This window comes from Massilia sp. TWR1-2-2, assembly GCF_049897565.1.
GTDB lineage: Bacteria > Pseudomonadota > Gammaproteobacteria > Burkholderiales > Burkholderiaceae_D > JAFCUW01.
The window spans coordinates 1-55,514 of record NZ_JAFCWM010000018.1 but is presented as its reverse complement, the minus strand read 5'-3'; the positions used below and the strand labels follow the sequence as shown (position 1 = coordinate 55,514).

Here is a 55,514-nt window from a genome sequence, read left to right as displayed (position 1 = left end):
CGAGGCGCTGGCGCGCGCGCTGGAGCTGGGCATCGTCGACAGCGTCGCCGCCTCACCGGCCGAGGCGATGCGCGGCGCCGACCTGGTGCTGATCGCCGCGCCCGTCGCGCAGACCGAAGCGATCCTGGTGTCGCTGCTGCCGTACCTGGAAGAGCGCACCGTCGTCACCGACGCCGGCAGCACCAAGGCCGACGTCGTCGCCGCCGCGCGCCGCGCGCTGGGCGAGCGCTGCGCGCAGTTCGTGCCAGGCCATCCGATTGCCGGCGCCGAATCGAACGGGCCGGACGCTGCAGTCGCCAGCCTGTACGTCGGCAAGAAGACCGTGCTCACCCCGCTGGCCGAGAACCCGACTGCCTACGTGGCGCGCGTGGCCGCCGCGTGGGAAGCGTGCGGCGCCGTCGTCCACCGCCTCACGCCGTCCGAGCACGACAAGGTATTCGCCGCGGTCAGCCATTTGCCGCACCTGCTGGCGTTCGCGCTGGTCGACGACATCGCCAGCAAGCCCCATGCCGACGTGCTGTTCCAGTACGCCGCCAGCGGCTTTCGCGACTTCACCCGCATCGCCGCCTCGTCGCCCGAGATGTGGCGCGACATCAGCCTGGCCAACCAGGGCGCGCTGCTCGGTGAGCTGGACGCATATCTGGCACAATTGACCGCGATGCGCGCGATGCTCGCCGCCGGCGACGGCGCCGCGCTCGAAGGTGTTTACACCAACGCGCGCCGCGCGCGCCGCCAGTGGACCGGCGAGATCGAGGCGGCCGAAGCGCCGCCGCCGCGCAACGACGCAGAATAGATTCGAAAGGCTCCACGCATGACGCAGCAAAAATACTATCCCCAGCATCTCGACCTTCACCCGGTAACCCAGGTGGAGGGCACGGTGCGCCTGCCGGGCTCGAAAAGCATCTCGAACCGCACCTTGCTGCTCGCCGCGCTGGCCGGCGGCAGCACCACCATCGTCGACCTGCTGGCCTCCGACGACACCATGGTCATGCTCGGCGCGCTGCATTCGCTCGGCATCGAGTGGGAGCAGATCGACGACAACACCCACATCGTGCACGGCGCCGATGGCGTGCTGCCAGTGCACGAAGCGGACCTCTTCATGGGCAACGCCGGCACCGCGATCCGCCCGCTGACCGCGGCGCTGGCGGTGATCGGCGGCGACTACACGCTGCACGGCGTCTCGCGCATGCACGAGCGGCCCATCGGCGACCTGGTCGACGCGCTCAACGCCGTCGGCGCCCAGATCGAATACACCGGCGAAGAAGGCTTTCCGCCGCTGCGTATCCGCCGCGGCCATATCCACGCGCAGCGCATGTCGGTGCGCGGCAACGTGTCGAGCCAGTTCCTCACCGCGCTCTTGATGGCTGCGCCGCTGATGGCGCGCGAGCACCCGGTCAGCATCGACGTCGAGGGCGAGCTGATCTCCAAGCCCTACATCGAGATCACGCTGAACCTGATGCGCCGCTTCGGCGTGACGGTCGAGCAGGACGGCTGGAACTCGTTTACCGTCGCCGCCGGCCAGCGCTACACCAGCCCGGGCACCATCCACGTCGAAGGCGACGCCTCGACCGCCTCGTACTTCCTGGCGGCCGGTGCGATTGCCGGCGGCGCGGTGCGCGTGCTCGGCGTCGGGCGCAACAGCATCCAGGGCGACGTCCGCTTCGCCGACGCGCTCGAGCAGATGGGCGTGACGGTCACCCGCGGCGACAACTGGATCGAAGCGACGTCGAACGGCGTGCTGAAGGCGATCGACGCCGACTTCAACCACATCCCGGACGCGGCGATGACGATCGCGGTGGCGGCGCTGTACGCCGACGGCACCAGCACCTTGCGCAACATCGCCAGCTGGCGCGTCAAGGAGACCGACCGCCTGGCGGCGATGGCGATCGAGCTGCGCAAGCTCGGCGCCACGGTGGAAGAGGGCGCCGACTACATCGCCATCACGCCGCCGGCCGAAGAGATCCACGCCGCCACCATCGACACCTACGACGACCACCGGATGGCGATGTGCTTCTCGCTCGCCTCGCTCGATGGCAAGGGGCGGCGCGGCAATGCGATGCGCATCAACGACCCGAAATGCGTGGCGAAAACCTTCCCCGACTATTTCGAAGCGTTCGCCTCCATCGCCCGCGAAAAAGAATTATTCTAAATCCGCGGTCATACCTCAGGGGTGAAGAAATTAATTAACGAAACAATAACAATGCCAAACAATCCCGTCCCAGTCATTACCATCGACGGCCCGACCGCTTCCGGCAAGGGCACCGTCGCCCACAAGGTGGCCGACCGCCTCGGCTTTCACTACCTCGATTCGGGCGCGCTGTACCGGCTCGCGGCCTTGTCGGCGCTGCGCCGCGGCGCCGACCTGAACGACGAGCACGCCCTCGCCAAGCTGGCCGAACACCTGCCGGTGCACTTCGACGGCCCGGTCATCATGCTGGCCAACGAAAACGTCACCGAGGCGATCCGCGCCGAGGAAGTGGGCAACCTGGCCTCGAAAATCGCCGCGCTGCCAGCCGTGCGCCAGGCGCTGTTCGCGCTGCAACTGGGCTTTCGCAAGGCGCCCGGCCTGGTCGCCGACGGGCGCGACATGGGCACCGTGATTTTTCCTCACGCCAAGCTGAAAGTGTTCCTCACTGCAAGCACTGAGGCGCGGGCGCAACGGCGATATAAGCAATTGATTGACAAGGGAATTTCTGCTAACATGGAAGACCTGCTGTCAGATTTGAAAGCGCGCGACGACCGTGATACTCATCGGTCAATCGCACCGCTGGTTCCGGCAGAAGGGGCGCATCACCTCGACACTTCCAACATGACGGCCGTCCAGGCCATTGCGGAAGTCCTGTCGTGGTATGCGCACAGGGACCCGAAGTAAGGGGCCCGGCGCGGCGCACCTCATCGAACCTGTCCAATATGACGGCCAGGATTAGTTGGCCTTTGAGGAAGCGTAGTTGGCGGGCGCGCCGCGGTAGCAAGCAGCAAGCGTGGTGCCTGGCACGGCAATGGTGTCGTTTTCAGGCGTGGTTCAACCTAACCCAGTTTAAGTCGCATCGTGCGAACTCTGCTGGATAACAAGTGTAAATCCTATGTCTACAGCAACAACTGAAGCAACCGGTATGGAAAGTTTTGCAGCGCTCTTCGAGGAATCGTTGTCGCGTCAAGATATGCGCTCCGGCGAAGTTATTTCCGCTGAAGTCGTGCGCCTCGACCACAATTTCGTGATCGTCAACGCCGGCCTCAAGTCCGAAGCTTTCATTCCTATCGAAGAATTCAAGAACGACCAGGGCGAACTGGAAGTTCAAGTCGGCGATTTCGTTTCCGTAGCGATTGAGTCGCTGGAAAACGGCTTCGGCGACACCATCCTGTCGCGCGACAAGGCCAAGCGCCTGGCGTCGTGGCTGGCGCTGGAAAAAGCCATGGAATCGGGCGAGATCGTCGTCGGTACCGTCAATGGCAAAGTCAAGGGCGGCCTGACCGTTCTGACCAACGGCATCCGCGCGTTCCTGCCGGGTTCGCTGGTCGACACCCGTCCTGTCAAGGACACCACCCCGTTCGAAGGCAAGACCCTGGAATTCAAGGTCATCAAGCTCGACCGCAAGCGTAACAACGTCGTTCTGTCGCGCCGCGCCGTCATCGAAGCTTCGATGGGCGAAGAGCGCCAGAAGCTGATGGAAACGCTGAAGGAAGGCACCGTCGTTACCGGTATCGTCAAGAACATCACCGACTACGGCGCCTTCGTCGACCTCGGCGGCATCGATGGCCTGCTGCACATCACCGACCTGGCATGGCGCCGCGTGCGTCACCCGTCGGAAGTGCTGACGGTTGGCCAGGAAATCACTGCCAAGGTCCTCAAGTACGATCAGGAAAAGAACCGCGTCTCGCTGGGTGTCAAGCAGCTCGGCGACGATCCTTGGACCGGTCTGTCCCGTCGTTACCCGCAAGGCACCCGCCTGTTCGGTAAAGTCACGAACCTCACCGACTACGGCGCCTTTGTCGAAGTCGAGCAGGGCATCGAAGGCCTGGTCCACGTTTCCGAAATGGACTGGACCAACAAGAACGTCGCTCCTAACAAGGTTGTCCAGCTGGGCGACGAAGTAGAAGTGATGGTCCTGGAAATCGATGAAGAGCGTCGCCGTATTTCGCTGGGCATGAAGCAGTGCAAAGCGAATCCATGGGATGACTTCGGCGTGACCCACAAGAAGGGTGACAAAGTCCGCGGCGCCATCAAGTCGATTACCGACTTCGGCGTGTTCATCGGCCTGGCCGGCAACATCGACGGCCTGGTGCACCTGTCCGACCTGTCGTGGACCGAGACTGGCGAAGAAGCCGTCCGCCGCTTCAAGAAGGGTGACGAACTCGAAGCCATCGTGCTGGCAATCGACGTTGAGCGCGAGCGTGTTTCGCTGGGCGTCAAGCAGCTCGAAGGCGACCCGTTCAACAACTTCGCGGCAATGAACGACAAAGGCTCCCTGGTAACCGGTACGGTCAAGTCGGTCGAGCCTAAGGGCGCTGTCATCGGCCTGTCCGAAGAAGTCGAAGGCTACCTGCGTGCTTCCGAAATCTCGCGCGACCGCGTCGAAGATGCCGGTACCCACCTGAAGGTTGGCGATTCGGTTGAGGCGCTGGTGATCAACATTGACCGCAAGGCTCGCAGCATTCAGCTGTCGATCAAGGCGAAAGACAATGTCGAGACCCAGGAAGCGATGCAGAAGATGGCGACATCCTCAGACAACAACGCAGCATCGGGCACCACCAGCCTGGGCGCGCTGTTGAAAGCCAAATTCGATAACAAGAACTAAGTTCTCGTCAATCGCAGATGACAAAGTCCGAACTGATCAACCGCCTCGCTGAGCGCTACTCTCAGCTGGTGGCCAAGGATGCAGAGTACGCTGTCAAGACCATTCTTGATGCCATGACCAATGCTTTATCGACTGGTCAGCGCATCGAGATCCGTGGTTTCGGCAGTTTCGCCCTCAATAGCAGGCCACCGCGCATTGGGCGCAACCCGAAGTCGGGCGACAAGGTGATGGTGCCCGAAAAACGGGTGCCGCACTTCAAGCCTGGCAAACAGTTGCGCGAGCGGGTAGATGCGACGGTCGGGCAGCCGATCATCGAAGACTAAGTCGTCTGGCGGCAAAGCATGCAAAGAACGGCGTCCCTGGATGCCGTTTTTTTCGTTCTGGCCGCCGACCTGAATTCCGTCATCCGCATTGGCGAGGACGACGTTCTACTGCCAGCCCCAAGCGATAAGCGGTTTCTTTGAATAATCCCCATGTTGTGCGACACTTCGCACTTCGACTCAACAGAAGGACCTGGCTGATGAAATTTGTATCCACCATCGTTGGATTGGTTCTGTTTATCCTGTTTTTCGGCTTCGCGCTGAAGAACACGCAGGAAGTCGACCTGCACTTTTTCCTCAATTACGAATTGCGCGGCCCGCTGGTGCTGATGCTGCTGGCGTTCTTTGTCGCCGGCGCCGCCCTCGGCATCCTCGCCGTCACGCCGACCGTGTTTCGCCAGCGGCGCGAGCGCACCCGCGCCGAAGACAAGATCCAGGCGCTGCAAAGCGTCGCCAGCGGCGGCGCGGTGCAGCCGGCGCCGGACGGCGTGACCCCAGGCGCCCAGCGCTAAGCGCGGCCTCCATCCCACAACAAAAAGAACCGCATGGAATTTGAACTCTGGTGGCTGCTCGGCATCCCCGTTTTTTTCGCCCTCGGCTGGATTGCCGCGCGGGTCGACATCAAGCAGTTGCTCGACGAGTCGCGCAGCCTGCCGCGCGGCTACTTCAAGGGCCTGAACTTCCTCCTCAACGAGCAGCCCGACAAGGCGATCGACGCCTTCATCGAGATCGTCAAGCTCGACCCGGAAACGGCCGACATGCACTTTGCGCTGGGCAACCTGTTCCGCCGCCGCGGCGAGATCGAGCGCGCCATCCGCGTCCACCAGAACCTGCTGGCGCGGCCCGACCTGCCGCTCGAGCAGCAGGAGCACGCCCAGTACGAGCTCGGCATGGATTACCTGAAGGCGGGCCTGCTGGACCGCTCCGAAGAAACATTCAACCTGCTGCTCGAGAGCAGCTACGGCGTGCAGGCGCGCCGGGCGCTGCTGGAAATTTTTCAGCGTGAAAAGGAATGGCGCCGCGCCATCGAGGCCGCGCGCGGCCTGCAGGATTCCGGCGCCGGCGCGCGCCAGAAGGAAATCGCCCAGTTCTATTGCGAGCTGGCGCAGGATGCGCTGGTGCACATGCAGGTGACCGAAGCGGTGGCGCTGCTCGACAAGGCGCTGCATGCCGACCGCAAGAACGTGCGCGCCACCATGCTGCTGGGCGATGCCCAGCTGGCCGAAGGCGATGTCGAAGGCGCACTGATGACGTGGCGCCGGGTCGAGCAGCAAAGCGTGCCGCACGTGGCGCTGGTTGCCGCGCGGCTGATGGATGGCTACAAGAAGGTCGGCCGCGCCCAGGAAGGCGTCAACCTGTTGCGCTCCTACCTCGCTGAAGCGTCTTCCATTGATCTGATCGAGGTAGTGTTCAAGGCCGTCATCGAACGCGACGGCGTGGAAGCGGCCAAACAACTGGTGGTCGAAGAGTTGCGCCGCAACCCGACTCTGCTGGGCCTGGACAAGCTGCTCGAAGCGCGCATGATGGACGCGCCGGCGGCAATCTGGGAAGAGCTGTCGATGGTGAAGAACCTGGTGCACGGCTACACCCAGAAGCTGGCGCGCTACCAGTGCAGCCAGTGCGGCTTCAAGGCGCGCCAGTTCTACTGGCAGTGCCCGGGTTGCAGCCGCTGGGAGACTTACCCGCCGCGCCGCACCGAAGAACTCAATGTCATGAACTGACTATTTGCGAACTGACCAATGAAAATTACTATTATCGGCACCGGCTACGTCGGACTGGTGACCGGCGCCTGCCTGGCTGAACTGGGCAACGACGTGTTCTGCCTCGACCTCGACGAAAACAAGATCGCCTTGCTCAACAGCGGCGGCATCCCGATCCATGAGCCGGGCCTGGAAGAAGTGGTGGCGCGCAACGTCGCCGCCGGTCGTCTGCACTTTTCCACCGACGTCGCCGCCAGCGTCGCCCACGGCGTGCTGCAGTTCATCGCCGTCGGCACCCCGCCCGACGAAGACGGCTCGGCCGACCTGCAGTACGTGCTGGCGGCGGCGCGCAACATCGGCCGCCACATGACCGGCTTCAAGGTCATCGTCGACAAGTCGACCGTGCCGGTCGGTACCGCCGACCGCGTTGCCGCGGCGGTGCGCGAACAAATCGCCGCCAGCGGCGCTACCGCCTCGTTCTCGGTGGTGTCGAACCCGGAGTTCCTCAAGGAAGGCGCGGCCGTCGAAGACTTCATGCGGCCGGACCGGATCGTGCTCGGCCACGACAGCTCGGCCGAAGGCTTGCGCGCGCGCGACCTGATGCAGAACCTGTACAAGCCGTTCAACCGCAACCACGAGCGCACCTTCTGGATGGACGTGCGCTCGGCCGAATTTACCAAGTACGCCGCCAACGCGATGCTCGCCACGCGCATCTCGTTCATGAACGAACTGGCCAACCTGGCCGACAAGGTCGGCGTCGACATCGAGGCGGTGCGCCATGGCATCGGCTCCGATCCGCGCATCGGCCACAGCTTCCTGTACGCCGGCGCCGGCTATGGCGGCTCGTGCTTCCCGAAGGACGTCCAGGCGCTCGAGCGCACGGCGTGCCAGTTCGACCAGGAACTGCTGATCCTGCGCGCCGTGGAGGCGGTCAACGACCGCCAGAAGCTGGTGCTCGGGCGCAAGGTGGTGGCCAGCTTCGGCGAGGATCTCGCCGGCCGCCACTTTGCCGTCTGGGGCCTGGCGTTCAAGCCGAACACCGACGACATGCGCGAAGCGCCGGCGCGCGTGCTGCTGCGCGAACTGATCGACCGCGGCGCCACCGTCGCCGTGTACGACCCGGTGGCGATGCCGGAAGCGAAACGCGTGCTGGCGCTCGACTTCAACGCCGCCGAACTGGCGCGCATCGAATTCGCCGCCAGCTCGATGGCCGCGCTCGAGCAGGCCGACGCGCTGATCATCGTGACCGAATGGAAGGCGTTCCGCAGCCCCGATTTCGACCAGATCAAGGCGCGCCTGAAGCAGGCCATCGTGTTCGACGGGCGCAACCTGTTCGAGCCGGAGCAGATGGCCGCCAACGGCATCGAATACCACGGCATTGGCCGTTCCGTACTGACCCGCAGGTAAGCCGATGAACGATACCGTCCCCAGCCGCCTCCTGACTGCCGACAGCAATCCGGGCATAGTGCCGCCGAGCCTGGCCGACGTGCGCATCCTGGTGGTCGGCGACGTCATGCTGGACCGCTACTGGTTCGGCGACGTCAGCCGCATCTCGCCGGAAGCGCCGGTGCCGGTGGTGCGCATCGAGCGCCGCGAAGAGCGTCTCGGCGGCGCTGCCAACGTCGCGCGCAACGTCGCTTCGCTCGGCGCCCACTGCGGCCTGCTCGGCGTGGTCGGCGCCGACGAGGCCGGCGCCCAGGTCGAGCAGTTGCTGGGCGAGTCGAGCATCCACAGCTACCTCAAGCGCGACGAGGCGATCTCGACCATCATCAAGCTGCGCGTGATCGGCCGCCAGCAGCAGTTGCTGCGCATCGACTTCGAGGACGCGCCGTCCGACACCGTGCTGCGCGACAAGCTGACCCAGTTCAACGGCGTGCTGGCCGGCTACGACGTCATCGTGCTGTCGGACTACAACAAGGGCAGCCTGGTCAACGTGGCCGAGATGATCCGCGCCGCGCGCGCCGCCGGCAAGGTCGTGATGGTTGATCCGAAGGGCGACGATTTTTCGCCTTACGCCGGCGCCACCATGCTCACCCCCAACAAGTCCGAACTCAAGCGCATCGTCGGCAGCTGGAGCAGCGAACAGCAGCTGACCGACAAGGCGCAGTCGCTGCGCGTGTCGCTCGGCCTGGACGCCTTGCTGCTGACCCGCTCGGAAGAGGGCATGAGCCTCTACAGCGCCACCGAAGTGCTGCACATGCACGCAGCCGCGCGCGAAGTGTTCGACGTCTCCGGCGCCGGCGATACGGTGATCGCCACGATGGCCGCGATGCTGGGCGCCGGCATGCCGATGGCCGATGCGCTGATCACCGCCAACCGCGCCGGCGGCATCGTCGTCGGCAAGCTCGGCACGGCGACGCTGACGCGCGAGGAATTGTTCGGCAAAGACGCCTGAGCAGCTTGCGCTAAATCAATAGTCGGGCGTCAACCGTAGCCCACCTGGTGCGCGTTAAGCATTGCAGGGTGGCGACCGCTGCCCGCGATTCCTAACAATAACGGAGAGTACGACATGATCAAGAAACTGATGCTCGCAGTCGCTGCGATGGTTGCCACGATGGGTCTTGCCTTTGCCCAGGTCGACGTCAACAAGGCGGATGCTGCCGCGCTGGACAGCATCAAGGGCGTGGGGCCGAAGATGTCGAAAGTCATCCTCGAAGAGCGCACGAAGGGTGGCGATTTCAAGGACTGGGCTGACTTCGAGAAGCGCGTCAAGGGAGTGGGTCCTAAGAACGCGGTGAAGATGTCGAGCGCCGGCCTGATGGTTTCCGGCAAATCGATGGATGGCGCCGCGATGGCGCCGGCCAAAGGCAAGATGCCCGAGGCCAAGCCTGCCGATGTCAAGGGCAAGGCTGACGTCAAGTCGGCCAAGCCTGCCGCCGCAGCCGCGAAGTCCTGATCCTCCGAGCATGGCCAAAGCCTCGCCGCAAAGCGGGGTTTTTTTTGCCCGTCACTCACCAAAAAAAAGCTGGGGTCAGGTCTGACATTTGGACATTCCTAGGCCAAGCCAGCGAGCGCATGCGTCGAAGTGCTTGGATATGCAGAACGTTTAGGCGGAGTCAGCCGAAAGCGAACGTGGAATTTGTCCGAATTGTCAGACCTGACCGCAGGAGAATGTCCGAATGCCCGACCTGACCCCAGCGTTTAATTTCTGCAGAGCCAGCTAGCCTGACCGCTCTCATACGCGTTCATGCATCCCGGCATACAATGGCGTTTGTCCGAACTGCCAGAGAGTCATCATGCAATACAAGACCATTCAAGACACGATCGGCAACACGCCGCTGGTGCAGCTCGTGCGCCTGCCGGGCGCGGACGCGGCCGCGCGTAACAACGTTATTCTTGGCAAAATGGAAGGCGATAATCCGGCCGGCTCGGTCAAGGACCGGGCCGCCATGTCGATGCTGCTGCGCGCCGAAGAGCGCGGCACCATCCAGCGCGGCGACACGCTGATCGAAGCGACCAGCGGCAACACCGGCATCGCGCTGGCAATGGCCGCCGCCATTCGCGGCTACAAGATGGTGCTGCTGATGCCCGACAACCTGTCGGTCGAACGGCGCCAGAGCATGGCCGCCTACGGCGCCGAAATCATCCTGACGCCGAAGACTGGCGGCATGGAATATGCGCGCGACATGGCCGAGCAAATGCAGAAGGACGGCAAGGGCTTCATCCTCGACCAGTTTGGCAACCCCGACAATCCGCGCGCCCACTACGAAGGCACCGGCCCGGAAATCTGGCGCGATACCGACGGGCGCATCACCCATTTCGTCAGCGCGATGGGCACCACCGGCACTATCATGGGCGTGTCGCAATACCTGAAGGAACAGAACGACCAGGTCCGCATCATCGGCGCGCAGCCGGAAGAGGGCTCGTCGATACCTGGCATCCGCAAATGGCCGCAAGCATACCTGCCGAAAATTTTCGACAAGGCGCGCGTCGACCAGGTCGAAAGCGTCAGCCAGGCGCAAGCCGAACACATGGCCCGAAGGCTGGCGGCGGAAGAGGGGATTTTCTGCGGCATCTCGGCGGCGGGTGCCTGTGAGATCGCATTGCGGATATCGCAGACGGTGGAGAACGCAACCATCGTGTTCATCGTCTGCGACCGCGGTGATCGCTACTTGTCGACGGGCGTGTTTCCCGCCTGAAATTGCTGCGGAATCAAGCCAGGTCCCTTCGTGCGAACGGACCCGGCTTGCATTACGACCGAGGCAATTTATGCCTGTGGCTCGCCTTCTTTTGGCTTGAACTGCTTGTCGCTGATGCGGAACTTGTTGCGGCGGTCACCCATCAGGTAACGCAGGTCGCGGATCGACAGGTCGCTCACCTCGTGCATGCGGATCAGCAGCGATGCGCCAACCGGCAGGCGGTGGTGGCGGATCTTCGAAATTACCGGCGGCGCCACTTCCAGAGCGCGCGACAGCGCCGCATCATTTTTCAGACGCAGGTTTTCGATGAGCGTATCGAGCAACCGGTTAGGGTTGTACTGCAACAGATCATCTGAATCCGAATCGCTGTTCATATCAATGCCGACTTGGTTTGTCATGATTTCTATCATTCCTATTTGAGTTTGTCCTGCTGGTTCTTACACCCGGCTTCGTGCTGTGCTACGACCGCAATAATCTTTTCTGCAACCGATTTCCAGAACACTTTGGAAAATATATACACAATTGTACAACGTTTTCCAATGTAATACCTGAAAGCAATAAAGATTAGAACGTTAGCAGCGATCTGCTGTTGTCGTTATGCAACATAGCCCCAATGCAATTCTCTCACATATTCACAATATTAAAATTGTTTTCTGGGTAAAGTTAAGTGTAGGGTAATTGACCCGGAGCGGCCGCACAATTCCGGTACGCACGCACGATATCGCAAGTTATCGGGGGGTATCTAATTTATCGGTGGAAATTTACCTGCGACAATAACCCGGCATCCCGACATACTCCCCCCGGGTATGCAAGCCGGCTGGCCGCCGGTTGTTGCAATGTGCTCATGATCTCGTTACAGTTGATTACAAAGTTTCCCGTACGTCAAGGGTCAGACGCCGCGCGCGGCGCGCACCGCGCGGCCCAGTTCGACGACCGACATGGCGTAGAAGTAACTACGGTTGTAATGAGTGATAGCAAAAAAATTATCGGTCGCTAACCAATATTCTGTTGCTTCAGCACCATTTTGCAAGTCAATCAGGCCAAACAGCATGCCGGTGGGCAGCGCCAAGGCGCTGACGGCGCCCGCCGCGGCCAGTTCTTCGACGCTCGAGGTCGCCGCCAGTCCGCCTTTGCCGATGTAGCTTTCCCACGCGCGCGCCGGCGACACGTCGGCCGGATAGGCGATCGGTCCGGCCTGGCCCGGCTGCCAGCCGTGCCGCACCAGGAAATTGGCGACACTGCCGATGGCGTCCGAAGCCGAGTTGCGCAGGTCGATCTGGCCGTTGCCGTCGAAGTCGACGCCGTATGCGAGTATGCTGCCGGGCATGAACTGCGGCAGGCCGACCGCGCCGGCAAATGAGCCCAGCAGCGTCAGCGGATCCATGTTGGACTGGCGCGCCAGCAGCAGCGTATTTTCCAGTTCGCCGCGGAAAAAACGCATGCGCGCTTCGCGGTTCGGCGTTTCCGGGTAGGCGAACGCCAGCGTCGTCAGCACATCCATCACGCGAAAGCGCCCGGTGTTGCGGCCGTACACCGTCTCGACGCCGATGATGCCGACGATGATTTCCGCCGGCACGCCATACTGCGCCTCGGCGCGCGCCAATGCCTCGGCATTGTTGGCCCAGAACTCGACGCCGGCGTTGATGCGGATCGGCTCGATGAAGCGGTCGCGGTAGGCCTGCCAGTTTTTCGGCTTGCCCGGCGGCGCCGGTTTGACCAGCTGGACCGCCGAGTCGATGTAGTTGACCTGCGCGATCAGGGCCTTCAGCGCGTCGCGCTCGAAGCCGTGCTTCGTCGCCATCTCTTCTTCGAAATCGGCGACCGCTTTCCATTCGCGGAAGTTGACCTGCTCGCCTTCGTAATCGACCTTGCGGGCGAGCGCTTTCGGCGCCGGCTTGGCCGGTTTGGCTACCGTGCTCGCCTTGGGATGGGCGCGCGGCTTGTCTTTCGTCGCAGCGGCGTGGGCGGCGCCGGCGGCGGCTACCAGGGCCAGCAACAGCACGGGGAAACGGCGCGGCATCGAACGTAAAAAGGAAGTCATCGAAATTTTGTCAGCAGAGTTTTCAGGGTGGCGGCCAGCCCCGGATCGGATGGCTGGGCGCCGTATTTATAGGCGCTGTAGAGGCGCAGGAATCGAGCCGCCGCGTCTTTCTGGCGCGGCTCGAGGCGGGCAGAGTCGATCCGCGCGCGATAGTCGTTGGGGCCTTCGTCTGCGGCACGCGCCAGCCCTAGCCGGCCCAGCTGCAGACACAGCGCCGAGTATAGCGCATCGATCGGATCGAGCCGGGGCCGGTTGCGGCGCTTGTGCGCGGCCACCAGCAGCACCAGCAGCAGCGCCAGCGCCGCCAGCGTCTTGACGTTGACCAGGCCGGCGGCGAACGAATCGAGCACGCCGCGCTGGCGCTCCGGCGTGTAGTTCAGCACCCACTGGTTCCAGCCGTTGTTCAACGCGCTCCATTCGTAGCGCAGCTGGGTCAGCAAGGGGATGCTGTCGGCGTCGAAGTTCATCAGGTCGTCGAGCGCGCCGATGCCGAAGCGGTTCATGCGCGACGGCGCGCGCGCCAGCGGCCGGCGCACCCGCTCCGGCGCCACCGCGGCGGTCGGATCGACCCGCAGCCAGCCGCGCCCGGCGACCCACACCTCGGCCCACGCATGCGCGTCCGACTGGCGCACCGTGAGAAAGCCGTCCACCGGATTGACTTCGCCGCCCTGGTAGCCGGTCACCACCCGCGCCGGCACGCCGGCGGCGCGCATCAGGAACACGAACGCGCTGGCGTAGTGCTCGCAAAAGCCGGCCTTCGTCTTGAACAAGAATTCGTCGACCGTGTGGCGTCCCAGCAGCGGCGGCTCCATCGTGTAGACGAAGGTATCTTCGCGAAAGCCGCGCAGCACCGCGCGCACGCGGTCGAACGGGTCGGCGTGGCCGCGCAGCGCGTCGCCGGCCGCCAGCGCGCGCGGATTGGCGCCGAACGGCAGCGCCAGCCAGCGCGCGGCGCCGGCCAGTTCGGCGTCGGCCTGCAAGCTGTAGCCGGGGTGCGAGACGGCGTCGTAACGCACCCGCGTGTCGATCGGGTAGGCCGCCGACATCTCCTGCTCGGCCGACACCGAACTGGCGTGGCCGGCCACCTGCGGCGGCGCGGCCGGCAGGTCGAGCGCGAACAGCCAGCGCTGCCCGCTCGGCTCCAGGGTGACCTGGTGGCGGATCGCGCGCCCGCGCATCAGCGCGCCGGCGCCGCCCGCGCTGCCGCGCTGGTGCGCCACCTGGGTCCAGACGCGCCCGTCGAAGTCGCCCAGCACCAGGCCGCGCCAGTACAGCAGCGCGTGCGACGGCGGCGGGTCGATGAAGCGCACCCGGAAGGCCGTCTCGTCGGACTGTGCCAGGCTCGCCATGCTGCCAGGAGCCATGCTGTTCGACATGCCGGTGCGGCCCGACATGGCGTCGCCCGGCATGCCCCACAGTGGCCCCTGCATGCGCGGGAAGACGAAAAACAGCAGCGCCGCCAGCGGCAGCGCGAACAGCACCGTGCGCGCGCCGAGCCACAGGCGCCGTCCCAGCGGCGGCAGCGCGCCGGTGAACTGAAACGACAGCTGGGCGGCCAGCAGCACCGCCACCGAGGCGCCCATCATCAAGGCGGTGCCGATGCCCTGGGCGTAGAAGAACGTCGTCAGCAACAGGAAAAAGCACAGGAACACCACGACGAACAGGTCGCGCCGCGCGCGCATCTCGAGCATCTTGAAGGCCACCAGCAGCACCAGCATCGCCACCCCGGCGTCGCGCCCCAGCACCGTGTGGTAGGTCAGCCAGACGCCGGCCATCGATGCCGCCGCCAGCGGCAGCAGCACCAGCGACGGCGGCAGGCGCTGGCCGCGCACCGTGATCACCACGCGCCACATCAGCGTCACCGCGCACAGCGTCGACACCCACAGCGGCAGGTGCAGCGCGTGCGGCGCCAGCACCAGCAGCGCCGCCGTCAGCAGCAGCAAGGTGTCGGTCTTGTCGCGCGGCAGGCGCGCGGCGAAGCCGGCCAGCCGGCTGTTGATTGCCGCCAGTGGCCGCGCCTTCATGGCGCCTCCGCGGCCAGGCCGTGCAGCGCCAGCGCCTGCAGGCACGCGGCCCGGTGCGCCGCGCCGATGCCGGCCTTGAAGTCGTGCGCGCCGATGCGCATCGCGTACGGCAGCGCGCGCTGCTCGGCCTGCAGCACCCAGCGCGTCATGCGCGACAGGCGCAGCTCGACGTCCATGTGCGCCGGCAGCGCGTTAAAGTCGAGCACCAGTTCGTCGATCGCGCCGCCTTCGAAATGCTTGGTCACCAGCTGGCCGCCGTAGGCCGGGTCGAGCCGGGCGATCTGGCGCCACGCCAGGCTGCGCATCGAGTCGCCCGGCTGATAGCTGCGCACGCCGGCGAAGTCGTCGTCGCCGGCGCTGCCGCGCCCGTCCGCGCGCGCGCTGCCGCCCATCGGCAGCGGCGGCGCTTCCGGCTCCGGGAACGGATACACCAGCACCCGCAGGTCCGGCTGCCAGTAACTCCAGGCGCGAAACAGGCCGAGCGGAAAGCGCGTCACCAGGCGTACCCGCGGCGCGCGCAGCCAGCCGCGCTGTTCGGTGGCGGTGGTCAGCTGCAGCGCCGCGCCGGCGCCGGCCGGCGCGTCGGCTAGGTAGCGCGGGCCGTCGTGGCCGGTAAAATCGACGCCGATCGCATAGCGGTCGAGCCGCGTGCGGTTCACCAGGTGCAGCTCGAAGCGCGCTTCCTCGCCGGCGAACACGCTGGCCGCGCGCCCGGGCCGCAGGTGTAGCTGGCCGAGGTTGCGGTAGGTCAGGTACATGTCGACCAGTGCGCAGCTGCCGAGCAGGAATGTCAGGCCGAAGCCGAGGCCCAGGCTATAGTTGGTGGCGCCCACCAGCAGCACCAGCAGCATGCCGGCAAAGCCCAGGCCGGCCTTGGTCGGCAGGATGAAGACGCGGCGCCGGTGCAGGAACACTTCGCCGGCCTCGCGCTCGCGCTGCTTGAACAGCCAGCGGTTGCCGGCGCGTTCAGCCCATTGTGTCAAGCGCGCCGCCATCCGGGCTCGTCAGACCGGCACCGATTTTTGCAGTTGCAGCACCAGGTCGCGGCTGGCCAGCGCCACGCCGTGCGCCGACTTTAGCGGGCGCAGCCGGTGCGCGCAGACCGGCACCAGCACCGCCTGCACGTCTTCGGGCACCACGTGGTTGCGCCCTTCGAGCGCGGCCCACGCGCGCGCCGCCTGCAACAGCGCGATCGCCGCGCGCGGCGACAGCCCCTCGGCAAACAGCCCGTCGCGGCGCGACGCCTGCGCCAGCGCCTGCACGTAGTCGATCAGCGACGGCGAGGCGTGCACCTGGCGCAGCGCCTGCTGCGCCGCGGCCAGTTCTTCCGGCTGCATCGCCGCCGGCAGCGCCTTGAGCATGCTGCGCCGGTCCTCGCCCATCAACAGCGCGCGCTCGGCGGCCGCGTCCGGGTAGCCCAGCGACAGGCACATCAAGAAGCGGTCGAGCTGCGACTCGGGCAGCGGGAACGTGCCGACCTGGTGCGCCGGGTTCTGGGTGGCGATGACGAAAAACGGCTCAGGCAGCGCGCGCGTGACGCCGTCGGCGCTGACCTGGCGTTCTTCCATCGCCTCGAGCAAGCCCGACTGCGTCTTCGGCGTGGCGCGGTTGATCTCGTCGGCCAGCAACACCTGCGTAAAGATCGGACCCGGATGGAACACAAAGCCGTTCTTTTCGCGCTCGTAGACGGAAATGCCGGCCACGTCGGCCGGCAGCAGGTCGCTGGTGAACTGCACCCGGTTGAATTTCAAGCCGAGCGAGATCGCCAGCGCGTGCGCCAGCGTGGTCTTGCCCACCCCCGGCACGTCTTCGACCAGCAGGTGGCCGCCGGCCAGCAGGCACGTCAGCGCCTGGCGCACCTGCAAATCCTTGCCGACCACGATCTGGCTGACCTGGCGTGCCACTTCATGCATTTTATTGAACATGTGCTTGTCTTCGGTGAACTGGGTGGTGTCGCGCCTGCGGCCGAGCGAAACATTGCGATGGATGGTAGATTAGCGCCATTCGGACAATTTTTCACTCTTCATCGCATCGCTGTAAATGATTCTATGCGAGAACAGCAACGCGGTGCGATTTTGATGAGAACCGGCAACTTCAAAGCGGGAATATGACCACAGCCATTTATAGCCATGCGGATTGCCTGCGCCACGAGATGGGCGAGTGGCACCCGGAGTCGCCGGAGCGCCTGCGTGCGATCGACGATCAACTGATCCGCTCCGGCATCGGCAGCCTGCTCGAACGGCGCGACGCCCCGCTGGCCGAATTGCCGGCCGTGATGCGCAACCACAGCGCCGCGGCGATTGCCCTGGTGCGCGACAATTTGCCGGGCCCGGGCGAATACTATCCGCTCGACGCCGACACCCTGATCAACGAACACAGCTACCAGGCGGCGCTGCGCGCGGCCGGCGCGGCCATGGCCGCCACCGACGCCGTGATTGCCGGCGACATTACCAACGCCTTCTGCGCGGTGCGCCCGCCGGGCCACCATGCCCGGCCAGGCGGCCCGATGGGCTTCTGCCTGTTCAACAACGTCGCCCTGGCCGCGCTGCACGCGCTCGACTCGCACGGCCTGAAGCGGGTGGCGATCATCGACTTCGACGTCCACCACGGCAACGGCACGGCCGAATCGTTCCGCGACGATCCGCGCGTGCTGATGGCCAGTTTCTACCAGCACCCGTTCTATCCGTACAGCGAGCCGCAGCCGGAAACGGCCAACCAGGTCAACATCCCGGTGCCGGCGCGCAGCAATGGCGACGTCGTGCGCAAGCTGGTGCAGGAGCACTGGCTGCCGGCGCTGCATGCGTTCAAGCCGGAGATGCTGTTCATTTCGGCCGGTTTCGACGCCCACCGCGAAGACGACCTCGGCGAGATGGGCCTGGTCGAGGCGGACTATGCCTGGATCACGCGCGAGCTGATGACCATTGCGCGCCTGTACGCGCACGGGCGCATCGTCAGTTGCCTCGAAGGCGGCTACAACCTGTCGGCTCTGGGACGCAGCGTGGTGGCGCACGTCAAGGCGCTTGCCGAGCTGGACTAGAACAAAAACCACACCGGGCCAACGCCGCAATCGCGCGCGTTGACTTCACCGATATCGCCGCGTAGATTTGATCTCAGCGGCCGGCCAGTTCGTTCGTTCATTTCGCTTCCCGGATTGCCGCGTCCGGGCCTTTGCAGCGCTGCCTGAAGGAGGAATGTATGAACCGTTTCCTGCGCCTGCTGGCGTGCCTCGCGCTGTTGTCGCTGGGCGCTGTCTCCAGCCTTGCCAGCGCCACCAATTATTCGCTGTGGATCAACGGCCGCGGCGCCGGCGGGGTGGTGGGCAACTACGACAATTTCGCTTACTGGGGCCCGGCCGCCGTCGAGGCCGGCGTCAACAAGAAGGCGGTCAACTGGGACGGCTACAACAGCATCGCCACGCAAAACGGCAAGATCCGGGACGCGCTCGACTGCTTCTGCACCGGCGCCAACTGGTGCTACATCGCCAGCCAGAGCGCCGGCGACCTGATGATCGGCTACACGCTGGCCAACTACGGTGGTTCCACCCGCATGAAGAAAAACGCGGCGCCGAATGCGGCTGGCGTCTGCGGCAACGCCGACGGCACCGCGCAGACCGGCTGGAACATCAAGTGGGTGCTGGCCGCGGCGGGCGCTGCCGGCGGCACCGAACTGGCCGACGCCGGCGCCTGGACCACCGGCGAGCCGCTGGTGCGCGACCTGCGAACCAGCACCGCGCGCGCCATGTACAACCACAACGACACGCGCTTCGTCTGGTTCTACATGTTTGCCGGCGCCTACGGCACCGTGTATTCCGGCCTGCTGCCCGGCCAGGACGACGAAGTAGTGCCGTATCACAGCGCCGGCGCCGTCTCCGGTACGGCCGGCAGCGCCTATTGCAATCCGCGCGACTGGTGGTGCAACGACCTGACGATTGGCAGCGCCGTCAACGAGGGCGGCTGGCCGAAGTGGAGCTATCACTACGTGTTGTTCCGCGACGACGAGGAAGCGTACAGCCATTCGAACCGCGGCAACTGGGCCGGCATCGTCTCGGTCATGCGCTCGACGATGGTGGTCAGTGCGCGCTGATAAAGCACTGCTGGCGGCGCTGGCCATCGCCGCCCTGGCCGCCGTCGGCTGGCTGGCGGCCGGCGACGATCGCGCCGCGCCGGCGCAACCCGCAGTGGCGCTGGCGGCGGCGCCGTCGCCGGCGCCCGCGCCGGGCGGGCGCATCGGGCCGGCAAATGCACCGCCGGCGCCGATGCGCCGGCAACAGCTGGCGCAAAATCTGCAGCTGGCCGAACGCACCTATTGCAGCTACCTCGCCAGCAGCCGGTATCCGCACGGCTCGCGCCCGATCGCCGAGCAGCCCGACCAGGTGTATCCAAACGCGCCGGTCACTGCGTCGAACCCGTTGCGGCTGGACGGCGGCGGCAGCGACCCCAAGGTGCGGATCCAGACATCGCAGTCGCGCGTCTACCTGGCCGCCGGCGAAGCGGTGGCGTTTTCGCTGCGCGCCGTCGACCCCGACGGCCAGGTGCTGCCGCTGGTCATCGCGCGCGCGCTGGCGCAAGGCATGACGTTCAACGGCGCGCGCGCGGGAGCCCAGGCGCAGCTGGCGTTTGCCGACGATGGCCGGCTGGCCGATCCGGTCGCCGGCGACGGCGCCTTTGCCGCGGTGCTGGCCCCGGCCCAGGGCGCGCTCGCCAGCTTCAACGGCACCATCCGCACCGACGTGCGTTTCAGCGTCGCCGGGCGCGCCGGCGTGGTGACGTTCGACGTCGTCCATACGCCCGAACTGCCGGCGACCTGGACCGGGAAAGTGCGCGAGGCGCTCGAAGACGGCTCGCTCCATTTCTACCTGGCCGCCGACGTGCGCCAGGCCGGCCGCTACATCGTAAGCGGCCGCGTCGACGACGCCAACGGCCGCCCGTTCGCGCTGGCTACCTTCAACGACCTGCTGCGCGCCGGGCCGCAGGAAGTGCGCCTGACCACGTTCGGCAAGCTGCTGCGCGACCAGCAGCCGGCGCTGCCGCTGACCTTGCGCGACGTCGACGGCTACCTGCTCAAGGAAAATTCCGATCCGGATCGGGCGCTGATGCCGCGCCTGGAAGGGCGCGCCTTCGTCGGCAAGCCGCATCCGCTGACGGCGTTTTCCGGCGCCGAATGGCAAAGCGAGGAGCGCAGCCGCTACCTGGCCGAATTCGGCAAGGACCTGCGCCAGGCGCGCCGGGCGCTCGCCGCCGCCGATCCCGCCGCGCCGCTGCCGCCAGGCGCCTGCACCGAACCGGCGGCGAATTAGGCGCCAGTGCGGCGCCAGGGAAGGGCGTAATGGGGGCCGGCCGGGGTGGTCAGCTGCCGTTCGTTTCCGGCCGCGGCTCGGCGCTCAGCGCAGCGCGCTTTTCGACATCCGTCATGCGCTTGCCCTTGACGACGACGACCTGCACCGGCTGCGGCGCGGTGGCGCGCGCGGCCGTCTGCGCGGGTGCGACCGGGCGCTGCGGCATGGCCGCGATGCCCACCGCCGCCAGCAGCACAACGCCGAAAATGAGTTCCATGTGTCTCAGTGCGTTCATTGGTTGACCCTCCATTGGTGGGTCTATTGTTCTTCTTTCCGTAGGCCAATTTGTTGCGGTGGATCAATCTCCTGATGGCGCTGCGCGAAAATCGATTCGCGCCTGGAACCGTGTGAACCCGTAAAATAGCGCCATTATTTGAGAATTTGAAAGCACCGCATGTCGATACAATGGTACCCGGGCCACATGAACGCCGCCCGCAAGAAGGCGGCCGAGCAGATGGAGAACACCGACCTGGTCATCGAGGTGCTCGATGCGCGCCTGCCCGAGGCGAGCTGCAATCCGATGGTCGAAGAGCTGCGCCTGTTCCGCCAGCGTCCCTGCCTGAAGATCCTCAACAAGGTCGACCTGGCCGATCCGGTGGCCACCGCTGCCTGGAGCGCCTGGTACGACGCCCAGGAAGGCGTCACCGCCTATCCGATGACGACCAAGAAGCCGGCCGACGTCGCCCGCATTCCGGACCTGTGCCTGTCGCTGGCGCCGCATCGCGGCGTGCCCACCAAGCCGCTGCGCATCATGATCATGGGCATTCCCAACGTCGGCAAATCGACCTTGATGAATGCGCTGCTGAAGAAAAAAGTGGCGAAAGTGGGCGACGAGCCAGCCGTGACCAAGATGCAGCAGAAGCTCTACCTTGGCAAGAACATCATCCTGGTCGACACGCCCGGCATGCTGTGGCCGAAGATCGCGCTCGCCAGCGACGGCCTGATGCTCGCCGCCAGCCACGCGATCGGTTCGAACGCGCTGATCGAAGACGAGGTGGCGGTCTACCTGGCCGACGTGCTGCTGGCGCGCTATCCGCACCTGCTGACGGCGCGCTACGGCTTTGCGACCGAAGGCATCGACGGCATCTCGGTGGTCGAAGGCGTGGCGGCGCGGCGCGGCTACCGGCAGAAGGGCGGCGACCTCGATTTCGAGAAGGCGGCGCACACCTTCCTGCAGGATTACCGCACCGGCGTGCTGGGCCGGATCAGCCTTGAAACGCCGGAGTCGCGCACCAGGGCGCTGGCCGAGCATGCCGCCATGATGGCCGAGAAGGCCGCCAAGGCTGCGGCAATCGCCGCCGAAAAAGCCGCCAATTCGGCGCGCGGAAAACGCGGCACTTAGCTGATTCGCCGTTTCCTTCTCGGCGTTGTCACGCCGCCGCGGCGCCGAACCGGAAACTCGACACGGCCAGGTTGCCAAAGAAATTGTCCTCGTGATAGACGCAACTGGCCGCCTCGCCCTCGGCCGCGCCGAGCGCCACCCACAGCGGCGCCAGGTGGTCTTCGCGCGGATGGGCCATGCGCGCATACGGCGCCTCGCTCCAGTGCAGCATGGCGACGCTGCGCTCGGCCGGCGTCAGCTTCAATAAAACGTGCTGCAGCCAATCGTCGAAGGCATGCGACGCCTGCTTGCCGCCCGGCCCGAACTGGCGCAAGTTGTGAAAACTGAGCCCGCTGCCGATGATCAGGATGCCCTCGTCGCGCAGCGGCGCCAGCGCGCGGCCGATGTCGATGTGGGTCTGCGGATCGTAGCCGTGCCGGATCGACAGCTGCACGACCGGCATGTCGGCCGCCGGGTACACCGGGTACAGCATCGAGAACGTGCCGTGATCGAACCCGCGCAGCGGATCCTGCGTCACCGCATGGCCGCCCGCCGCCGCCAGCTCGGCCACCCGCTGCGCCAACTGCGGCGAACCCGGCGCCGGATACTGTACCTGGTAAGTGTGCGGCGGGAAGCCGCCATAATCGTAGATCATCCCGGGCGCCGCGCTAGAGGACACCATGAACTCGTCCTCCTCCCAGTGGCTGCTGACCACCAGCACCGCCTTCGGCCGCGCGCCGACCTGGCGCGCGATGTCCACCAGCGACTGCTCCAGCTTGTTGTAGGTAGCGCCGTACTGGTCCTTCATGAACGGCCACGGACCACCGCCGTGCGAGACGAAATAGGTGGGCAGGCGATTTGTCATGACAGCTCCTTGGAATAGGGTAAGCCTAGATTGTACTAGTTAGGACTAATATCTGCGCGGCGGCGAACGGCAATCCCACAACGGCACTCGCTGGTGACCCTTGTTACGTTTATAATGGCCCCGTTTTGGTGCCCGCAGGCGTGATCTCGCCTGCAGTTAAACGGGAAACACCACGCTGCCGCGCCGGCCCCCGGCAAAGCGCGCAAGGTGTGCTGCCCCCGCAACGGTAAACAAGCGTCGCCACCTGGCGACTGGCTGTCTCGAACACCACGGTGCGAATGGCATCGGAAGGTGAGACGGTCCGACTTGCGAGCCCGGATACCGGCCAGGACAGGTGGGAGCGCCGGCGCAGCCGCGGGCGTCTTCCGTTGAATCCGGCTTGCGGGGACGCACGGCCGGAGACTTTTTTCGAAGACCGACACCATGACTTTCTCCGCACCTCGCAGCGTAACCGCTTTGCATCCGCTCGCCCTCGTTTCCGCTCTCTCCCTGGCATTCTCCGTCGCCCCATCCGTCCACGCCCAGGATGCCGGCATGCCGCAGGTGCTCGTTACCGGCGCGCGCTTTGCCAGCGCGCCGGAACTGGCGCCGATCGGCGCCACCGTCATCAGCGCCGACGACATCCGCCGCGCCGGCGTGGCCGACGTCAACCAGGCGATCCGCAAGATCGGCGGCGTCTACGGCCGCCAAAGCCTCGACTCGAGCCCCGACTTTTCGCTCGACCTGCGCGGCTTCGGCTCGAACGGCAGCCAGAACATGGTCGTCTTGCTCGACGGCGTGCGCATGAGCGACAACGAATTGAGCGGCCCGGTGCTGTCGACCATTCCGATCGAGACCATCGAGCGCATCGAGATCATCCGCGGCGGCAGCAGTGTGCTGTACGGCGAAGGCGCCACCGGCGGCGTCATCAACATCATCACCCGCCGCGCCAGCGCGCCAGGCACGCGCGGCTCGGTGCGCGCCGAAGCGGGCCAGTTCAGCCAGCACGATGTGCGCGCCTCGGTCGCGCGCAACTGGGACGGCGGCGCCTTCGATGCCGCCATCGGCACCCAGGGCACCGACAACTACCGCGCCAACAACGACTTCCGCCAGAGCGCCATCTCGGCCGGCGCGCAGTGGAACCTCGGCACCGGCAAAGCCGGCGTCCGGCTCGACAGCGCGCGCGCCAGATCGCGCCTGCCAGGTTCGCTGACCCTGGCGCAGTTCGAAGCCAATCCGCGCCAGAGCGCCACGCCGGGCGACTACGGCTCGCTCGACACCGACCGCGTCAGCGCCTATATCGACCAGCGCATCGGCGGCGTCGAACTGGCGGCCGAACTGTCGCATCGCCAGAAAACCGTCAAGGCCTACTACGCAGCGTTCGATTCGAAGCTCGCCTACGACAGCGAGCAGACCCAGTTTTCGCCGCGCGTGCGCCACCTGTCGCAGTACAGCGGCATGCTCAATGAGCTGATCGGCGGGGTCGACCTGATTCGCTGGAACCGCGTCACCGACGCGGATTTCTCGAAGGCCGACGCCAGCCAGTCGTCCAAGGCGATCTACCTGCGCGACGAAATCCGCTGGAGCGCGGCGCACAACGGCCGCTTTTCGCTCGGCGCGCGCCACGAAGTGTTCGACAAGGACTACGCCGACCCGCTCGGTTTCCCGCCGGTGTCCGAGAGCAGCTCGCAGTCGCAGAATGCCTGGGAGGCGCAAGGCAGCTACGACGTGCAGCCGGGCGTCAAGCTGCACGCCAAGGCCGGCCAGAGCTACCGCATGGCCAACGCCGACGAGAACAGCTACCGCGCCTCGTCGACCGTGCTCAAGGCGCAAACCTCGCATGACCTCGAGCTGGGCGTGACGTTCGGCGGCGCCCGCAGCCAGATGAGCGCGCGCGCCTTCCGCCACCGCCTGCAAAACGAGATCTTCTACGACCCGACGATCGGCTTTGGCGCCAACGCCAACCTCGATCCGACCGAGCGCCGCGGATTCGAGATCGACGGCGACGCGCGCCTGGCCGCCGGCTGGCGCCTCAGCGGCCACCTGCAGCACGTCAAGGCCACCTTCACCGCCGGCCCGAACGCCGGCCGCGAGATGGTGCTGGTGCCGAAAAACACGGTGTCGACGCGCCTGGCGTGGGCGCCGGCGGGCGGCCACAGCGCCGACGTCGGCGTCCAGTGGGTCGACAGCCAGCGTTACGGCAGCGACTTCACCAATGCCTGCGGCGCGCGCATCCCTTCATACACCACCATCGATGCACGCTATGCGCGTACTATTGGCCCATGGGAATTTGCCGTGTCGGGCCAGAACCTGGCCGACAAGCAGTACTACAGCAACGCGTTCGGCTGCCGCTCCGGGATCTATCCGGGCGACGGCCGCCAGATCAAGCTATCGGCACGCTATGATTTTTAATCGCTTCATTGTCGCGCTCTGCCTGGCGCTGCCCGCCGGCGCCAGCCTCGCCGACATCAGCGTCGTCGACGATGCCGGCGTGCGGGTGACGCTGGCGGCGCCGGCGCAGCGCGTCATTTCGATGGCGCCGCACATCACCGAACTGCTGTTTGCCGCCGGTGGCGGCGAACGCATCGTTGGCGCCATCAACTTCAGCGACTATCCGGAAGCGGCGAAAAAGATCCCGCTGGTGGGCAGCAATGCCCAGATCGACATGGAGCGGGTGATTGCCCTCAAGCCTGACTTGCTGATCGTCTGGCAAAGCGGCAACACCGGGCGCCAGCTCGAGCAACTCGGCAAGCTTGGCATTCCGGTGTTCCACAGCGAGCCGACCCGCATCGACCAGGTGGCCGACAGCCTGACGCGCCTCGGCCGCCTGCTTGGCACCGAAAAGGTGGCGGCGGTCGCGGCGGCGCGCTTTCGCGCCGAGGTCGCCGCGCTCGGCGCGCGCTACGGCAAGCGCGCGCCGGTGCGGGTGTTCTACCAGATCTGGGACAAGCCGGTGTACACCCTCAGCGGCAAGCACATCGTCTCCGACGCGATTCGCCTGTGCGGCGGGGAAAACGTGTTTGCCGGCCTGAAGGTGGTGGCGCCGTCGGTCAGCGTCGAGGCGGTGCTGCAGGAAAATCCCGAGGCCATCTTCGGCAGCGAGCAGTACGATCCGGGCGAGGCCGGCATCGGCATCTGGAAGCCGTACCGCAGCATGCTCGCCGTCGAGCGCGGCAACCTGTTTCGCATCGAAGGTGAGTTGCTGACCCGGCCCGGCCCGCGCGTAGCCCAGGGCGTGGCGCAGTTATGCGAAAAGATCGACCTGGCGCGTCAACGGCGCAAGTAAGCCGGCGTTACACACGTAAGCATTTGCAATAATCGCTCCGCCAGCGCGAGCGTTCGCCGAAAAAGTGGTAATCTCGCGGCGTTCGCCTAACAAACTTAATAAGGATCACCATGCGTTCCCTTCGCCTTGCCGTTGCTGCACTCGGCCTCGTTGCCGCCACCGCCTTCGCCTCGCCTGCCGATCCGAAACTGGGCGCCGAATACGTCCAGTTGGCCTCTCCACAGCCGACCCAGGTTGTCGGCAAAAAAGTCGAAGTGATCGAATTCTTCATGTATCACTGCCCGCATTGCAATGTGCTGGAACCATACATCGCCGAATGGGTCAAAAAGCAGGGTGACAAGATCAATTTCAAGCGCGTGCACATGCCGTATTCGGGCGTCAACGATCCTGAAGCGCACCTGTACCTGACCTTGGAAGCGATGGGCAAGCTCGAGGAAATGCATCCGAAGGTATTCAAGGCGATCCACGTCGACCGCGTCCGCATGAACAAGGATGACGTCGTCATCGGCTGGGCCGTCAAGAACGGCATCGACAAGGCCAAGTTTGTCGATGCGTGGAATTCGTTCGGTGTCATGACCAAGCTCAAACGCCTGCCGCAGATTCTTGACGCCTACAAGGTGCAGTCGGTGCCGACCCTGGTCGTTGACGGCCGTTACATGACGTCGCCCTCGCTGGTCGACGCGACGAACCGCGGCCTGAACGAAGGCACGCTGTCGAAGGCGACGGTGCAGGTGCTCGACGCGGTGGTGGCGAAGGTAGCCAAGACAAAATGAGCGATGCCGAACAAAAACTTCTGAAGATCTACGACGGCTCCAAGCCCGTGGACGAGGAGTTGTTTGAGACCAGCCACATCAACCAGGTGGCGTGGACGCTGGCGGTCGTGTTTGCCGGCCTCGTCATCTGGTTGTGCATCGCGCTCATCAACGCCGAGAACCAGCGCTACGCGCTGATGACGAACAAGTGCGCCGACCCGCTGTTCAAGGGCGAGCTGGACCGGAAATGCCTGGTCACGGTGCGTTCGCGCGACCACTGGTGGGAGCACCTGGGCTACGCGATGACGCATCTGACGCAGTCGACGTCGGCCACGAAATAAAAAACTCCGCTGCGGCGGAGTTTTGTTATGTGTGGTGCGGATGCGCTGCCATTCTGTCCTTTTCGCCGTTCACCGGCAGGCGCAGCACGAAGCGCGCGCCGCCCAGCATCGAGCCTTCCGCCCGTATCGTGCCGCCATGCTGCTCGAGCGCCTTGCGCGCGATCGACAGGCCCAGGCCGAAGCCGCCGGTGCTGCGGTCGCGGCTGCGGTCGAGCCGGTAGAACGGCTCGAAGATGCGTTCGCGCTCCACTTCGGGGATGCCGGCGCCGTCATCCTCGATTGCCACTTCCAGCGCCGCCGTCCCGACCCGCCGCGCCGACAGCACGATGCGCGCCCTGGCGTATTTTTGCGCGTTGCGCAGCACGTTGCCAACCGCGCGCAGCAGCAGCCGGCGGTCGCCATTGACGCTGCCGACCGCATCGTCGATTTCGAGCTCGACCGGACAATCGAGCAGCAGCGCGCACTCGCGCAGCGCCGGCGCCAGCGCGAACGGCGCCGCCGGCACCGCGCGTCCGCTGCCGATCCGCGCCATGCCGAGCAGCTCGGCGACCAGCGCGTTCAGTTCGGCCAGGTCGGCCTCCATCGCGTCGATGCGCGGCGTCAGCGTGCCATCGGGCGCCTTCGCGCGCAACAGCTCGAGGGCGAACTCGAGCCGCGCGATCGGCGTGCGCAGTTCGTGCGACACCGAATGAAGCAGGTTCTCCTGCGACGCCAGCAGCGACTCGATCCGCTCGCCCATGTGATTGATACGCTCGGCCAGCGGGTAGATGCTGGTGCGCGGACCGAAGCTGGCCCGCGCCGACAGCTTGCCGGCGCCGAGCTCGTCGGCCACGCTCGACAGCGCCTGCAGGCCTTGCCAGTGCTTGCGCGACCACAGCGCGATCGGAATCAGCAGCGCCAGTGCGACGATGACGTAGCGCAGCGCCTCCATCTGCAGCGCCAGGCCTATGTCGATCGGCAAGTCGCGCGCGTGGATGACCTCGTCGGCGCTGCCGATGTAGCGGTCGCCCTTGAGGTCGACGCGCCGGAAGAATGCCTTGTTGGCCGGGTCGAGCACCACGTCGCCGCGCTCGAGCGCCGCCAGGCGTCGCGCCGGCAGCTGCGCGCGGGCGCCGGCCAGTGGCATCAGTTCGATGTTTACGCGCGACACTTCGCGCACCTTGTTCAGCCGCGCCAGCCATTCGTCGGCCGGCGCCTGGTCGACGTATTGTTCGAGCAGGAAGATCTGCGCGGCCGCCTGGCGCCGCGCGATGTCGTCGAGCGGGTCGCCGAACAGCCGGCTCATGGCGAAGTAGACGACAAAGGTCGCCACCGTGATCGACAACATCACCAGCACGAAGAATCGGAAAAACAGGCGATTCACGGCGTCCCCGCCAGCCTTGTGGTGCACGACATAGTTTTTTCCCTGGCAGTATTGTATAAGAGCCGCGCCCGCGTCAGGGCATTACAAATGGATGACAAATGGCGGACAAATCGGGGGGGATTGGGCGGCCGCGACCCGGTAAGCTGCGTCCACATCAGGTTTTCCGTTTGCCCGCCTGGTTCGCAAGGATCGAGCGGGCTCTTTTTATTCGACAGTGTAGTTCGGTCGCTGCATGCGCGCCGGACCTGGATCAGGAGCTTTGTCCATGTCACCGGCTCAGTACACCCAATACATATTTCGCGCCGCGTTGCTCGCCGGCGCGGCTTTGCTGACCAGCTGCGGCGCCGGCGGCGGCGACCTCGCGCTCGGCGAAAGGCAGGCCGGGCAGGGTGTCGCCGTCGGCGAACCGAACGGCGCGGCGCCGGTGACGGCCGAATTCGTCGCCCACGCGCAGGCGGCCCCTTGCGCCGAGCAGCGCAATCGCCTTTTCATGGTCGACAAGCGCATGGTGTACTGGGACCGCGCCGGCAACTGCGGCGACAACGGCTACGCCCGCACGCTGTACGGCGCCACGCCGCAGCAGATATTCTGCTCGGCGGCCGATTCGATCGCCGGCCCGCGTGCCTTCTGCAACGACGAATCGTCGCGCGCACTGTTCAACACGATCGACGCCAATCGCCACAAGGCCGACCTGGGCCTGGGCAGCGGCCACCTGGTCGAACCGATCGACGTGCCGCCACGGGCCTGATAGCGGCGCACGAACAGGCAAATTTTGGGGGCGCGCCGTGTCGCACCGTAAAATGCGCACAGGCAAACTCTCGATACAGACAAAATGAAAAAGCTTCTCGCCATCACGCTGGCGGCCGCATGTGGTAGCGCGGCCGCCCAGACGCCCGCAGTGAACCGGATGCCCGACGGCAGCCGCGACCTGTACCTCGGGCTCGGTGCCGTATCGGCGCCGCGCTACGACGGCGCGCGCGAGCAGCGGATCAACGCGCTGCCGGTGCTGCAGCTGGCATCGAGTAACGGCATCTTCATCTCCGGCATGAGCGCCGGCATGCACCTGTCCGCCGCACCGTCGGTCGAATACGGCCCGCTGCTGGCGCTGCAGTTGCGCCGCAGCGCGTCCGGCAGCGCGAGCGGCATCGGCGGGGTCGACAGCGTGAGCTTCCCCGGCATCGTCGCCCAGCCACCGCTGGTGGTCGCTCGCAGCGCGAAGGCGAAGCAACTCGACGGCATGGACCCGATCGGCGCGCGATTGCAAGCGGGCGCGTTTTTCAACCTGTACCTGACGCCGCGCCTTCGCTTGACCAACAGCGTGCTGTACGGTTCTGGCAATGACAAAAAGGGCGCGACCTGGAGTGTCGCGGTGCAGCGCATCGCCGCCGAGCCGGCGCTGCACCACGCCGTCTCCGTCAGCGCCGGCCTGACCGTCGCCAACCGCGCGCACAACGACGCCTTTTTCGGCGTCGCGGCGGCCGCAGCACAGCGCAGCGGCTATGCCGCCTACCAGGCTGCCGGCGGCATCAAGGATGTGCACGTCGGCGCGCGCTGGAACTGGGCGCTGGCGCCATCGTGGATCGTCACGTCCGGCCTGCAGGCGTCGCGCCTGGTCGGCAGCGCCAAGGACAGCCCGCTGGTACAGCGGCCCGCCAACGTGACGGTTTCGACCGCACTTGCCTACAGGTTTTAAAGCACATGTCCCGGTTCCGACTTTTCCCTGCTCTGATTGCCCTGCTGCTGGCCGCCGGCGTTGCCGCTGCCCAGGCGCAGGACGGCGGCTGGGCGAGTTATCGTGACGCATACCGGGCGATGGTGGTGTTCGAAAAATACGGCAAGCCCAAGCATCTGATCCAGAGCCACTTCCAGGTCATGCCGCGCGAAAAAGGCGCCCCCATCGACGGCTTGCGCCTGTCGCTGCAGGGCAAATCGACGCAGCTGAACCTGCCGCTGGACGCCACCGGCCGCACCGTGTTTCCGCTGCTGAAGGCCGCTTACGACGAGAACGCCGCGCTGGTGCTGAACCGGCCGATCGGCCAGTACGTGCTGCGCCCGCGGGTAACGGTGCTGGTGCGGCCCGATGGCGTGTATGAGGCGGCCGAGCTGCGCGCCGCCTGCAACCAGGCGCTTCAATTCGCGCGCTATGCCGATGCATCGGCGCGCAGCCTGAGCTGCGCCGGGGTGCGCTTCGGCTTTGCCCGCAAGGGCGCCGCGCCGGTAGTGCGCGTGCGCAATGGCGACTCCGCGCAGGCCTTGCCGGTGGTCGACGGCGCCATCTTCGCCGACGACGCCGACGACGGCTTCAAGACGGTGCTGTACAGGTTCGGCGACGCGCCGGCGCGCGGCCAGGTGGTGACGCAAGAAGCGCCGCTGGGGATCGCGCCTGTCTTCGAGTGAATTAAAAAAGCAAGTTCGGAGTAAGTTCGGTCAAGCCCAGGACGACGGCGAGAACAGGTAGCCTTCGCCCCACACGGTCTTGATTTTTTCCGAGGCGGCGTCGTCGAAGCGGCGCCGCAGTTTGGAAATGCTGTTGTCGATGCTGCGGTCGAGGCCGTCGAATTCGATGCCCCGCATCTTTTTGAGCAACGCGTCGCGCGACAGCACCTGGCCGGCCGAGCTGGCCAGCACCAGCAGCAACTTGTACTCCGTATTGCTGAGCACACACTGTTCGCCGCGCCAGCTGACGCTGCGTTCGCTGGGCGTAATCGTCAGCGCGCCGAACACCAGCGGCTGGCCATCGGTGGTGGGGCGAGCGCTGGCGCGGCGCATCAGTGCGCGCAGGCGTGCCAGCAGCACGCGCGGCTGCACCGGCTTGTTGAGGAAATCGTCGGCGCCTTGCTCCAGTCCCGACACTTCATCGTACGAATCTTCGCGCGCGGTCAGGATCAGGATCGGCACCTCGCTGACGGCGCGCAGCTGGCGGCACACCACCATGCCGTCGAGGCCTGGCAGCATCAGGTCGAGCACGACCAGGTCCGGCGCGATGTCGGCGAAGCGCGCCAGCGCCTGGTCGCCGCGCGTGACGAGTTCGACCTCGAACTCGTAGCCGCTCAAATACTCCATCACCAGCTCGGCAAGCCTGGCATCGTCTTCCACTAGCATTACTCGAAACATGGCAACTCTCCTCGGCAGCCATTGTAGTAGAGCCAATGCCCAAAATCCCTTTCCGCGACACAAGCTGACATCTCGCCACACTTTCACGACACTTGCCACCCCACCAATTCGGGGTCAGACCTAGGTCTGACCCCGAATTGGTGCTGGAGCATCGGCGCGCAAGCGGCCAAGATTGATTTCACATATCGTTATCGCGCGCCGGCATATGACGCTAGCGTTGCATTGCCCAGCGGCACACGGTCAGCCGCTCGACCGACTGGAACACGATGTTCTCGACCAGCAGCCCGATGACGATGACGGCGGCCAGGCCGGCAAACACCTTGTCGGTGTAGGCTCGTTGCGGCTCTGGAAGATGCACCAGCCGAGCCCGCCCGCGCCGGAGGTGGTGCCGAACACCAGCTCGGCCGCGATCAAGGTGCGCCAAGCGAACGCCCAGCCTATCTTCAGCCCCGACAGGGTCGCCGGCAACGCGGCCGGAAATCAGGATTTGCACCATCAGCCGCAGTCCGCCAAGGCCGTAGTTGCGGCCGGTCATGCGCAGCGACTCACCGCGCGAAAGCCGGCGCAGGTGTTCAGCGCGAGCCGTGGACAAACACCGAAAATTGCCATTTGTACGACCGCCACATCGTTATTTCACAAAAAATCTACCCAACTGGATCTTTTACGCGCGAATATTGGATGTGCCCGTCTTGACTTACATCATGGATTTATTGCGCCCCGTCGCCTAGCATCGGCGTTGGTAATGTCGATACCGACAGGGTGCTGTCCGGCATCTGTCCCCCAATCTACGGGAATTGAGCAATGCGCCCTTTAGCGACCCATGCAGGCACCCGCGTCATCCATGAAGAACACGACCGCCTGTGGGCGGTGCTGCAGGCGATGCGTCATTTCGTCCGCGCCACCGCCGATGGCGGCAAGGCGCCCGCGTGCAAGGTGTTTCGCGCGATGCTGTTGTATATCGTCGACTATCCCGAAAAGCTGCATCACCCGAAAGAAGAGCAATTGTTCGCGCTGCTGCAGCAGCGCACCGGCACCGTTGACGAAGAGATCGCGCAGCTGAGCGCGCAGCACGTCGCCGGCGAAGCGATGGTGCGTGAGCTCGAACACCAGCTGACTCGATACGAACTCGACCGCGAAGCGGGGTTCGCGCCGTTCGCCCGCGCGGTGGAGGAGTATTGCGCCTACAGCCAGGCGCACATGCGGCTCGAAGAGGATATCGTGCTGCCGGCGGCCGACCGCTTCCTGACGGCGCAGGACTGGCTCGACGTCGATGGCTGGTTCGCCGCCAACTGGGATCCGCTGGCCGGCACCGCCTACAAGGACGGCTTCGACCGATTGTTCTCGCTGATTGTCAACATCACGCCGGCGCCGATCGGCCTCGCATCGGAAGCTTGAGGCAGTCAGAAGGTCGAGACGAAAAAAGGCCCCAAAACGGGGCCTTTTTTGATGCCATGTCGAACTCTGTTGGTCCGACGCTTTGCTTAGGCGGCGTTGGCGTTGACCGCGTCCCAGTTGACCAGGCCCCAGAACGACTCGACGTATTTGGCGCGGGCGTTGCGGTAGTCGATGTAGTAGGCGTGTTCCCAGACATCGCAGGTCAGCAGCGCTTTGTCGCTGGTGGTCAAAGGGGTGCCGGCGTTCGAGGTGTTGACGATGTCGACGCCGCCATCGGCTTTTTGCACCAGCCAGGTCCAGCCGGAACCGAAGTTGCCCAGGCACGACTTGGTGAATTCTTCCTTGAACTTGTCGAACGAGCCCCACTTGGCGTTGATTGCGTCAGCGACCTTGCCGCTTGGCGCGCCGCCGCCGGCCGGCTTCATGCCGTTCCAGTAGAAGGTGTGGTTCCACACCTGGGCGGCGTTGTTGAAGATGCCGCCGGACGATTTCTTGACGATTTCTTCGAGGGACAAGTTCTCGAACTCGGTGCCCTTGATCAGGTTGTTCAGGTTGGTCACATAGGTAGCGTGGTGCTTGCCGTAGTGGTACTCCAGCGTCTCTTTCGAGATGTGCGGAGCCAGGGCGTCCATTGCGTACGGCAGGGGTGGCAGGGTATGTTCCATGAAGTGTCCTTTTATTGATTGGGAAGAGCGTTGATCGTTGAAACAACTCTTATTGTAATTCGGATGCGGGTTCGTTGCATTTTTGCTTCTGGCGCGCTACTCCAGTAGCCCCTGCACACTGGCAACACCAACTTCCGCGCTGCCGTCGGCCAGCCGCACGAGCAGCCGTTCGTTGACCCGGATCGCCGCCGGCGAGTGCAGCACGTGGCCGCGGCTGTCGCTGACAATGGCGTAGCCGCGCTCGAGCGTGCGTTGCGGGTTGAGCAGTTCAAGCTGGGCCGACAGCGCCGCCAGCGCGTTGCGCCGCGCCCGCATCTGGCTGGCCAGGCTGGCGGCGAAGTGGCGTTGCTGCGAGGCGATCTCGGCGCACCAGCCACGCACGTCGGGACGATGGCGCGACCAGCGCGCGCGCAGCTGGGCCAGCGTGAAGCTGTTGCGGTTCAGCGGGGCGCGCACAGCGTGCGTCAGTGCCGTCGACAGCGCCACCACCTGCAGGCGCTGGTGGCCGATCCGCGCCGACGGGCTGATCAGGCGGCGCGCGTAATTGTCCAGGTTCAGGTTCGCCTCCGACAGGGTGCGCCGCATCGCGCGCCGCAGGTCGGTGCAGTCGGCCGACAATGACGCCATCCAGTCGGCGCGCGCGGTGGCGGCCAGCTCGGCGGCGGCGGTCGGCGTGGCCGCCCGCACGTCGGCGCTGAAGTCGGCGATGGTGAAATCGGTCTCGTGGCCGACGCCGGCAATGACCGGCATGCTGCAAGCGGAAATGGCGCGCGCCACTACTTCCTCGTTGAAACTCCACAGGTCTTCGATCGAGCCGCCGCCGCGGCACACCAGCAGCACGTCGACCTCGGCGCGGCGCGACGCATTGTTGATCGCCTCGGCAATCTTGTCGGCCGAGCCGAGCCCTTGCACCGGGCTCGGATACAGCACGATGCGAATGTGCGGCGCGCGCCGCTTCAGCGCGATCAGGATGTCGCGCAGCGCCGCCGCCTGCGGGCTGGTGACGATGCCGATGCTGCGGGTGAACAGCGGCAGGGCGCGCTTGCGGTCCTCGTCGAACAAGCCTTGCGCGCCGAGCTTCTCCTTCAGCCGCAGGAACGCTTCGAACAGGGCGCCGACGCCGGCGCGGCGGATCGACTCGACGTTGATCTGGTAGTCGCCGCGGGCGCCGTACAGCGTGACGAGCGCGCGCACCTCGACCTTGTCGCCTTCGCGCGGCATGAAGCCGGCGACCTGGGCGCGGCCGCGGAACATCACCGCGCGCACCTGGGCGGCGTCGTCCTTGAGCGTGAAATACCAGTGGCCGGAACTGGCGCGGGTGAAATTGGAGATCTCGCCGCCGATCCAGGTCAGCGGGAATGTGCGCTCGAGCAAGCGCGCGACCTGCTGGTTGAGGGCGGTGACGGTCAGCACCGGCGGGGCGGCGTAGCTGGAATCAGGGTCGAAACTGGTCTGCATAGGGCTCGGCTCGGGTGATCTATCCACAAAATGTCAGGGCGGCCATGCTTATGTCATACATTGCCGGGTCTTACAAGTATTTTTCACAAGTGACTGATTTTAAAGGAGAAATCGCTGTGCCTTAATTTCTCTCAAAACAGAAAAAGCCTTATGGATCAAGGACTTTGACGAAAGTCTTCATACTTAATCACAAAGTTATCCACAGTTTCTGTGCGAAACAACGCGACGCGCGGTGATGCTTTAGGTGCTAAATATTTACGCACTAAGAAATTTGTGAATGGAATCAACGACCTGGGCTGGTGTCAACGCTCTTGCGCACAATCTTATCCACAAAAGATGTGCAGAAGCGGGTCGCATGCGCGAATCGGTGAACAAAACAGCATGACACAATTGCGCGGAAGGCGTTTTACCCTGCATTTGACCAGCATGCCTTGATTTTGCGCAAAGCCAAAATACTTAGTCAAATCAAGGGGCTGGATGAGAGTAAAAGGTCTTGCGCACAATCTTATCCACAAAAGGTGTGCAGAACTTCTGCGCTGCGGGAAGTGGGGCGCCTTTCTCGTCGAGAAGCGGGATATTCGCTGATGCCTCGTTTTTATGCAGGCCGAATTTTCTCAATTGAATCAACGGTCTTTACTAGAGTCAAATGCCTTGCGCACAGTCTTATCCACAAAAGGTGTGCAGAACGTTTGTGGCGGTGTGCGGCGGCGAAATTTCACTCAGCCTGGACCGGTGAGATGTCCTCGCCAGCCGGCTTGGCGATAATCGCGTCATGCACCACTTGGCCACTGCGCAGTGCGATCAGACGTTTGGCGCTCGCGATCGTCTCTGGCCGGTGCGCGATGATGATGCGGCTAATGCTAAGCGTCGAAATGGCTTCGTTGACGCCTCGCTCCAGCGCCACGTCGAGCGCGCTGGTCGCTTCGTCCATGATCAGCACCTTGGGCCGCTTATACAGCGCACGCGCCAGCAGCACGCGTTGCTTCTGACCACCCGACAGGCTGCAGCCCATGTCGGAGATCAGTGTTTCATAGGCCATCCGCATACTCTTGATGTCGGCTTCGACCTGCGCCAATCTGGCACATAGTTCGATGCGTGCCATGTCGGGCTGCTCGTCGTTGAAGCAGATGTTGTCCTTGAGCGAGCCGGCCAGAAGCATATCGTCCTGCATCACCACGGCCAACGCCTTGCGGTACGAGCGCACGCCAAGTTGTTCGATAGGGACGCCGCCATAGCGAATCTCACCGAACGTCGGTTTGAGGCTACCCATGATTAACTTGACCAATGTGGTTTTTCCACAGCCGGAAGGACCGGCGATCGCGACCGATTCGGCCGGGTCGATGGTCAGGCTGATGTTGCGCAGCACCCATGGCTCGCTGTCGCTATAGCGATAGCAGACGTTGACTAGTTCCAGTTTCGGAATCAATTGCTCCACGTCATGCGCATGTTCAACGTCAGCCTCGACGGGTTCCAGCGCAATATCGGCCAATCGTTCGCAGTGCAGCGACAGCATCTTGTAGTCGATGTAGACATTGATTAGCCCTGTCATCCGTGCAGAGAACATTCCGCTATAAGTGACCAGCGCGAAAAGCATGCCGACCGTAAAAGCGCCATCCATCACGAGTCCGGCACCCAGCCACATCACCATTGCCGCCGAGAGGGCAGCAATGGTGGTGTTGATATTGGTAAACCACAGCCCCATGACCTGGCTGCGCACGTTGCGGTTCACCGTGTCGACCTTCATCGCCAGCCAGCGCGCTCGCCGGTCCAGTTCGCGCCCAAACATCTTGATCGGGCCCATCGCCCGAAGAGTCTCCATCAGGCAGGTTTGCTCCCTCGCCGCCAGCGCCATTCCCTCCAGATTGGCCTCTCGAAATGGTCGATACGACACCGCCCGAACCAATGCGTACAGCGCCACGGTAGCCACCACAACCGACGCCAGCAATGCGCTATACAAGAACATCATGCACAACGACAGTATCGCCATCAGGCCATCCAACGCCGCGGTGATGGCGCGCGTGGTCAACAGGTCCTGGATCGGCCCGACCGAACTGAAGCGCGATAGCACATCGCCAAGCTGGCGTTTCTCGAACCAGTCCATCGGTAGGCGGACCAGTCGGCCGAATACGTCGCTGACCCATTGAACGTTCAGGTGCGTGGTCAGGTACATGATGGTGATGCCGCGCATCTGCGACAGCGCGCTCTGTGCCAGCACCAGCAGGACCAGCCCGAGCGTGAGCAAGTCGCGCAAGCTGCGGTCTTCCGACATCAGCACGTCGTCGATCATGTACTGGTTCAACCGGGGCGCGGCGAGCCCGAGCGCTTCCAGCCCGAGCGCGATGCCGAACACCAAGCCAAGTGATTGCCACCAGCCATCAAGCTTGCCAATCAGGGTGTTGAGCGATATCTTGCGCCGCTCGTCGGCCGGGCGGAAGTCTGTCGTGGGCGCCAGTTCCAATGCGCCGCCGGTGAACTCCTTGCTCACATCGTCGTAGCCCAGCTTGCGCACCCCGACAGCGGGATCGTGGATGACGATTTCCTTGTCCGTCGCGCTGCGCAGCACGACGAAATGATTCATTGAAAAATGAAGAATGGATGGACATTTCAGATCGCGCAGCTCTTCCGGTTCCAGGCGCACACCGCGGGTTGACAGCTTGAGGTGGTCGGCGTAGTCGGACAGGACTCCCAGGCTGGTGCCGTTGATCGAAATGGAAAAGCGCCCGCGCAGCGTGGCAAGGTCAGTGCGCAAACCGAGATGCGTGGCGACCATGGCCAGGCACCCCGGGCCGCACTCGCCGGCCTGAGTCTGGAGGATTACTGGCAAAGGCATGACAGGCTCCAAGAAGCAGCTTCACGGCCTTCCGGGCCGTGAAACTGCGGTTTACGACTGGGCGGAGAGGTGAAGCTGTGCGGTCATGAAGGCTGTGAACTGCTCCGCGAGATCACTTCCAGATACGCGGCGTAAAGGTTTTCTTGTCGGGCGAAAGACATTGGCGCCACCACCAGTAATGCGCCACTACGCAGACCGGGCCCATGAAAATCCACAACTCTTTCGGATAGTAGCTCGCGGGCACGAACTTGTAGAGCAAAACCCAGACGAACACAGCTGGGACTATCGTACGCAGCCAAAACAAATGCAGCTTCAGCTCGTGTTTAAGGTCTTCACTTATTTTCATATGTGCTCCAGTAAGGGGAAAGGACGTTCGCTTACGGTATCTGTCCGCTCACTGGGTGATGGGGCAAACTGTTGATCCAATTCTCAATCGGCACGATGGCGTTGCCAATGTCCTCGATGGCTGTCAGTACGGCACCTACGACGTATTGCGCTCCGTCACGTAACAGTTCGCTGTTGTGGTAGGCGAGCATGCCGATTCCCCCACCGACTGCGGCGGCACTGAGCAGCCCCAATGCGACACTGCCGACAAGGCCGCCAGCAGCGGCCCCCATGCCACCGATTGCACCCCAGCCGCCTGCAGCCTCGATGGCCAGGCTGGCACCGATGCCTTGGCCGAGGCCGCCCCCAATGGCGAGGATGCCGGTGCCGACACCCAGCGTTTCGGCAATTGACATGCCGAATAAACCGTTCGGAGCCATCGTCGGCGTATACGCCGGCCCCCCGATATCAGACCCTATGCTCCCAAAGTCAAAGCTGCCGAGGCCGAGGTTAAAGCCACCATTCCCCACGCTGCCAAAACCGCCGGCGCCACCACCCGACCATCCGCCCCCGGCTAGTACCATGCCAGGGTCGCCGCTGGTATAGACGTCCAATTCCTGCCTTGTAAGTTCTTTCATATCATTCCTTCTGCTGTCACATCAAAATACCGGGTGCAGTCAGCGCACCCGGTCCTTCGCGGCGCTAATGAGCGGGTTGATCACCCATTCGATCAGCCTCCGACGATCGTTGAAAATATCCGCTTCGAGCGTCAGCCCAGGTTCGAAGGCGTGTCGCTTGCCGTACATCGTTAAAGAATTGGTCGACAGTTCCACGGTGGCGCGATACATCGGCGCGTTGACTGAGCCGGCGGCGCTGGGCGCGGAGCCGTCATTGATCGGGTTCAGCTCGACTTGGGTGACGGTGCCACGCACCAGCCCAAACTTTTGGTAAGGAAAGGAATCTATGCGCAGCTGTACCGTCTGTCCAACGGTGACGGAAGCCTTGGCACGAGATGGGATCAGCAACTGGGCCTCCAGAACACTGCCGGCCGGCAGCACCGCCGCCATTACGGCGCCGGCCTGGACTGACTGACCGGCGCTGTAGCCGAGCGCGGTTACAGTGCCGGCAGCCGGGGCGGTGACACGGTTGGCGCTACGCCCGTCATGCTCGGCTGTTTCCTGCTCCAGCGATGCCAGAGCCTGCGCGGCCTCGCTGCGCGTCATTTTGGCTTGGCCGGCCAGTGCGGCCGCTTCCTGCTGCACCTGGAGCAATGCGCGGTTGGCGTCGGACAGGTTTAGCGTCAGGGCGTTGCGCTTCGCCAGTTCGACGTTGAGGGCGTTCTTGTACTGGGCCAGCACGGCCGGCGCCACAAAGCCTTTCTTGGCCAGCTTGCTGTAACGTTCGACGTTGGCGCGCGCGCTCTTGACCAGTTCGTCCTGTATGACCACTGCGCCCTTGTGGGTTGCGAGCGCACTCTGTGCCAGTCGCTGTTGATCGGCTAGTTGACCTTCGCGCTGGGCCAGTTGCTGCAAGGCGGCGTCGCGGCGCTGGGTGAGCTGCTCGCGCCGACTCGCGAGCGAGGCGCCGATGCGTGCGTCAATCGAGCCGCTGCCGCCGATTCGTTCGGCCGACAGGTCGAACAGCGCTTGGCCAGCCGTGACCGTCTGTCCCTCCTTGACGTGGCGCGCGGTGATGCGTCCGAACTGAGGGGCGACCACCTTAACCGCGCCGCCTGCGTACGTTAGCTGGCCTGTAACGCGCACTTTGCTGGTGTACTCGCCGAACGCGAGCAGCAATGCGAGCGCTACCGTCACGGCCGCGCCGCAGGCGGCCGCTTCATCGGGACCGGCCGCGCAAGCACGATGGCGCCCGCCTTGCGGCTGCGGCGCGCCTCAATCACTTCGGTCCGAATCGGTACAAGGTCCATGAGAGCCTTCAAAAAGTGCGCAGCGGCCGGGGCGACCGGGCAGCAAGGCGTGCGACGCTGCGCCGATCGTCCCTTGTACTCAGCGGTCGCGTCAAACGCTGGAAGCAGCGCTTCTGCCAGAACGCACCATTTCCAAAAGAATCACGAAGTTGTCGCGATTGCAATAATAGGCTCTGCAGATCAGTTCATATACCGCCCCGCGCAAACTTGGTTGAAGAACGCCACTTGATCAACCGGAGGAAGCAGTCGTGTCGGCGAATTCAGGCAGGCACAAGCGAAAGCTTCTTTGATGCGCCACAGGCGAGGCAAGTACAGAAATTGTTGTTTGTTCAAGCATGCTTGTTCAATCGACAAATACTTAGGATTCTCTCAACTGCCTACTGCTCCGTCCGCCGCTTTGTTGGCGCCGGCGCTCACTTCCATGTCAATGTGGACCACACTCAAGCAAGCCACCGGACCGTCGTACGAACAGCCGGCAGAATCGCCGTATCCCCAGCCGCGCCAAGCGCCGGGCAACGGGCTCCGTATCGAGCTCATCCCCCGATCAATGCACTACAAGAACGCGAGGGCGGTCGTCCCTACAGATGTATGGGGGCTTCTCCGTAGCATATGTTTGAAGCTGGACGGCAGGAGATGCAGTGAATGTGGTTCAACTGAAAACCTTGAGTGCCATGAGGAATGGGAATTCCGCCTATCGCCGACGCGAGTTATGAAGCTAACGCGGCTGCGTGCGTTATGCCATCTTTGTCATATGCTCAAGCACATCGGACTAGCCAAACGTAGTGATGAATTTCCGTTCGTGAAAAAGCATGCAGTGGAGCGCCTTGGACGATCGCAGGAGCAGCTGGCTCAACGCGAGCGCTTGGCTTATGAGTGTGTCCGTATGCTTGACGAGGGTGGAATGTTTGCGCTCGATTTGACCTACTTGAACGGCCCATGTTTCGTCTGGGTACACCATCGGTTTCGAAAATTTGCCAAGAACGAAATTGAAAACTGCAGACAGAGCGTGGCGGTCGACAATCGAAGCGTGCAAAGGCGGCGCGCGCTCCATAGTGGATGAACAAAACAGCATGACACGATTGCGGGACCGGGTGTTTACTGCTGATTCAGGCTGAATGCCTTGAATTTGCGCAAGGATTAAATACCTGGTCAAATCAACGGTGTGAACGAGAGTCGAAGTTCTTGCGCACATTTTCAGCCACAGAAAGTGCGCAGAACTTTGGCACTGCTCCACGCGTGTTTGGAAGACCCCGTATGTGTGGACATTCTCGGCCGACGCCTCGTTTTCATGCAGGCGCAATTTCCGCTTTGGAATCAACGGAACGTGCTGAAGTCAAATGCCTTGCTGATTAGCGCTCATCTTCAGCCAGCCGCATCCACGCTTCGGTCCGGCTGCCGGTAGCTGCCGCAGCGTGGATCAGGCGCGTGAGGATGGTCGACATATCGAATTGGCGATTAAAGCGGTACTGCGCCTCTGCCAAGTAGAGGAAGCCATATTTCGTGAAATCAAGCCTTCCACTTGGGTACGCGCCGCCCAGATAGGCGTCGTCCACCTCCACGCGGCCCTCCAGTTGGCGAATAGACTCACGTTCGGCCATCACCTCAAGGATCTTGTGTTTAAGGCGCCAGGCGGTCCGATAGCAAACCCCGACGACCCGCATCAACTCCAGCGCCGAGACGTTATTTTTGGACTGAATGAAAAAGTACATCGCTTGAAACCACTTTGTCAGCGGCAGCTTACTCGAATGAAAAATGGTCCCGCTCGTGAGCGTGGTCTGGTGTCGGCAAGCGTGACACTGGAACGTCTTCGCCTTGCCGTGCCAAACGACGGAGTGCCCTTTTCGCGCGCACATGGGACATACGAAACCATCGGGCCAACGGCATTTTTCGAGCTCCTTCTCTCACTGGGCCTGGGTTCCGTAGCGCGCGATAAACTGGGTCAGGCTCAACCCGGATTGAAACTGCACTCGATTCATCGCTGCCATTCTTCGCTCCCATTGCCGCACAATGCGCGCCTATAGAAGTTGGACATTTATTGAATGGCTATGTTCAATTAAAATGAAGATGAGCGCTAGTCGACAATGACTTTGGCACAATCTCCACAAAAAGGTGTGCAGAACCTTGCGCGGCGTTGAAGGAACGACGTGAAGCGGTGAAACTTCATGCCGCCTTTGGCCTGTTGGGCGAATTTTATGAAGATTTCCGCACATGCCTCGTTTTTGCGCAGTAGGAAAATTCCTATAAGAATCAACGGGCTTGCCTGCACTCACTGTCCTTCCCCACAATCTTATCCACAGAAGATGTGCAGAACTATACTTGCCGATCAGCTGGCAACGCGTTACATTGCCGCATTCGCCGTGCATCATTCCCCACCTAAATTCAGGAGTTCCTTTTGCTCGCCATTCTTCAAGCTGCAGGCTGGCCGATCTGGCCGTTGCTGATCGCCTCCATCGTCGGCCTCGCCCTGATCATCGAACGCCTGATTTACCTGCGCCGCGCCAGGATCCTGCCGAAGCCCTTGCTGGCCGAGGTCATCCGCGTGTATCACAACGGCCAGGTGACGCCCGACATCATCGACAAGCTCGAACACAATTCGCCGCTCGGCGCCGTGCTGGCCGCCGCGCTGCGCAACGTCGACGCGCCGCGCGAAGTGATGAAGGAGTCGATCGAGGAAGCCGGCCGCGGCGTCGCCCACGTGCTCGAGCGCTTCCTCACCACGCTCGGCACCATCGCTTCGCTGGCCCCGCTGATGGGCCTGTTCGGCACGGTGGTCGGCATGATCGAAATCTTTGGCGCAACAAATTCAACTGGCGCAAACCCCGCGCAACTGGCCCACGGCATTTCGGTGGCGCTGTATAACACCGGCTTTGGCCTGGCGATCGCGATGCCGGCGCTGGTGTTCTACCGCCACTTCCGCGCCCTGGTCGACAGCTTCATCATCGACATGGAAGGGCAGGCGGTGAAATTCGTCGACGTTGTCCACGGTGCCCGCAAATGATGGATTTCCGCCGCGGCAAGCGACGCGAGGATCCGGAGATTAACCTGATCCCGTTTATCGACGTGCTGCTCGTGGTGCTGATCTTCCTGATGGTCACCACTACTTACAGCAAGTTCACCGAACTGCAGATCACGCTGCCGACCGCCGACGCCGAGAAGGCGCTCGAGCGGCCGTTCGAAATCAACGTCACCGTCGACGCCAAGGGCAATTACACCGTCAACAACGTGCCCGTGTCGTTCACCTCGGTGGCCGGCCTGGCCGACGACATGAAGAACGCGGCCAAAGGGCAGCCGAACGCGACCGGCGCCAACAGCCCGGTCGTGATCGTCAACGCCGACCAGTTCGCGATGCACCAGATGGTCATCAACGTGCTGGAAGCGGCGCGCGTGGCCGGCTATGACAAGCTGACCTTCGCGGCCCAGACCGCCGGCAAGAAGTAAGCGGCGCGGGCGAACCTCGCTTCGCCCGCCTGCATTGCCGAACCCTGATGCCCGCATCCCCGCATTCGCTGGAATCGACACTGACGCGCGCCTGGCTGCGCCGCGGCGCGCTCGCCTGCGCGCTGTGGCCGCTGTCGCTGCTGTTTCGCCTGCTCGCCGGCTTGCGCGCCGCGCTGTTTCGCGCCGGCCTGATGCGCTCGCACAAGCTGCCGGTGCCGGTGCTGGTGGTCGGCAACATCTTTATCGGCGGCACCGGCAAGACGCCGCTGACGATCTGGCTGGCCGAGACGCTGCGCAATGCCGGCTTCACTCCCGGCATCATTTCGCGCGGTCACGGCGGCGCCTCGAGCGCGCCGCGCGAAGTGACGGCCGGCTCGCTCGCCGCCGACGCCGGCGACGAGCCGCTGCTGATCGCCCGCCGCACCGGCTGCCCGGTGATGGTCGGGCGCGACCGTCCGGCCGCGGCCAGGGCGCTGCTGGCGGCCCATCCGCAGGTGGACGTGATCATCAGCGACGACGGCCTGCAGCATTACGCCTTGCAGCGCGACATCGAAATCGTGCTGTTCGACGGCCGCGGCGCCGGCAACGGCTGGCTGCTGCCGGCGGGACCCTTGCGTGAGCCGGTGTCGCGCCGGCGCGATTTCACCGTTGTCAATACGCCGCTGCTCACGCCCGAACTGGCGAAAAGCGTTGGCGGCACGCCGTTTCAGATGCAGCTGGCCGGCACGCTCGCCGAACGCATGAGCGCGCGCGCCGAGCGCCTGCCGCTGGCCGCGCTGGCCGGCAGGCGCGTCGTCGCCGCCGCCGGCATCGGCAACCCAGGCCGCTTTTTCGCCATGCTGCGCGGGCAAGGCCTGGCGTTCGACGAACTGGCCTTGCCCGACCATCACGATTTCCTCGACCAGCCGTTCGCGCGCGTCGATGCCGACATCATCCTGATCACCGAGAAGGATGCAGTAAAATGTGGGCAAATTGAAAATCTCAAAAACGACCCGAGACTGTGGGTCGTACCGGTGACGGCGCAGCTCGATGGCGCGCTGGCCGAACAAATCGTGGAGAAATGTCGTGGAAGCTCGCCTGCTTGATATCCTGGTCTGCCCGTTGTGCAAGGGACCGCTCGAATACGACAAGAAAGCGCAGGAACTGATCTGCAAGCCTGACCGCCTGGCCTATCCGATCCGCGACGGCATCCCGATCATGTGGGCCGACGAGGCGCGCAAGGTCGAGCCGACGTGAATGCCGGCGTAAGCTTTACCGTCCTCATCCCGGCGCGGCTGGCCTCGACCAGGCTGCCGGGTAAGCCGCTCGCCGACCTCGGCGGCAAACCGATGGTGGTGCGGGTCGCCGAGCGCGCCGCCGAGTCGGGCGCGGCCCGCATCGTCGTCGCCACCGATCACGCCGACATCGCCGCCGCCTGCGCCGTCCACGGCATCGAAGTGTGCATGACGCGCGCCGACCATCTGTCCGGCACCGACCGCATCGCCGAAGTGGCGCGCGCGCTGAACCTGGCGCCCGACGACGTCGTTGTCAACCTGCAGGGCGACGAGCCGCTGATCGACCCGCAACTGCTGGCCGCCTGCGCGCGCCGCATCTCGGCCGCGGTGCCGATGGCCACCTGCGCCCATCCGATCGACAACGCCGCCGACGTCTTCAATCCGAACGTCGTCAAGGTGGTGCTCGACAAGGCCGGCCGCGCGCTCTACTTTTCGCGCGCCGCCATCCCCTGGCACCGCGACGGCTTCGCCGCCGACCAGTCGGCGCTGCCGGCCCGCTATGCGCCGTTGCGTCACATCGGCCTGTACGCGTACAGCAATGCCTTCCTGCAGTTGTATCCGTCGCTGGAGCCCGCGCCGCTCGAAGAAGTCGAAGCGCTCGAGCAGTTGCGGGTGCTGTGGCACGGTTATCCGATCGCCGTCCACATCACCGATGCGGCGCCGCCGGCCGGCGTCGACACACCGCAAGATCTGGCCCGAGTTCGCCTGCATTACGGCCTTTGACAGCGACCCTGTCGCCGATCAAGAAATAATAGCCCCGACATTTTCATATTGGCGTTGGCGCTTACTTTTGTGGTAAGTTTCGTACCAAGGTAGTCATATATGCATCAGTGCCCGGCATTGCTTCAACCAAAAATTATCCAACATCCGATTTAGGAATTATTCATGCGTCTTATTCTGTTAGGTGCGCCCGGCGCCGGCAAGGGCACCCAAGCCAATTTCATCAAGGAAAAGTACAACATTCCGCAGATTTCCACGGGCGACATGCTGCGCGCGGCGATCAAGGCTGGCACCGACATGGGCATGGCCGCCAAGAAGGTCATGGATGCCGGCGGCCTGGTGTCCGACGACATCATGATCGGCCTGGTCAAGGACCGCCTGCAAGACGCCGACTGCGCCAACGGCTACCTGTTCGACGGTTTTCCGCGCACCATCGCGCAGGCTGACGCGATGAAAGAAGCCGGCATCAATGTCGACTACGTACTTGAAATCGACGTGCCCGACGAGTCGATCGTCGAGCGCATGAGCGGTCGCCGCTCGCACCCTGGCTCGGGCCGGGTGTACCACCTCAAATTCAATCCACCAAAAGTGGACAACCTCGACGACATCACCGGCGAACCGCTGATCTTGCGCGACGATGACCAGGCCGAGACGGTCAAGAAACGCCTCGCGGTCTATCACAACCAGACCGAAGTGCTGCTTGGCTACTACAACAAGTGGGCGCAATCGGGCCTGCCGGGCGCGCCGAAGTACCGCCGCATTTCCGGTGTGGGACCTGTCGAGCAAATTCGCGACGCGGCATTCGCGGCGCTGGACGAATAAGCAGCAAACCAAGCGGACTTCGTGTCCGCTGTTTTTTTGCGGTGAGAATATTGGCTGCCATTGGCACCCGTTTTGGATTCAAAGTTTTGCAGTACGCAGCAAGGTTGGCCGCATCCCCCGGGGGCGGTCTTTCGAAGTGTGTTTTTGTGGTACTTGATAATAAAACCGAGGGGACGAAATGGCAGCAAATTTACTCGTATTTGCAGTAGTGTGCGGCATCATCGCAGTGGTGTACGGTCTCTGGTCACGCAGCTGGATTTTAAGGCAGGACCCTGGCAACGCCAGGATGCAGGAGATCGCCCAGGCGATCCAGGAAGGGGCCGCAGCGTACCTCGCGCGCCAGTACCGCACCATCGCCATCGTCGGCGTGGTGCTCGTCATCGCCATCTACGCCTTGCTCGGCTGGCAGACCGCGCTCGGTTTCCTGATTGGCGCCGTGCTGTCGGGCGCCTGCGGCTTCATCGGCATGAACGTGTCGGTGCGCGCCAACGTGCGCACCGCGCAGGCGGCGACGCGCTCCATGAATGACGCGCTCGATGTCGCCTTCAAGGGCGGCGCCATCACCGGCATGCTGGTGGTCGGCCTCGGCCTGTTGGGCGTCACGCTGTTCTACTGGATGCTGACGGCGCAGGCGGTCGGCTCGACCATGAGCCAGCACGACGTCATCAAGCCGCTCATCGGCCTGGCCTTCGGCGCTTCGCTCATCTCCATCTTCGCCCGTCTCGGCGGCGGTATCTTCACCAAGGGCGCCGACGTCGGCGCCGACCTGGTTGGCAAGGTCGAAGCCGGCATTCCGGAAGACGACCCGCGCAACCCTGCGGTGATTGCCGATAACGTCGGCGACAACGTCGGCGACTGCGCCGGCATGGCCGCCGACCTGTTCGAAACCTACGTCGTCACGCTGATTGCCACCATGCTGCTGGGCGCCTTGCTGATGCAAGCTGCCGGCGCCACCGCCGTCATCTATCCGCTGTTGCTTGGCGCCGTGTCGATCATCGGCTCGATCGTAGGCTGCTCGCTGGTCAAGGCCAAGGAAGGCAAGAAGATCATGTCGGCGCTGTACACGGGCCTGTGGTGGGCAGCCGGCCTGTCGCTGATCGGCTTTGTCGGCGTCACCTGGCTGGTGTGGGAACCGGCGATGCGCATGCAGATGATCGGCTGCTCGGTCGTCGGCATCGTCCTTACCGGGCTGATGGTCTACATCACCGAGTACTACACCGGCACCGACTTCAAGCCGGTGCGCCACATCGCCGAAGCATCGACCACCGGCCACGGCACCAACATCATCGCCGGCCTCGGCGTGTCGATGAAGTCGACCGCCTATCCGGTGCTGGCGGTGTGCGCCGCGATCCTCGCGTCGTACCAGATGGGCCAGCTGTACGGCATTGCCATTGCAGCGACGGCCATGCTGTCGATGGCCGGCATCATCGTCGCCCTCGACGCTTACGGTCCGATCACGGACAACGCCGGCGGCATCGCCGAGATGAGCCACATGCCCGACTCGGTGCGCGCCATCACCGATCCGCTCGACGCGGTCGGCAACACCACCAAGGCCGTCACCAAGGGTTACGCGATCGGTTCGGCGGGCCTGGCCGCGCTGGTGCTGTTCGCCGACTACACCCACGCCCTCGAGTCGGTCGGCAAGTCGGTCTCGTTCGACCTGTCGAACCCGATGGTGATCGTCGGCCTGTTCATCGGCGGCCTGATTCCCTACCTGTTCGGCGCGATGGCGATGGAAGCGGTGGGGCGCGCGGCCGGCGCCGTGGTGGTCGAAGTGCGCCGCCAGTTCCGCGACATCAAGGGCATCATGGACGGCACCGGCAAGCCTGAATACGACAAGGCGGTCGACATGTTGACCGCCTCGGCGATCCGCGAGATGATCGTGCCGTCGCTGCTGCCGGTAGTCGTGCCGATCGTGGTCGGCATGCTGCTCGGACCTGCCGCGCTGGGGGGCCTGTTGATGGGAACCATCGTCACCGGCCTGTTCGTGGCGATCTCGATGACCACCGGCGGCGGCGCCTGGGACAACGCCAAGAAGTACATCGAAGACGGCAATTTCGGCGGCAAGGGATCCGAAGCGCACAAAGCGGCCGTTACCGGCGACACTGTTGGCGATCCGTACAAGGATACGGCCGGCCCGGCCGTCAACCCGCTGATCAAGATCATCAACATCGTCGCGCTGTTGATGGTGCCGCTGCTGCCGGCCACCGGCTGGATCGCGGTGACGGTGCCGGTGGCGGCGGGGCACGCGCCGGCCGCCACGACCACTCCGGCAACGACCTCGCCAACGCTCGACCCAATGCTGACCCGCCCAATGCCGGCCAGCGAGACGGCCGAGCCGGTGCAGATCGCGCCAGCGGCGCCGGCGACGATGCCCGACCCGGGTGCGCCGCCAGCGCCAAAGAGCGAAACTGCCGAACCGGCGCCGGTGCGGTAGACGCACCGCCCGATACGTCATCCTCGCGCAGCGGGGAGTCATTTCTGCCAATGGCAGGAATGACGGCTTTTGCGGCGGCGGCTTAGGCCACGAACCGCATGATCGCCGACACCAGCGACAGCTCGTCCGAGTCGCCCGCGTGCCGTTCCCCATTGATGAACAACGTCGGCGTCTCCTCGACGCCGATATGCGTGCCGCCCGCGGCGATGCGCTCGACCCTGGCCTGGAAGCGCCGCGTCAACACGTCGTCGCATAGTGCCTCCACCGACAAATCGAGCCGCTTGGCCAGCGCCGGAATCAGTTCCGGCCCAAACTGCGGCTGCAATTCGAACAGCGCGTCGTGCATGTCCCAGAACCGGCCCTGGTCGCCGGCCGCTTCGGCCGTCTCCGCCGCCAGCTCGGCGTATGGATGCTTGCCAGTCAACGGGAAATGACGGTACACGAAGCACAGCTGGTCGCCCAGCCGTCGCTGCAGATCCTTGACCGCTGCATGTGCCTGGCGGCAGTAGGGACACTGGTAGTCGCCGTATTCGACCAGCACGATGGCCGCATCCCTGCTGCCCTTCATGTGGTCGTCAGGATGGATTGAAACCGACGGATTCATGTATTGCTCCCCTTGATATCTGGATTCCCATGACCGTATACTTTAATCCCTAATCGACAATTTTGGAGGTCTGTCATGGAACGCAAATACATCGATTGCCGCCAGATTCCCAGCGATACCAAGTGCACCGTCACCATTTCGGCCGACACCGAGGTAGAGTTGATGGAGGCCGCGGTCCAGCACGCCGTGAAGACACACGGCCATCAGGACACGCCGCAGTTTCGCCAGCAGTTGAAAGGCGCGGTCCAGACCGGCGCGCCGCCGGCCTGAGTCAGAACACGCACAGCTTGTTGGCCGCCTCGCGCAGCTCGGCGCGAAAGTCGGGATGGGCGATCGCAATCAGCGCCTGCGCGCGCTGCTTGGCCGACTTGCCGCGCAGCTGGGCGACGCCAAATTCGGTGACCACGTAGTTGACGTCGTTCTTGCTGGTGGTCGAATGGGTGCCGCACGTGAGCATGGGCACGATGCGCGAGATGGTGTTGTCCTTGGCGGTCGACGGCAGCACGATGAACGACTTGCCGCCGCGCGAGCGGTTGGCCGCGCGCACGAAATCGACCTGGCCGCCGGTGCCGGAATAGGGCAGGTGAGCGATGCTTTCCGAGCCGCACTGGCCGAGCAAGTCGACCTGCAGGCTGGCGTTGATCGACATCAGATTGTCGTTCAGCGCGGCGTTGTACGGGTCGTTGGTGAAATTCGACGGATGCATCTCGACGGCCGGGTTGTGGTGCATGTATTCGTACAGCTTGCGCGAGCCGAGCGCGAACGTCGCCACCATTTTCCCTGGCAGCAGCGTCTTCTTGCGGTTGGTGATGGCGCCGCATTCAACCAGCGTCAAGATGCCGTCGCCGAGCATTTCGGTGTGCACGCCGAGGTCGTGTTTGGCGGTCAGCTGCATCACCACCGCGTCGGGAATGCCGCCGTAGCCGATCTGCAAGGTCGAGCCATCGTCGATCATGTCGGCCACATACTTGCCGATCGCCTCCTGTACCGGGCCGATCCTCGGCAGGCCGACTTCGAGGATCGGCGCGTCGCTCTCGACCAGGCCGGTGACCTGCGACACGTGGACGTGACACTGGCCGTGCGCGAACGGCACGTTGGGATTGACCTCCAGCACCACCACGCGTGCCTTGGCGACGGCCGCCATCGTGTAATCGGTGCCCAGGCTGATGGCGAAGTAACCCTGCTCGTTCATGCTCGACGCCATCGCGAAGACGACGTCAGCCCGCATGTAGCCGCGCTCGATCAGGCCTGGAATCTCGGAAAAATAGTTCGGAATGAAGTCGCCCCAGCCGCCCTGGCAGGCCGCGCGCGAGGCGCCGCCGAGAAACAGCGCGGCATGGCGCACGTGCGCTGCCGTATCGCAGTCGAAATAGTCGAACTTGCGCATCGCCAGGATCTGCGCGACCTTGACGTCGTGGAAGCGGCGCCGCTGTTCCGACAGCGCCGTCAACAGTGTGGGCGGCTCGCCGACGCCGGTCGGCACGATGATCATGTCGCTGTCGCGCAAGAGGTCGAGCGCATCGGCCGCGGCCATTCGCTTGTCCTGATACAACTGGTGTACGGTCTGCATGTTGTCTCCTGGTTACGCGGTCCATACTAACGCAACAAACTGACCTCGCGCTGACGCCCAGCCATTCCAAAACCGGGGTCAGACCAAGGTCTGACCCCGGTTTTGGAATACTAGACGTGAACTTGGCGCGCCGAAACGGGGTTTGGTGATAATGTTGTCTAAATGGACCAACTGAAATCTGGACTGACGGCATTGATTGCGGCGACCTTGATCGCCGCTGCCGGCGCGCACGCGAAGGAACCGCCGGCGCCCGTTAAGCCGGCCGCCGAGGCGCCCGCCAAGCCGGCGCCGCCGCCGAACCGCAAGCCCATCAAGCGCCGCTCGGTGCAGCAGGTGATCGAGCCGACGCCGCCGATCGTCACCGAGGGCTACCGCCCGACGCTGACGGTGCGGCCACCCGCCGCGCTGGGATCGGCTTCGCAGCAGACCCAGCCGCGCCTGAACAGCTGCGATGCCGGCGGCTGCACCGACACCAGCGGCGCGCGCTACAACAGCGGCGTCGGCAACACCCTGATCGGCCCACAGGGCCAGCTTTGCACCAAGGGCATCGTCGGCGCGCAGTGCTTTTAATGCCGCACTGCCGGTTTTCCCCGGCAAAAGTTCGCTACAATTCCGTTGATTGACGTTTACGTAAACGTTACAAAGAACCTCATAGGGAAAATCATGCAAATTCAAGACAATGTCTTCATCATCACCGGTGGCGCCTCCGGTCTCGGCGCGGCCACCGCGCGCATGATCGTCGACGCCGGCGGCAAGGTCTTGCTGGCCGATGTCCAGGTCGAGGCCGGCACCGCGCTCGCTGCCGAACTGACAGGCCGCTTCATGAAGTGCGACGTCACTTCAGAGGCCGACGGCCAGGCAGTCGTCGCCGCGGCGCAGGAAATGGGCACCTTGCGCGGCCTGATCAACTGCGCCGGCGTGGCGCCGGCCGTCAAGACCGTCGGCAAGGACGGCCCGCATCCGCTCGACGTATTCCAGCGCACCATCAACGTCAACCTGGTCGGCACCTTCAACATGGCGCGCCTGGCCGCCGACGCGATCGGCAAGACCGAAGCGCTCGATTCCGGCGAGCGCGGCGTCATCATCAATACCGCGTCGGTGGCAGCCTACGACGGCCAGATCGGACAGGCAGCCTACGGCTCCTCGAAAGCGGCCGTGGTCGGCCTGACCTTGCCGATGGCGCGCGACCTGGCCCGCAGCGGCATCCGCGTGATGACGATTGCGCCCGGTATCTTCGAGACGCCAATGCTGATGGGCATGCCCGAAGAAGTGCGCGAGGCGCTCGGCAAGATGGTGCCGTTTCCGTCGCGCCTGGGCCGGCCGAACGAATACGCGCACCTGGCGCGCGCGATCATCGAAAACAGCATGCTCAACGGCGAAACCATCCGCCTCGACGGCGCCATCCGGATGCAGCCAAAGTAAGCATGGCGCAAAGCACATGTTGATTTTGATGTAGCATGCCTGCAGTCACGGGCGCGCGGCCCAGGTCGCGCGCCCGTTTTATTTTGGCTGTACCGCTGGAGAATTCATGATCAAGTTATGGTTGCTGGCCGCCGCGGCCGCGTTGTCGGGCGTGTTCGCCCATGCCGGCGCCCAGGTGGTGCAGGAAGCGCCGCCGAGGGCGCCGGAAATTGCCACCGGCTACGCCGACAAGCCGGGCTGGGCGGCCACCAGGTTCATGGTGGCGGCGGCCAACCCGCTGGCAGTCGACGCCGGCTACCGCATGCTCAAAAAGGGCGGCAGCGCGATCGACGCGGCCATCGCCACCCAGCTCGTGCTCGGGCTGGTCGAGCCGCAATCGTCCGGCATCGGCGGCGGCGCCTTCCTGATGTACTACGACGGCAAGACGATGCAGGCCTTCGATGGCCGCGAGACGGCGCCCGCCGCCGCCGACGAACACTTGTTCCAGAATGCCGACGGCACGCCCGTCTCGCGCATCACCGGTGTGGTCGGCGGGCGCTCGGTCGGCGTGCCGGGCGTGCTGCGCATGCTCGAAATGGCGCACAGGCAGCACGGCAAGCTGCCGTGGAAAGCCCTGTTCGAGCCGGCCATCAAGTTGTCGGTCAGCGGTTTTACGGTCAGCCAGCGCCTCAATGGCATGCTGACGTGGGACCAGCACCTGCACAAGGATCCGGTCGCCGCCAAGTATTTCTACGGCGCCGACGGTCAGCCGTGGCCGGTCGGTCATCTGCTGAAGAACCCGGCGCTGGCGGCCACGCTGCGCGCCATTGCCGCCGGCGGCGCCGACGCGTTCTACAAGGGCCCGATCGCGCGCGACATCGCCGCCAAGGTGGCCGGCCATCCGACCAACCCCGGCAAGCTGACCGCGCTTGACATCGCCAACTACCAGCCGAAGTCACGCCCGCCCGTCTGCAGCGACTACCGCGCCTGGACCGTGTGCGGCATGCCGCCGCCGTCGTCGGGCGGCATCGCGGTGGCGCAGATGCTTGGCATTCTCGAGACGCGCGACATGTCGCAGTACCCGCTGGTCGACGGCTTGCCCGGCGCCGACGCGCTGCACCTGTTTACCGAAGCGGGTCGCCTCGCCTACGCCGACCGCAACCGCTACGCCGCCGACACCGACTTCGTGCCGCTGCCGGGCCGCGGCGTGGCCGGCCTGATCGACAAGGACTACCTGGCCAGGCGCGCGATGCTGATCGGCGAAAAGTCGATCGGCGTCGCCCAGCCGGGCAATCCGCCCGGAATGGAAGTGGCGTGGGGCCGCGATACCGCCATCGACATGCCGTCGACGTCGCACCTGTCGGTAGTCGACGCCCACGGCGCCGGCCTGGCGATGACGACGACGGTGGAAGACGCGTTCGGCGCGCGCCTGATGGTGCGCGGCTTCATCCTGAATAACCAGTTGACCGATTTCTCGTTCGATTCGCGCGACAAGGAAGGGCCGATCGCCAATCGCGTCCAGGCCGGCAAGCGCCCGCGCAGCGCGATGTCGCCGACGATCGTTCTCGACAAGGCCACCCGCAAGCTGGCGCTGACGGCCGGCTCGCCCGGCGGCACCGCGATCATCAACTACGTCGCCAAGACGCTGGTGGGCACGCTCGACTGGGGCCTCAATGTGCAGCAGGCGATTGCGCTGCCGAACTTCGGCAGCCGCAACGGCCCGACCGAACTGGAAGAGCGCCGCTTCCCGCAGGCGACGGTCGACGCGCTGAAGGCGCGCGGCCACACGATCCGCTTGTCCGAGCAGAACTCCGGCCTGCACGGCATCCAGCGCCTGTCGATCCATGGCCAGGACTTCTGGTTTGGCGGCGCCGACCCGCGCCGCGAGGGCGTCGCCAAGGGGGACTGATCCGCGCCGTGTGCTTGAACTGCTGACTTAAAAGCTGGCATTCCCGCGCAGGCGTCCGCAAGGACGACTAGTCCGCAGCGTATGCTTGAACCGCTCACCTAAAAAATCTGCCCACCATCGACAGGCCGGTCCCGCCTCAAATTGTGCCGACCTATTTACGCTCGTATATCGCCGCGTAAGCTCAGCCGAGGAGGAACTTGCCGACTTCAAGAGCGAGGTGAGCGAAGAATGCTTCGCGATCTTCCAGGGTATCGACAACGTGTGGCGGCAGTTCGTTTATGAAAGAGAAATGCCCTGCTCCCTCGATGAAACGGGCATCCACAAGGGAACCCAACGCGCTTTTTAGAAACGCGGTCTGAGACGGAGGCGTGATGGAGTCCAGCAAACCGGCCCACGCTTGCATGCGAGTATGAACCTCATCAAGAGCACCGGGCGCTCTGAAGAAATCCATCGCTGGAGTGAATGCCACGATCCGTTCGATTCTTTTATCTGCGTCAAAGTCTAACCGTGTTCCGTCGTGCATCCACATCTGGCCGCCGGCCAAACCGATCAGTATTGCCGCACCGATCGAATGTCCTACAGCGCTGATAGGTCGCTCCATGCGTGATGCATAGTCGAGTGCTAGCCGAAGTCGTCGGATTCTCAACGCCAGTTCAGGCGCAGCGACCATATGGCTCGTCAGCCGCTCGAAGTGCGGCGCCACCACAGTACATCCCTGTTCAGCTAACATGTTCAAGAGACGCACGTGACGGCTTGGGTTTCCTCCTGCACCTACGGCGAAAAGGACAGTGCGGGATGGATCGATTGCAGGAAAGACTGAAACAGGAAATGTACCGGCGTTATCTTCGAAGACAGGTTGTTTGTTCATACATTTCCTTTTTATGGCATATACGTAGCGAGTCTTGAAGACTGACGCTACGTGATGGTCAATAAAAAGTGGCAAACCCATCCTGCCTGCTTCCGCGCATTGCGAAAGATGAGTCATAAAAATTCGTAGTTGGTTTCGATAGTCTGAAACCGAGACGAGTTTATCGATTTGCACGGGCTTGCAGCACTTGCTTGGTGTTAATGTCGATTAGATTTTCGTTGTTCTCGAGACAAATGCGCCCGTAAAAGTCTAAAGACCGCTATTGGCCGAAAGCGGGCTGTGGGGAAAGAGGATATCAGCTTGCCAATCATGCAAATGATTGTTCGCCAACGGCAACGCCAGGCGCCATTTGCGTAAACCTCAACTTTTACTAGCTGTAGCAGGCTGTTGAAAAATCCCGCCGCCCTGTCAACGGGACGGCGGGGGTATACGTTGTGTAATGAGAACAACTTTCCCCTTCGAAACTATGCGCAAGACCGACGTCACCCAGCACGCC

General features: G+C 64.0%; 54 protein-coding genes, 2 pseudogenes and 1 riboswitch (1 of these 57 running past the window's edge). Of the genes and pseudogenes, 36 read left to right on the top strand and 20 right to left on the bottom strand.

Going from position 1 to position 55,514, the window contains the following annotated elements; translation table 11 throughout:
- The 11 genes from ACP7DD_RS17620 to cysM form a co-directional block, all read left to right on the top strand.
- Positions 1-793, top strand: partial view of a prephenate dehydrogenase gene (locus ACP7DD_RS17620; protein WP_426176096.1) — the 3' portion only. 125 nt of this gene lie to the left of the window's left edge; the window shows 793 of its 918 coding nt (coding positions 126-918); its start codon lies off the left edge, out of view; the stop codon is at positions 791-793.
- 18 nt (positions 794-811) lie between these two features.
- Complete coding sequence (gene aroA / locus ACP7DD_RS17615; protein WP_426176095.1) at positions 812-2,149, top strand: 3-phosphoshikimate 1-carboxyvinyltransferase; 1,338 nt, start codon at positions 812-814, stop codon at positions 2,147-2,149.
- 51 nt (positions 2,150-2,200) lie between these two features.
- Positions 2,201-2,872, top strand: a complete 672-nt coding sequence (gene cmk, locus ACP7DD_RS17610; protein ID WP_426176094.1) for a (d)CMP kinase — start codon at positions 2,201-2,203, stop codon at positions 2,870-2,872.
- Between the two features lie 241 nt (positions 2,873-3,113).
- Positions 3,114-4,796, top strand: coding sequence for a 30S ribosomal protein S1 (gene rpsA, locus ACP7DD_RS17605; RefSeq protein ID WP_099793649.1), 1,683 nt, complete (start codon positions 3,114-3,116; stop codon positions 4,794-4,796).
- 17 nt (positions 4,797-4,813) lie between these two features.
- Positions 4,814-5,119, top strand: coding sequence for an integration host factor subunit beta (locus tag ACP7DD_RS17600; protein ID WP_099793647.1), 306 nt, complete (start codon positions 4,814-4,816; stop codon positions 5,117-5,119).
- A 197-nt stretch (positions 5,120-5,316) separates the two neighbouring features.
- Positions 5,317-5,628 carry a LapA family protein gene (locus ACP7DD_RS17595; RefSeq protein WP_426176093.1) on the top strand — a complete coding sequence of 104 codons (312 nt, stop codon included), beginning with the start codon at positions 5,317-5,319 and terminating at the stop codon, positions 5,626-5,628.
- A gap of 33 nt (positions 5,629-5,661) precedes the next feature.
- On the top strand, positions 5,662-6,837 hold the full coding sequence (lapB, locus tag ACP7DD_RS17590) for a lipopolysaccharide assembly protein LapB (RefSeq protein WP_426176092.1): 1,176 nt from the start codon (positions 5,662-5,664) through the stop codon (positions 6,835-6,837).
- Between the two features lie 18 nt (positions 6,838-6,855).
- The gene (locus ACP7DD_RS17585) at positions 6,856-8,223 is read left to right on the top strand and encodes a UDP-glucose dehydrogenase family protein (RefSeq protein WP_426176091.1); all 1,368 of its coding nucleotides are present in this window, start codon (positions 6,856-6,858) and stop codon (positions 8,221-8,223) included.
- Positions 8,224-8,227: 4 nt separating this feature from the next.
- A complete protein-coding gene (gene rfaE1 / locus ACP7DD_RS17580) occupies positions 8,228-9,211 on the top strand; it encodes a D-glycero-beta-D-manno-heptose-7-phosphate kinase (RefSeq protein WP_426176090.1) in 984 nt (327 codons plus the stop codon).
- Positions 9,212-9,325: 114 nt separating this feature from the next.
- Positions 9,326-9,712 (top strand): ComEA family DNA-binding protein, encoded by a 387-nt coding sequence (locus ACP7DD_RS17575; protein ID WP_426176089.1) that lies wholly within the window; start codon positions 9,326-9,328, stop codon positions 9,710-9,712.
- Positions 9,713-10,052: 340 nt separating this feature from the next.
- On the top strand, positions 10,053-10,955 hold the full coding sequence (cysM, locus tag ACP7DD_RS17570) for a cysteine synthase CysM (protein ID WP_426176088.1): 903 nt from the start codon (positions 10,053-10,055) through the stop codon (positions 10,953-10,955).
- A gap of 68 nt (positions 10,956-11,023) precedes the next feature.
- On the opposite strand, the gene ACP7DD_RS17565 is transcribed toward cysM, so the two are convergent.
- The 5 genes from ACP7DD_RS17565 to ACP7DD_RS17545 all read right to left on the bottom strand — a co-directional run bounded on the left by ACP7DD_RS17565 (position 11,024) and on the right by ACP7DD_RS17545 (position 16,945).
- The gene (locus tag ACP7DD_RS17565) at positions 11,024-11,353 is read right to left on the bottom strand and encodes a hypothetical protein (RefSeq protein ID WP_099788908.1); all 330 of its coding nucleotides are present in this window, start codon (positions 11,351-11,353) and stop codon (positions 11,024-11,026) included.
- Between the two features lie 491 nt (positions 11,354-11,844).
- The gene (mltB, locus tag ACP7DD_RS17560) at positions 11,845-12,996 is read right to left on the bottom strand and encodes a lytic murein transglycosylase B (RefSeq protein WP_426176087.1); all 1,152 of its coding nucleotides are present in this window, start codon (positions 12,994-12,996) and stop codon (positions 11,845-11,847) included.
- Positions 12,993-15,020 carry a transglutaminase TgpA family protein gene (locus tag ACP7DD_RS17555; protein ID WP_426176086.1) on the bottom strand — a complete coding sequence of 676 codons (2,028 nt, stop codon included), beginning with the start codon at positions 15,018-15,020 and terminating at the stop codon, positions 12,993-12,995. The genes mltB and ACP7DD_RS17555 overlap by 4 nt, the downstream gene beginning before the upstream one ends.
- Positions 15,017-16,015: a DUF58 domain-containing protein gene (locus ACP7DD_RS17550; protein ID WP_426176085.1), complete on the bottom strand. Its 999-nt coding sequence runs from the start codon at positions 16,013-16,015 to the stop codon at positions 15,017-15,019. Before ACP7DD_RS17550 ends, ACP7DD_RS17555 begins: the two co-directional genes overlap by 4 nt.
- A 9-nt stretch (positions 16,016-16,024) precedes the next feature.
- A complete protein-coding gene (locus tag ACP7DD_RS17545; protein WP_099788881.1) occupies positions 16,025-16,945 on the bottom strand; it encodes an AAA family ATPase in 921 nt (306 codons plus the stop codon).
- Between ACP7DD_RS17545 and ACP7DD_RS17540 the strand changes: the two genes are divergently transcribed.
- The 4 genes from ACP7DD_RS17540 (at position 16,928) to ACP7DD_RS17525 (ending at position 20,316) form a co-directional block, all read left to right on the top strand.
- Positions 16,928-17,131 carry a hypothetical protein gene (locus ACP7DD_RS17540; protein ID WP_426176084.1) on the top strand — a complete coding sequence of 68 codons (204 nt, stop codon included), beginning with the start codon at positions 16,928-16,930 and terminating at the stop codon, positions 17,129-17,131. The two genes, ACP7DD_RS17545 and ACP7DD_RS17540, sit on opposite strands and share 18 nt — an antisense overlap.
- Entirely contained in the window at positions 17,128-18,057 is a 930-nt protein-coding gene (locus ACP7DD_RS17535) for a histone deacetylase family protein (RefSeq protein ID WP_426176083.1), read from the top strand. Before ACP7DD_RS17540 ends, ACP7DD_RS17535 begins: the two co-directional genes overlap by 4 nt.
- A gap of 158 nt (positions 18,058-18,215) precedes the next feature.
- Entirely contained in the window at positions 18,216-19,103 is an 888-nt protein-coding gene (locus ACP7DD_RS17530) for a hypothetical protein (RefSeq protein WP_426176082.1), read from the top strand.
- Entirely contained in the window at positions 19,093-20,316 is a 1,224-nt protein-coding gene (locus tag ACP7DD_RS17525; RefSeq protein ID WP_426176081.1) for a hypothetical protein, read from the top strand. The genes ACP7DD_RS17530 and ACP7DD_RS17525 overlap by 11 nt, the downstream gene beginning before the upstream one ends.
- A gap of 49 nt (positions 20,317-20,365) precedes the next feature.
- Here the strand turns inward: ACP7DD_RS17525 and ACP7DD_RS17520 are convergent, their stop codons facing one another.
- Entirely contained in the window at positions 20,366-20,590 is a 225-nt protein-coding gene (locus ACP7DD_RS17520; RefSeq protein WP_426176080.1) for a hypothetical protein, read from the bottom strand.
- Positions 20,591-20,776: 186 nt separating this feature from the next.
- On the opposite strand from ACP7DD_RS17520, the gene ylqF reads away from it, so the two are divergent.
- Positions 20,777-21,697, top strand: a complete 921-nt coding sequence (ylqF, locus tag ACP7DD_RS17515) for a ribosome biogenesis GTPase YlqF (protein ID WP_426176144.1) — start codon at positions 20,777-20,779, stop codon at positions 21,695-21,697.
- 28 nt (positions 21,698-21,725) lie between these two features.
- On the opposite strand, the gene ACP7DD_RS17510 is transcribed toward ylqF, so the two are convergent.
- A complete protein-coding gene (locus tag ACP7DD_RS17510) occupies positions 21,726-22,541 on the bottom strand; it encodes a DODA-type extradiol aromatic ring-opening family dioxygenase (RefSeq protein ID WP_426176079.1) in 816 nt (271 codons plus the stop codon).
- A gap of 109 nt (positions 22,542-22,650) precedes the next feature.
- Positions 22,651-22,885, top strand: a riboswitch (cobalamin riboswitch).
- A gap of 79 nt (positions 22,886-22,964) precedes the next feature.
- Between ACP7DD_RS17510 and ACP7DD_RS17505 the strand changes: the two genes are divergently transcribed.
- The 4 genes from ACP7DD_RS17505 (at position 22,965) to ACP7DD_RS17490 (ending at position 26,899) form a co-directional block, all read left to right on the top strand.
- Positions 22,965-24,932 carry a TonB-dependent receptor domain-containing protein gene (locus ACP7DD_RS17505; protein WP_426176078.1) on the top strand — a complete coding sequence of 656 codons (1,968 nt, stop codon included), beginning with the start codon at positions 22,965-22,967 and terminating at the stop codon, positions 24,930-24,932.
- Positions 24,922-25,806, top strand: coding sequence for a cobalamin-binding protein (locus tag ACP7DD_RS17500; RefSeq protein ID WP_426176077.1), 885 nt, complete (start codon positions 24,922-24,924; stop codon positions 25,804-25,806). The genes ACP7DD_RS17505 and ACP7DD_RS17500 overlap by 11 nt, the downstream gene beginning before the upstream one ends.
- 110 nt (positions 25,807-25,916) lie before the next feature.
- Positions 25,917-26,579 (top strand): thiol:disulfide interchange protein DsbA/DsbL, encoded by a 663-nt coding sequence (locus ACP7DD_RS17495; protein ID WP_426176076.1) that lies wholly within the window; start codon positions 25,917-25,919, stop codon positions 26,577-26,579.
- On the top strand, positions 26,576-26,899 hold the full coding sequence (locus ACP7DD_RS17490; protein ID WP_426176075.1) for a hypothetical protein: 324 nt from the start codon (positions 26,576-26,578) through the stop codon (positions 26,897-26,899). The genes ACP7DD_RS17495 and ACP7DD_RS17490 overlap by 4 nt, the downstream gene beginning before the upstream one ends.
- Before the next feature lie 25 nt (positions 26,900-26,924).
- On the opposite strand, the gene ACP7DD_RS17485 is transcribed toward ACP7DD_RS17490, so the two are convergent.
- On the bottom strand, positions 26,925-28,262 hold the full coding sequence (locus ACP7DD_RS17485) for an ATP-binding protein (protein WP_426176074.1): 1,338 nt from the start codon (positions 28,260-28,262) through the stop codon (positions 26,925-26,927).
- Between the two features lie 265 nt (positions 28,263-28,527).
- Here ACP7DD_RS17485 and ACP7DD_RS17480 point away from each other — a divergent pair, with 265 nt between their 5' ends.
- The 3 genes from ACP7DD_RS17480 to ACP7DD_RS17470 all read left to right on the top strand — a co-directional run bounded on the left by ACP7DD_RS17480 (position 28,528) and on the right by ACP7DD_RS17470 (position 30,659).
- The gene (locus ACP7DD_RS17480) at positions 28,528-29,010 is read left to right on the top strand and encodes a hypothetical protein (RefSeq protein WP_426176073.1); all 483 of its coding nucleotides are present in this window, start codon (positions 28,528-28,530) and stop codon (positions 29,008-29,010) included.
- Between the two features lie 84 nt (positions 29,011-29,094).
- Positions 29,095-29,955, top strand: coding sequence for a MipA/OmpV family protein (locus ACP7DD_RS17475; protein ID WP_426176072.1), 861 nt, complete (start codon positions 29,095-29,097; stop codon positions 29,953-29,955).
- A 5-nt stretch (positions 29,956-29,960) separates the two neighbouring features.
- Complete coding sequence (locus ACP7DD_RS17470) at positions 29,961-30,659, top strand: hypothetical protein (protein ID WP_426176071.1); 699 nt, start codon at positions 29,961-29,963, stop codon at positions 30,657-30,659.
- A 30-nt stretch (positions 30,660-30,689) separates the two neighbouring features.
- Here the strand turns inward: ACP7DD_RS17470 and ACP7DD_RS17465 are convergent, their stop codons facing one another.
- On the bottom strand, positions 30,690-31,376 hold the full coding sequence (locus ACP7DD_RS17465; protein WP_426176070.1) for a response regulator: 687 nt from the start codon (positions 31,374-31,376) through the stop codon (positions 30,690-30,692).
- Positions 31,377-31,587: 211 nt separating this feature from the next.
- Positions 31,588-31,964, bottom strand: a pseudogene (locus tag ACP7DD_RS17460) (ABC transporter permease); the annotation flags it as partial.
- A 213-nt stretch (positions 31,965-32,177) separates the two neighbouring features.
- Between ACP7DD_RS17460 and ACP7DD_RS17455 the strand changes: the two are divergent.
- The gene (locus ACP7DD_RS17455) at positions 32,178-32,771 is read left to right on the top strand and encodes a hemerythrin domain-containing protein (RefSeq protein ID WP_426176069.1); all 594 of its coding nucleotides are present in this window, start codon (positions 32,178-32,180) and stop codon (positions 32,769-32,771) included.
- A gap of 86 nt (positions 32,772-32,857) precedes the next feature.
- On the opposite strand, the gene sodB is transcribed toward ACP7DD_RS17455, so the two are convergent.
- The 6 genes from sodB to ACP7DD_RS17425 all read right to left on the bottom strand — a co-directional run bounded on the left by sodB (position 32,858) and on the right by ACP7DD_RS17425 (position 39,862).
- Positions 32,858-33,436, bottom strand: coding sequence for a superoxide dismutase [Fe] (sodB, locus tag ACP7DD_RS17450; RefSeq protein WP_426176068.1), 579 nt, complete (start codon positions 33,434-33,436; stop codon positions 32,858-32,860).
- 96 nt (positions 33,437-33,532) lie between these two features.
- Entirely contained in the window at positions 33,533-34,894 is a 1,362-nt protein-coding gene (xseA, locus tag ACP7DD_RS17445; RefSeq protein WP_426176067.1) for an exodeoxyribonuclease VII large subunit, read from the bottom strand.
- Between the two features lie 715 nt (positions 34,895-35,609).
- Entirely contained in the window at positions 35,610-37,724 is a 2,115-nt protein-coding gene (locus tag ACP7DD_RS17440; protein WP_426176066.1) for a peptidase domain-containing ABC transporter, read from the bottom strand.
- Positions 37,725-37,836: 112 nt separating this feature from the next.
- On the bottom strand, positions 37,837-38,070 hold the full coding sequence (locus ACP7DD_RS17435) for a hypothetical protein (RefSeq protein WP_426176065.1): 234 nt from the start codon (positions 38,068-38,070) through the stop codon (positions 37,837-37,839).
- A 31-nt stretch (positions 38,071-38,101) separates the two neighbouring features.
- On the bottom strand, positions 38,102-38,686 hold the full coding sequence (locus ACP7DD_RS17430) for a hypothetical protein (RefSeq protein WP_426176064.1): 585 nt from the start codon (positions 38,684-38,686) through the stop codon (positions 38,102-38,104).
- Between the two features lie 39 nt (positions 38,687-38,725).
- The gene (locus ACP7DD_RS17425) at positions 38,726-39,862 is read right to left on the bottom strand and encodes an HlyD family secretion protein (protein WP_426176063.1); all 1,137 of its coding nucleotides are present in this window, start codon (positions 39,860-39,862) and stop codon (positions 38,726-38,728) included.
- Positions 39,863-40,726: 864 nt separating this feature from the next.
- Here ACP7DD_RS17425 and ACP7DD_RS17420 point away from each other — a divergent pair.
- Entirely contained in the window at positions 40,727-41,035 is a 309-nt protein-coding gene (locus tag ACP7DD_RS17420) for a hypothetical protein (RefSeq protein ID WP_426176062.1), read from the top strand.
- A gap of 289 nt (positions 41,036-41,324) precedes the next feature.
- On the opposite strand, the pseudogene ACP7DD_RS17415 reads toward ACP7DD_RS17420, so the two are convergent.
- Positions 41,325-41,960, bottom strand: a pseudogene (locus ACP7DD_RS17415) (IS1595 family transposase).
- 407 nt (positions 41,961-42,367) lie between these two features.
- On the opposite strand from ACP7DD_RS17415, the gene ACP7DD_RS17410 reads away from it, so the two are divergent.
- The 7 genes from ACP7DD_RS17410 (at position 42,368) to ACP7DD_RS17380 (ending at position 48,666) form a co-directional block, all read left to right on the top strand.
- Entirely contained in the window at positions 42,368-42,973 is a 606-nt protein-coding gene (locus ACP7DD_RS17410) for a MotA/TolQ/ExbB proton channel family protein (RefSeq protein WP_426176061.1), read from the top strand.
- Positions 42,973-43,413, top strand: a complete 441-nt coding sequence (locus ACP7DD_RS17405) for an ExbD/TolR family protein (protein ID WP_426176143.1) — start codon at positions 42,973-42,975, stop codon at positions 43,411-43,413. The genes ACP7DD_RS17410 and ACP7DD_RS17405 overlap by 1 nt, the downstream gene beginning before the upstream one ends.
- A gap of 47 nt (positions 43,414-43,460) precedes the next feature.
- The gene (gene lpxK, locus ACP7DD_RS17400; protein WP_426176060.1) at positions 43,461-44,498 is read left to right on the top strand and encodes a tetraacyldisaccharide 4'-kinase; all 1,038 of its coding nucleotides are present in this window, start codon (positions 43,461-43,463) and stop codon (positions 44,496-44,498) included.
- Positions 44,479-44,649 (top strand): Trm112 family protein, encoded by a 171-nt coding sequence (locus ACP7DD_RS17395; RefSeq protein WP_099788859.1) that lies wholly within the window; start codon positions 44,479-44,481, stop codon positions 44,647-44,649. Before lpxK ends, ACP7DD_RS17395 begins: the two co-directional genes overlap by 20 nt.
- The gene (gene kdsB, locus ACP7DD_RS17390) at positions 44,646-45,410 is read left to right on the top strand and encodes a 3-deoxy-manno-octulosonate cytidylyltransferase (RefSeq protein ID WP_426176059.1); all 765 of its coding nucleotides are present in this window, start codon (positions 44,646-44,648) and stop codon (positions 45,408-45,410) included. Before ACP7DD_RS17395 ends, kdsB begins: the two co-directional genes overlap by 4 nt.
- 162 nt (positions 45,411-45,572) lie before the next feature.
- A complete protein-coding gene (gene adk / locus ACP7DD_RS17385) occupies positions 45,573-46,229 on the top strand; it encodes an adenylate kinase (RefSeq protein ID WP_426176058.1) in 657 nt (218 codons plus the stop codon).
- Positions 46,230-46,407: 178 nt separating this feature from the next.
- Positions 46,408-48,666 carry a sodium-translocating pyrophosphatase gene (locus ACP7DD_RS17380; RefSeq protein WP_426176057.1) on the top strand — a complete coding sequence of 753 codons (2,259 nt, stop codon included), beginning with the start codon at positions 46,408-46,410 and terminating at the stop codon, positions 48,664-48,666.
- 82 nt (positions 48,667-48,748) lie between these two features.
- Here the strand turns inward: ACP7DD_RS17380 and ACP7DD_RS17375 are convergent, their stop codons facing one another.
- On the bottom strand, positions 48,749-49,270 hold the full coding sequence (locus ACP7DD_RS17375; protein ID WP_426176056.1) for a DsbA family protein: 522 nt from the start codon (positions 49,268-49,270) through the stop codon (positions 48,749-48,751).
- 75 nt (positions 49,271-49,345) lie between these two features.
- Between ACP7DD_RS17375 and ACP7DD_RS17370 the strand changes: the two genes are divergently transcribed.
- Positions 49,346-49,540, top strand: coding sequence for a DUF1059 domain-containing protein (locus ACP7DD_RS17370; RefSeq protein WP_426176055.1), 195 nt, complete (start codon positions 49,346-49,348; stop codon positions 49,538-49,540).
- Between the two features lies 1 nt (position 49,541).
- Here the strand turns inward: ACP7DD_RS17370 and ACP7DD_RS17365 are convergent, their stop codons facing one another.
- On the bottom strand, positions 49,542-50,840 hold the full coding sequence (locus ACP7DD_RS17365; protein WP_426176054.1) for an acetyl-CoA hydrolase/transferase family protein: 1,299 nt from the start codon (positions 50,838-50,840) through the stop codon (positions 49,542-49,544).
- Positions 50,841-51,002: 162 nt separating this feature from the next.
- On the opposite strand from ACP7DD_RS17365, the gene ACP7DD_RS17360 reads away from it, so the two are divergent.
- The 3 genes from ACP7DD_RS17360 to ggt all read left to right on the top strand — a co-directional run bounded on the left by ACP7DD_RS17360 (position 51,003) and on the right by ggt (position 54,150).
- Positions 51,003-51,410: a hypothetical protein gene (locus ACP7DD_RS17360; RefSeq protein ID WP_426176053.1), complete on the top strand. Its 408-nt coding sequence runs from the start codon at positions 51,003-51,005 to the stop codon at positions 51,408-51,410.
- A 93-nt stretch (positions 51,411-51,503) separates the two neighbouring features.
- Positions 51,504-52,262: a 3-hydroxyacyl-CoA dehydrogenase gene (locus tag ACP7DD_RS17355; protein WP_426176052.1), complete on the top strand. Its 759-nt coding sequence runs from the start codon at positions 51,504-51,506 to the stop codon at positions 52,260-52,262.
- A 106-nt stretch (positions 52,263-52,368) separates the two neighbouring features.
- The gene (gene ggt, locus ACP7DD_RS17350) at positions 52,369-54,150 is read left to right on the top strand and encodes a gamma-glutamyltransferase (RefSeq protein WP_426176051.1); all 1,782 of its coding nucleotides are present in this window, start codon (positions 52,369-52,371) and stop codon (positions 54,148-54,150) included.
- A gap of 181 nt (positions 54,151-54,331) precedes the next feature.
- On the opposite strand, the gene ACP7DD_RS17345 is transcribed toward ggt, so the two are convergent.
- Positions 54,332-55,018, bottom strand: a complete 687-nt coding sequence (locus ACP7DD_RS17345) for a hypothetical protein (protein ID WP_426176050.1) — start codon at positions 55,016-55,018, stop codon at positions 54,332-54,334.
- Positions 55,019-55,514: the final 496 nt, after the last annotated feature.

What these genes read in the sequence shown, in the direction of transcription:
- aroA (WP_426176095.1), top strand. Translation starts at nt 812, where the DNA reads ATGACGCAGCAAAAATACTATCCCCAGCATCTCGACCTTCACCCGGTA.
- cmk (WP_426176094.1), top strand. Translation starts at nt 2,201, where the DNA reads ATGCCAAACAATCCCGTCCCAGTCATTACCATCGACGGCCCGACCGCT.
- rpsA (WP_099793649.1), top strand. Translation starts at nt 3,114, where the DNA reads ATGGAAAGTTTTGCAGCGCTCTTCGAGGAATCGTTGTCGCGTCAAGAT.
- ACP7DD_RS17600 (WP_099793647.1), top strand. Translation starts at nt 4,814, where the DNA reads ATGACAAAGTCCGAACTGATCAACCGCCTCGCTGAGCGCTACTCTCAG.
- ACP7DD_RS17595 (WP_426176093.1), top strand. Translation starts at nt 5,317, where the DNA reads ATGAAATTTGTATCCACCATCGTTGGATTGGTTCTGTTTATCCTGTTT.
- lapB (WP_426176092.1), top strand. Translation starts at nt 5,662, where the DNA reads ATGGAATTTGAACTCTGGTGGCTGCTCGGCATCCCCGTTTTTTTCGCC.
- ACP7DD_RS17585 (WP_426176091.1), top strand. Translation starts at nt 6,856, where the DNA reads ATGAAAATTACTATTATCGGCACCGGCTACGTCGGACTGGTGACCGGC.
- rfaE1 (WP_426176090.1), top strand. Translation starts at nt 8,228, where the DNA reads ATGAACGATACCGTCCCCAGCCGCCTCCTGACTGCCGACAGCAATCCG.
- ACP7DD_RS17575 (WP_426176089.1), top strand. Translation starts at nt 9,326, where the DNA reads ATGATCAAGAAACTGATGCTCGCAGTCGCTGCGATGGTTGCCACGATG.
- cysM (WP_426176088.1), top strand. Translation starts at nt 10,053, where the DNA reads ATGCAATACAAGACCATTCAAGACACGATCGGCAACACGCCGCTGGTG.
- ACP7DD_RS17565 (WP_099788908.1), bottom strand. Translation starts at nt 11,353, where the DNA reads ATGACAAACCAAGTCGGCATTGATATGAACAGCGATTCGGATTCAGAT.
- mltB (WP_426176087.1), bottom strand. Translation starts at nt 12,996, where the DNA reads ATGACTTCCTTTTTACGTTCGATGCCGCGCCGTTTCCCCGTGCTGTTG.
- ACP7DD_RS17555 (WP_426176086.1), bottom strand. Translation starts at nt 15,020, where the DNA reads ATGAAGGCGCGGCCACTGGCGGCAATCAACAGCCGGCTGGCCGGCTTC.
- ACP7DD_RS17550 (WP_426176085.1), bottom strand. Translation starts at nt 16,015, where the DNA reads ATGGCGGCGCGCTTGACACAATGGGCTGAACGCGCCGGCAACCGCTGG.
- ACP7DD_RS17540 (WP_426176084.1), top strand. Translation starts at nt 16,928, where the DNA reads ATGCATTTTATTGAACATGTGCTTGTCTTCGGTGAACTGGGTGGTGTC.
- ACP7DD_RS17545 (WP_099788881.1), bottom strand. Translation starts at nt 16,945, where the DNA reads ATGTTCAATAAAATGCATGAAGTGGCACGCCAGGTCAGCCAGATCGTG.
- ACP7DD_RS17535 (WP_426176083.1), top strand. Translation starts at nt 17,128, where the DNA reads ATGACCACAGCCATTTATAGCCATGCGGATTGCCTGCGCCACGAGATG.
- ACP7DD_RS17530 (WP_426176082.1), top strand. Translation starts at nt 18,216, where the DNA reads ATGAACCGTTTCCTGCGCCTGCTGGCGTGCCTCGCGCTGTTGTCGCTG.
- ACP7DD_RS17520 (WP_426176080.1), bottom strand. Translation starts at nt 20,590, where the DNA reads ATGAACGCACTGAGACACATGGAACTCATTTTCGGCGTTGTGCTGCTG.
- ylqF (WP_426176144.1), top strand. Translation starts at nt 20,777, where the DNA reads ATGAACGCCGCCCGCAAGAAGGCGGCCGAGCAGATGGAGAACACCGAC.
- ACP7DD_RS17510 (WP_426176079.1), bottom strand. Translation starts at nt 22,541, where the DNA reads ATGACAAATCGCCTGCCCACCTATTTCGTCTCGCACGGCGGTGGTCCG.
- ACP7DD_RS17505 (WP_426176078.1), top strand. Translation starts at nt 22,965, where the DNA reads ATGACTTTCTCCGCACCTCGCAGCGTAACCGCTTTGCATCCGCTCGCC.
- ACP7DD_RS17500 (WP_426176077.1), top strand. Translation starts at nt 24,922, where the DNA reads ATGATTTTTAATCGCTTCATTGTCGCGCTCTGCCTGGCGCTGCCCGCC.
- ACP7DD_RS17495 (WP_426176076.1), top strand. Translation starts at nt 25,917, where the DNA reads ATGCGTTCCCTTCGCCTTGCCGTTGCTGCACTCGGCCTCGTTGCCGCC.
- ACP7DD_RS17490 (WP_426176075.1), top strand. Translation starts at nt 26,576, where the DNA reads ATGAGCGATGCCGAACAAAAACTTCTGAAGATCTACGACGGCTCCAAG.
- ACP7DD_RS17480 (WP_426176073.1), top strand. Translation starts at nt 28,528, where the DNA reads ATGTCACCGGCTCAGTACACCCAATACATATTTCGCGCCGCGTTGCTC.
- ACP7DD_RS17475 (WP_426176072.1), top strand. Translation starts at nt 29,095, where the DNA reads ATGAAAAAGCTTCTCGCCATCACGCTGGCGGCCGCATGTGGTAGCGCG.
- ACP7DD_RS17470 (WP_426176071.1), top strand. Translation starts at nt 29,961, where the DNA reads ATGTCCCGGTTCCGACTTTTCCCTGCTCTGATTGCCCTGCTGCTGGCC.
- ACP7DD_RS17465 (WP_426176070.1), bottom strand. Translation starts at nt 31,376, where the DNA reads ATGTTTCGAGTAATGCTAGTGGAAGACGATGCCAGGCTTGCCGAGCTG.
- ACP7DD_RS17455 (WP_426176069.1), top strand. Translation starts at nt 32,178, where the DNA reads ATGCGCCCTTTAGCGACCCATGCAGGCACCCGCGTCATCCATGAAGAA.
- sodB (WP_426176068.1), bottom strand. Translation starts at nt 33,436, where the DNA reads ATGGAACATACCCTGCCACCCCTGCCGTACGCAATGGACGCCCTGGCT.
- xseA (WP_426176067.1), bottom strand. Translation starts at nt 34,894, where the DNA reads ATGCAGACCAGTTTCGACCCTGATTCCAGCTACGCCGCCCCGCCGGTG.
- ACP7DD_RS17440 (WP_426176066.1), bottom strand. Translation starts at nt 37,724, where the DNA reads ATGCCTTTGCCAGTAATCCTCCAGACTCAGGCCGGCGAGTGCGGCCCG.
- ACP7DD_RS17435 (WP_426176065.1), bottom strand. Translation starts at nt 38,070, where the DNA reads ATGAAAATAAGTGAAGACCTTAAACACGAGCTGAAGCTGCATTTGTTT.
- ACP7DD_RS17430 (WP_426176064.1), bottom strand. Translation starts at nt 38,686, where the DNA reads ATGAAAGAACTTACAAGGCAGGAATTGGACGTCTATACCAGCGGCGAC.
- ACP7DD_RS17420 (WP_426176062.1), top strand. Translation starts at nt 40,727, where the DNA reads ATGCTCAAGCACATCGGACTAGCCAAACGTAGTGATGAATTTCCGTTC.
- ACP7DD_RS17405 (WP_426176143.1), top strand. Translation starts at nt 42,973, where the DNA reads ATGGATTTCCGCCGCGGCAAGCGACGCGAGGATCCGGAGATTAACCTG.
- lpxK (WP_426176060.1), top strand. Translation starts at nt 43,461, where the DNA reads ATGCCCGCATCCCCGCATTCGCTGGAATCGACACTGACGCGCGCCTGG.
- adk (WP_426176058.1), top strand. Translation starts at nt 45,573, where the DNA reads ATGCGTCTTATTCTGTTAGGTGCGCCCGGCGCCGGCAAGGGCACCCAA.
- ACP7DD_RS17380 (WP_426176057.1), top strand. Translation starts at nt 46,408, where the DNA reads ATGGCAGCAAATTTACTCGTATTTGCAGTAGTGTGCGGCATCATCGCA.
- ACP7DD_RS17375 (WP_426176056.1), bottom strand. Translation starts at nt 49,270, where the DNA reads ATGAATCCGTCGGTTTCAATCCATCCTGACGACCACATGAAGGGCAGC.
- ACP7DD_RS17370 (WP_426176055.1), top strand. Translation starts at nt 49,346, where the DNA reads ATGGAACGCAAATACATCGATTGCCGCCAGATTCCCAGCGATACCAAG.
- ACP7DD_RS17365 (WP_426176054.1), bottom strand. Translation starts at nt 50,840, where the DNA reads ATGCAGACCGTACACCAGTTGTATCAGGACAAGCGAATGGCCGCGGCC.
- ACP7DD_RS17360 (WP_426176053.1), top strand. Translation starts at nt 51,003, where the DNA reads ATGGACCAACTGAAATCTGGACTGACGGCATTGATTGCGGCGACCTTG.
- ACP7DD_RS17355 (WP_426176052.1), top strand. Translation starts at nt 51,504, where the DNA reads ATGCAAATTCAAGACAATGTCTTCATCATCACCGGTGGCGCCTCCGGT.
- ggt (WP_426176051.1), top strand. Translation starts at nt 52,369, where the DNA reads ATGATCAAGTTATGGTTGCTGGCCGCCGCGGCCGCGTTGTCGGGCGTG.
- ACP7DD_RS17345 (WP_426176050.1), bottom strand. Translation starts at nt 55,018, where the DNA reads ATGAACAAACAACCTGTCTTCGAAGATAACGCCGGTACATTTCCTGTT.